The sequence below is a fragment of the Pseudomonas sp. GM21 genome (assembly GCF_000282215.1).
Classification (GTDB): domain Bacteria; phylum Pseudomonadota; class Gammaproteobacteria; order Pseudomonadales; family Pseudomonadaceae; genus Aquipseudomonas.
In genome coordinates, this window is sequence record NZ_AKJS01000069.1 from 1 (window position 1) to 56526 (window position 56526).

Annotated in this window: 56 protein-coding genes and 1 pseudogene (1 of these 57 only partly in view); 30 read left to right on the forward strand and 27 right to left on the reverse strand. The window is 57.9% G+C overall.

The annotated features are described in order from the left end of the window. Positions 1 to 118 precede the first annotated feature (118 nt). The 3 genes from gudD to PMI22_RS19660 form a co-directional block, all read right to left on the reverse strand. Positions 119 to 1474 (reverse strand): glucarate dehydratase, encoded by a 1356-nt coding sequence (gene gudD, locus PMI22_RS19670; protein ID WP_007944682.1) that lies wholly within the window; start codon positions 1472 to 1474, stop codon positions 119 to 121. A gap of 32 nt (positions 1475 to 1506) precedes the next feature. Beyond that, positions 1507 to 2868, reverse strand: a complete 1362-nt coding sequence (locus PMI22_RS19665; RefSeq protein ID WP_007944683.1) for an MFS transporter — start codon at positions 2866 to 2868, stop codon at positions 1507 to 1509. Between the two features lie 157 nt (positions 2869 to 3025). Next, positions 3026 to 4066 (reverse strand): LacI family DNA-binding transcriptional regulator, encoded by a 1041-nt coding sequence (locus PMI22_RS19660; protein ID WP_007944684.1) that lies wholly within the window; start codon positions 4064 to 4066, stop codon positions 3026 to 3028. Positions 4067 to 4470: 404 nt separating this feature from the next. Here PMI22_RS19660 and PMI22_RS19655 point away from each other — a divergent pair, with 404 nt between their 5' ends. Beyond that, complete coding sequence (locus PMI22_RS19655) at positions 4471 to 5277, forward strand: glycosyltransferase (protein ID WP_007944685.1); 807 nt, start codon at positions 4471 to 4473, stop codon at positions 5275 to 5277. An 85-nt stretch (positions 5278 to 5362) separates the two neighbouring features. Then, the gene (locus PMI22_RS19650; protein ID WP_007944686.1) at positions 5363 to 6166 is read left to right on the forward strand and encodes a 2OG-Fe(II) oxygenase; all 804 of its coding nucleotides are present in this window, start codon (positions 5363 to 5365) and stop codon (positions 6164 to 6166) included. A gap of 42 nt (positions 6167 to 6208) precedes the next feature. On the opposite strand, the gene PMI22_RS19645 is transcribed toward PMI22_RS19650, so the two are convergent. Continuing rightward, positions 6209 to 7696, reverse strand: coding sequence for a sensor histidine kinase (locus PMI22_RS19645; protein ID WP_007944687.1), 1488 nt, complete (start codon positions 7694 to 7696; stop codon positions 6209 to 6211). 235 nt (positions 7697 to 7931) lie between these two features. On the opposite strand from PMI22_RS19645, the pseudogene PMI22_RS31965 reads away from it, so the two are divergent. From PMI22_RS31965 to PMI22_RS19620, 6 genes and pseudogenes are all read left to right on the forward strand, one after another. Beyond that, a pseudogene (locus PMI22_RS31965) lies at positions 7932 to 8048 on the forward strand (LysE family translocator); the annotation flags it as partial. Positions 8049 to 8425: 377 nt separating this feature from the next. Next, entirely contained in the window at positions 8426 to 9676 is a 1251-nt protein-coding gene (locus PMI22_RS19640) for an OprD family outer membrane porin (protein ID WP_007944688.1), read from the forward strand. A gap of 205 nt (positions 9677 to 9881) precedes the next feature. Continuing rightward, a complete protein-coding gene (locus PMI22_RS19635) occupies positions 9882 to 11237 on the forward strand; it encodes a spinster family MFS transporter (protein ID WP_007944690.1) in 1356 nt (451 codons plus the stop codon). Positions 11238 to 11321: 84 nt separating this feature from the next. Further along, positions 11322 to 12296: an AraC family transcriptional regulator gene (locus PMI22_RS19630; protein WP_007944691.1), complete on the forward strand. Its 975-nt coding sequence runs from the start codon at positions 11322 to 11324 to the stop codon at positions 12294 to 12296. 96 nt (positions 12297 to 12392) lie between these two features. Continuing rightward, positions 12393 to 13499: an NAD/NADP-dependent octopine/nopaline dehydrogenase family protein gene (locus PMI22_RS19625; RefSeq protein WP_007944692.1), complete on the forward strand. Its 1107-nt coding sequence runs from the start codon at positions 12393 to 12395 to the stop codon at positions 13497 to 13499. After that, complete coding sequence (locus PMI22_RS19620) at positions 13499 to 14497, forward strand: 3-hydroxybutyryl-CoA dehydrogenase (protein WP_007944693.1); 999 nt, start codon at positions 13499 to 13501, stop codon at positions 14495 to 14497. The genes PMI22_RS19625 and PMI22_RS19620 overlap by 1 nt, the downstream gene beginning before the upstream one ends. A gap of 92 nt (positions 14498 to 14589) precedes the next feature. Here PMI22_RS19620 and PMI22_RS19615 read toward each other — a convergent pair whose 3' ends face one another. Then, the gene (locus PMI22_RS19615; RefSeq protein WP_007944694.1) at positions 14590 to 15216 is read right to left on the reverse strand and encodes an eCIS core domain-containing protein; all 627 of its coding nucleotides are present in this window, start codon (positions 15214 to 15216) and stop codon (positions 14590 to 14592) included. Positions 15217 to 15763: 547 nt separating this feature from the next. On the opposite strand from PMI22_RS19615, the gene PMI22_RS19610 reads away from it, so the two are divergent. The 7 genes from PMI22_RS19610 to PMI22_RS19580 all read left to right on the forward strand — a co-directional run bounded on the left by PMI22_RS19610 (position 15764) and on the right by PMI22_RS19580 (position 23838). After that, a complete protein-coding gene (locus PMI22_RS19610; protein ID WP_007944695.1) occupies positions 15764 to 16306 on the forward strand; it encodes a TRAP transporter small permease in 543 nt (180 codons plus the stop codon). Continuing rightward, on the forward strand, positions 16303 to 17583 hold the full coding sequence (locus PMI22_RS19605; RefSeq protein WP_007944696.1) for a TRAP transporter large permease subunit: 1281 nt from the start codon (positions 16303 to 16305) through the stop codon (positions 17581 to 17583). Before PMI22_RS19610 ends, PMI22_RS19605 begins: the two co-directional genes overlap by 4 nt. 53 nt (positions 17584 to 17636) lie before the next feature. Beyond that, positions 17637 to 18656, forward strand: coding sequence for a TRAP transporter substrate-binding protein (locus tag PMI22_RS19600; protein WP_007944697.1), 1020 nt, complete (start codon positions 17637 to 17639; stop codon positions 18654 to 18656). A 520-nt stretch (positions 18657 to 19176) separates the two neighbouring features. Continuing rightward, positions 19177 to 19539: a DUF6124 family protein gene (locus tag PMI22_RS19595; RefSeq protein WP_007944698.1), complete on the forward strand. Its 363-nt coding sequence runs from the start codon at positions 19177 to 19179 to the stop codon at positions 19537 to 19539. Positions 19540 to 19877: 338 nt separating this feature from the next. After that, complete coding sequence (locus tag PMI22_RS19590; RefSeq protein WP_033049056.1) at positions 19878 to 20885, forward strand: zinc-dependent alcohol dehydrogenase family protein; 1008 nt, start codon at positions 19878 to 19880, stop codon at positions 20883 to 20885. A 336-nt stretch (positions 20886 to 21221) separates the two neighbouring features. Further along, complete coding sequence (locus PMI22_RS19585; RefSeq protein ID WP_007944701.1) at positions 21222 to 22931, forward strand: GGDEF domain-containing protein; 1710 nt, start codon at positions 21222 to 21224, stop codon at positions 22929 to 22931. 76 nt (positions 22932 to 23007) lie between these two features. Continuing rightward, a complete protein-coding gene (locus tag PMI22_RS19580) occupies positions 23008 to 23838 on the forward strand; it encodes a substrate-binding periplasmic protein (RefSeq protein ID WP_081502762.1) in 831 nt (276 codons plus the stop codon). A 71-nt stretch (positions 23839 to 23909) separates the two neighbouring features. On the opposite strand, the gene PMI22_RS19575 is transcribed toward PMI22_RS19580, so the two are convergent. Both PMI22_RS19575 and PMI22_RS19570 read right to left on the reverse strand, forming a co-directional pair. Next, positions 23910 to 24869 carry an EamA family transporter gene (locus PMI22_RS19575; protein ID WP_007944703.1) on the reverse strand — a complete coding sequence of 320 codons (960 nt, stop codon included), beginning with the start codon at positions 24867 to 24869 and terminating at the stop codon, positions 23910 to 23912. 257 nt (positions 24870 to 25126) lie between these two features. After that, on the reverse strand, positions 25127 to 26230 hold the full coding sequence (locus tag PMI22_RS19570) for a DNA alkylation repair protein (protein ID WP_007944704.1): 1104 nt from the start codon (positions 26228 to 26230) through the stop codon (positions 25127 to 25129). Positions 26231 to 26668: 438 nt separating this feature from the next. Here PMI22_RS19570 and PMI22_RS19565 point away from each other — a divergent pair, with 438 nt between their 5' ends. Continuing rightward, positions 26669 to 27073 (forward strand): TraR/DksA family transcriptional regulator, encoded by a 405-nt coding sequence (locus PMI22_RS19565; RefSeq protein WP_007907888.1) that lies wholly within the window; start codon positions 26669 to 26671, stop codon positions 27071 to 27073. 580 nt (positions 27074 to 27653) lie between these two features. Further along, positions 27654 to 28877 carry a methyl-accepting chemotaxis protein gene (locus PMI22_RS19560; protein ID WP_443200808.1) on the forward strand — a complete coding sequence of 408 codons (1224 nt, stop codon included), beginning with the start codon at positions 27654 to 27656 and terminating at the stop codon, positions 28875 to 28877. 50 nt (positions 28878 to 28927) lie between these two features. Here PMI22_RS19560 and PMI22_RS19555 read toward each other — a convergent pair whose 3' ends face one another. The 3 genes from PMI22_RS19555 to PMI22_RS31970 all read right to left on the reverse strand — a co-directional run bounded on the left by PMI22_RS19555 (position 28928) and on the right by PMI22_RS31970 (position 29934). Then, positions 28928 to 29167 (reverse strand): DUF2789 domain-containing protein, encoded by a 240-nt coding sequence (locus tag PMI22_RS19555; protein ID WP_007944706.1) that lies wholly within the window; start codon positions 29165 to 29167, stop codon positions 28928 to 28930. Positions 29168 to 29297: 130 nt separating this feature from the next. After that, positions 29298 to 29528 (reverse strand): hypothetical protein, encoded by a 231-nt coding sequence (locus PMI22_RS19550; protein WP_007944707.1) that lies wholly within the window; start codon positions 29526 to 29528, stop codon positions 29298 to 29300. A gap of 157 nt (positions 29529 to 29685) precedes the next feature. Next, the gene (locus tag PMI22_RS31970) at positions 29686 to 29934 is read right to left on the reverse strand and encodes a hypothetical protein (protein ID WP_007944708.1); all 249 of its coding nucleotides are present in this window, start codon (positions 29932 to 29934) and stop codon (positions 29686 to 29688) included. A gap of 411 nt (positions 29935 to 30345) precedes the next feature. Between PMI22_RS31970 and PMI22_RS19545 the strand changes: the two genes are divergently transcribed. From PMI22_RS19545 to PMI22_RS19530, 4 genes are all read left to right on the forward strand, one after another. Continuing rightward, positions 30346 to 30816 (forward strand): hypothetical protein, encoded by a 471-nt coding sequence (locus tag PMI22_RS19545; protein ID WP_007944709.1) that lies wholly within the window; start codon positions 30346 to 30348, stop codon positions 30814 to 30816. Beyond that, positions 30816 to 31013 (forward strand): hypothetical protein, encoded by a 198-nt coding sequence (locus PMI22_RS19540; protein WP_007944712.1) that lies wholly within the window; start codon positions 30816 to 30818, stop codon positions 31011 to 31013. Before PMI22_RS19545 ends, PMI22_RS19540 begins: the two co-directional genes overlap by 1 nt. A 122-nt stretch (positions 31014 to 31135) precedes the next feature. Beyond that, complete coding sequence (locus tag PMI22_RS19535) at positions 31136 to 32152, forward strand: ABC transporter substrate-binding protein (RefSeq protein WP_007944714.1); 1017 nt, start codon at positions 31136 to 31138, stop codon at positions 32150 to 32152. Between the two features lie 85 nt (positions 32153 to 32237). Beyond that, entirely contained in the window at positions 32238 to 32675 is a 438-nt protein-coding gene (locus PMI22_RS19530; RefSeq protein WP_007944716.1) for a DUF3995 domain-containing protein, read from the forward strand. 59 nt (positions 32676 to 32734) lie between these two features. Here the strand turns inward: PMI22_RS19530 and PMI22_RS19525 are convergent, their stop codons facing one another. The 7 genes from PMI22_RS19525 to PMI22_RS19495 all read right to left on the reverse strand — a co-directional run bounded on the left by PMI22_RS19525 (position 32735) and on the right by PMI22_RS19495 (position 40060). After that, complete coding sequence (locus PMI22_RS19525; protein ID WP_007944717.1) at positions 32735 to 33097, reverse strand: Na+/H+ antiporter subunit G; 363 nt, start codon at positions 33095 to 33097, stop codon at positions 32735 to 32737. Next, positions 33094 to 33372: a K+/H+ antiporter subunit F gene (locus PMI22_RS19520; protein ID WP_007944718.1), complete on the reverse strand. Its 279-nt coding sequence runs from the start codon at positions 33370 to 33372 to the stop codon at positions 33094 to 33096. The genes PMI22_RS19525 and PMI22_RS19520 overlap by 4 nt, the downstream gene beginning before the upstream one ends. Then, positions 33369 to 33857 (reverse strand): Na+/H+ antiporter subunit E, encoded by a 489-nt coding sequence (locus tag PMI22_RS19515; protein ID WP_007944719.1) that lies wholly within the window; start codon positions 33855 to 33857, stop codon positions 33369 to 33371. Before PMI22_RS19515 ends, PMI22_RS19520 begins: the two co-directional genes overlap by 4 nt. Then, positions 33854 to 35539, reverse strand: coding sequence for a monovalent cation/H+ antiporter subunit D (locus PMI22_RS19510; RefSeq protein ID WP_007944720.1), 1686 nt, complete (start codon positions 35537 to 35539; stop codon positions 33854 to 33856). The genes PMI22_RS19515 and PMI22_RS19510 overlap by 4 nt, the downstream gene beginning before the upstream one ends. Continuing rightward, on the reverse strand, positions 35536 to 35880 hold the full coding sequence (locus tag PMI22_RS19505; protein ID WP_007944721.1) for a Na+/H+ antiporter subunit C: 345 nt from the start codon (positions 35878 to 35880) through the stop codon (positions 35536 to 35538). The genes PMI22_RS19510 and PMI22_RS19505 overlap by 4 nt, the downstream gene beginning before the upstream one ends. Continuing rightward, the gene (locus PMI22_RS19500) at positions 35880 to 38798 is read right to left on the reverse strand and encodes a monovalent cation/H+ antiporter subunit A (RefSeq protein WP_007944722.1); all 2919 of its coding nucleotides are present in this window, start codon (positions 38796 to 38798) and stop codon (positions 35880 to 35882) included. The genes PMI22_RS19505 and PMI22_RS19500 overlap by 1 nt, the downstream gene beginning before the upstream one ends. A 242-nt stretch (positions 38799 to 39040) precedes the next feature. Further along, a complete protein-coding gene (locus PMI22_RS19495; RefSeq protein WP_007944723.1) occupies positions 39041 to 40060 on the reverse strand; it encodes a DMT family transporter in 1020 nt (339 codons plus the stop codon). Between PMI22_RS19495 and PMI22_RS19490 the strand changes: the two genes are divergently transcribed. Both PMI22_RS19490 and PMI22_RS19485 read left to right on the forward strand, forming a co-directional pair. After that, entirely contained in the window at positions 40055 to 40618 is a 564-nt protein-coding gene (locus PMI22_RS19490) for a helix-turn-helix domain-containing protein (protein ID WP_033049060.1), read from the forward strand. The two genes, PMI22_RS19495 and PMI22_RS19490, sit on opposite strands and share 6 nt — an antisense overlap. A 308-nt stretch (positions 40619 to 40926) precedes the next feature. After that, entirely contained in the window at positions 40927 to 42396 is a 1470-nt protein-coding gene (locus PMI22_RS19485; RefSeq protein WP_007944725.1) for an FAD/NAD(P)-binding protein, read from the forward strand. A 179-nt stretch (positions 42397 to 42575) separates the two neighbouring features. Here PMI22_RS19485 and PMI22_RS19480 read toward each other — a convergent pair whose 3' ends face one another. Together PMI22_RS19480 and PMI22_RS19475 are read right to left on the reverse strand one after the other, a co-directional pair. Then, the gene (locus PMI22_RS19480; protein ID WP_007944726.1) at positions 42576 to 42800 is read right to left on the reverse strand and encodes a hypothetical protein; all 225 of its coding nucleotides are present in this window, start codon (positions 42798 to 42800) and stop codon (positions 42576 to 42578) included. Between the two features lie 125 nt (positions 42801 to 42925). Continuing rightward, positions 42926 to 43681: a response regulator gene (locus PMI22_RS19475; RefSeq protein ID WP_007944727.1), complete on the reverse strand. Its 756-nt coding sequence runs from the start codon at positions 43679 to 43681 to the stop codon at positions 42926 to 42928. Between the two features lie 223 nt (positions 43682 to 43904). Here PMI22_RS19475 and PMI22_RS19470 point away from each other — a divergent pair, with 223 nt between their 5' ends. Further along, positions 43905 to 44960, forward strand: a complete 1056-nt coding sequence (locus PMI22_RS19470) for an alpha/beta fold hydrolase (RefSeq protein ID WP_007944728.1) — start codon at positions 43905 to 43907, stop codon at positions 44958 to 44960. Positions 44961 to 45238: 278 nt separating this feature from the next. On the opposite strand, the gene ppnN is transcribed toward PMI22_RS19470, so the two are convergent. After that, the gene (gene ppnN / locus PMI22_RS19465) at positions 45239 to 46612 is read right to left on the reverse strand and encodes a nucleotide 5'-monophosphate nucleosidase PpnN (RefSeq protein ID WP_007944730.1); all 1374 of its coding nucleotides are present in this window, start codon (positions 46610 to 46612) and stop codon (positions 45239 to 45241) included. Positions 46613 to 46828: 216 nt separating this feature from the next. On the opposite strand from ppnN, the gene PMI22_RS19460 reads away from it, so the two are divergent. Then, entirely contained in the window at positions 46829 to 47356 is a 528-nt protein-coding gene (locus PMI22_RS19460) for a DUF3087 domain-containing protein (protein ID WP_007944731.1), read from the forward strand. 222 nt (positions 47357 to 47578) lie between these two features. After that, a complete protein-coding gene (locus tag PMI22_RS19455; RefSeq protein WP_007944732.1) occupies positions 47579 to 49057 on the forward strand; it encodes a sensor domain-containing diguanylate cyclase in 1479 nt (492 codons plus the stop codon). 2 nt (positions 49058 to 49059) lie between these two features. Here the strand turns inward: PMI22_RS19455 and PMI22_RS19450 are convergent, their stop codons facing one another. Then, positions 49060 to 49977 carry a LysR family transcriptional regulator gene (locus PMI22_RS19450; protein ID WP_007944733.1) on the reverse strand — a complete coding sequence of 306 codons (918 nt, stop codon included), beginning with the start codon at positions 49975 to 49977 and terminating at the stop codon, positions 49060 to 49062. 23 nt (positions 49978 to 50000) lie between these two features. Next, positions 50001 to 50375 (reverse strand): DUF2784 domain-containing protein, encoded by a 375-nt coding sequence (locus PMI22_RS19445; protein WP_007944734.1) that lies wholly within the window; start codon positions 50373 to 50375, stop codon positions 50001 to 50003. A 169-nt stretch (positions 50376 to 50544) separates the two neighbouring features. Here PMI22_RS19445 and PMI22_RS19440 point away from each other — a divergent pair, with 169 nt between their 5' ends. The 3 genes from PMI22_RS19440 to PMI22_RS31585 are packed head-to-tail and all read left to right on the forward strand — an operon-like array spanning position 50545 to position 51769. Further along, positions 50545 to 51246, forward strand: a complete 702-nt coding sequence (locus PMI22_RS19440; protein ID WP_007944735.1) for an AzlC family ABC transporter permease — start codon at positions 50545 to 50547, stop codon at positions 51244 to 51246. After that, positions 51246 to 51557 carry an AzlD domain-containing protein gene (locus PMI22_RS19435; protein ID WP_162830874.1) on the forward strand — a complete coding sequence of 104 codons (312 nt, stop codon included), beginning with the start codon at positions 51246 to 51248 and terminating at the stop codon, positions 51555 to 51557. Before PMI22_RS19440 ends, PMI22_RS19435 begins: the two co-directional genes overlap by 1 nt. 59 nt (positions 51558 to 51616) lie before the next feature. Beyond that, positions 51617 to 51769, forward strand: coding sequence for a hypothetical protein (locus tag PMI22_RS31585; RefSeq protein WP_007944738.1), 153 nt, complete (start codon positions 51617 to 51619; stop codon positions 51767 to 51769). A gap of 63 nt (positions 51770 to 51832) precedes the next feature. Here the strand turns inward: PMI22_RS31585 and PMI22_RS30450 are convergent, their stop codons facing one another. The 5 genes from PMI22_RS30450 to PMI22_RS19415 all read right to left on the reverse strand — a co-directional run bounded on the left by PMI22_RS30450 (position 51833) and on the right by PMI22_RS19415 (position 55668). Continuing rightward, the gene (locus tag PMI22_RS30450; protein ID WP_007944739.1) at positions 51833 to 52105 is read right to left on the reverse strand and encodes a hypothetical protein; all 273 of its coding nucleotides are present in this window, start codon (positions 52103 to 52105) and stop codon (positions 51833 to 51835) included. 276 nt (positions 52106 to 52381) lie between these two features. Further along, positions 52382 to 53062, reverse strand: a complete 681-nt coding sequence (locus PMI22_RS19430) for an SOS response-associated peptidase (protein WP_007944740.1) — start codon at positions 53060 to 53062, stop codon at positions 52382 to 52384. 49 nt (positions 53063 to 53111) lie between these two features. Continuing rightward, a complete protein-coding gene (locus tag PMI22_RS19425) occupies positions 53112 to 53825 on the reverse strand; it encodes an ABC transporter ATP-binding protein (protein WP_007944741.1) in 714 nt (237 codons plus the stop codon). A gap of 3 nt (positions 53826 to 53828) precedes the next feature. Continuing rightward, complete coding sequence (locus PMI22_RS19420; protein WP_007944742.1) at positions 53829 to 54671, reverse strand: ABC transporter permease; 843 nt, start codon at positions 54669 to 54671, stop codon at positions 53829 to 53831. 10 nt (positions 54672 to 54681) lie between these two features. After that, positions 54682 to 55668: an aliphatic sulfonate ABC transporter substrate-binding protein gene (locus PMI22_RS19415; RefSeq protein WP_007944743.1), complete on the reverse strand. Its 987-nt coding sequence runs from the start codon at positions 55666 to 55668 to the stop codon at positions 54682 to 54684. A gap of 296 nt (positions 55669 to 55964) precedes the next feature. On the opposite strand from PMI22_RS19415, the gene PMI22_RS19410 reads away from it, so the two are divergent. Continuing rightward, on the forward strand, positions 55965 to 56526 hold the 5' portion of the coding sequence (locus PMI22_RS19410; protein WP_007944744.1) for an ABC transporter substrate-binding protein. The gene runs 386 nt beyond the window's last position; only the first 562 of its 948 coding nucleotides appear in the window; its start codon is at positions 55965 to 55967; its stop codon lies beyond the right edge, outside the window.

Consider the following 56526-nt stretch of genomic DNA (forward strand, 5'->3'; position numbering starts at 1 on the left):
GCTGCTACGGGGCAGGGGAGGGTTTCGATTGAAGTGCTGGCCCCGGATAGTCCGTCGTCACCAGAGGGGAGGTTAGTAAGCCTGCCTCTGATTGAGGCAGGCCATTGAAACGACGGGATCAGCGAACCATGCACGGACGCTTGTTGTTGAACTCCCAACCCGACACCAGATACCGCATGGCGGTGGCGTCATCGCGGGCGCCCAGGCCCATGGTTTTGTAGACTTCGTGGGCTTGTATCAGCGCGTCCCAGTCCAGCTCGACGCCCAGGCCCGGCTTCTTGGGTACTTCCACTAAACCGCCTTTGATCTGCAATGGCTCTTTGGTCAGGCGCTGACCGTCCTGCCAGATCCAGTGGGTATCGATGGCGGTAATGTTTCCGGGGGCAGCGGCTGCGACGTGAGTGAACATGGCGAGCGAAATATCGAAATGGTTGTTTGAGTGAGAGCCCCACGTCAACCCCCATTCCTTGCACATCTGAGCCACACGAACGGATCCCTGCATCGTCCAGAAATGCGGGTCCGCCAAGGGAATGTCGACGGATTGCAACTGGATCGCGTGTCCCATCTGGCGCCAGTCGGTGGCAATCATGTTGGTGGCAGTGCGCAGGCCCGTGGCGCGGCGGAACTCGGCCATCACTTCGCGACCTGAATAGCCATTTTCAGCCCCGCACGGATCTTCGGCGTAGGCCAGAACGTGATGCTGATCGCGGCACAGGGCCACGGCTTCCTTCAGTGACCAGGCGCCGTTTGGATCGAGGGTGATGCGTGCATCAGGGAAGCGTTCCGCCAATGCCGTGACGGCGGCGATTTCGTCTTCGCCTCGAAGCACGCCGCCTTTGAGTTTGAAATCCTTGAAGCCGTAGCGGTCATAGGCGGCCTCCGCAAGCGCAACCACCGATTCCGGAGTCAGTGCTTCTACGTTGCGCAGGCGGAACCATTCGTTATCGGCATCCTGTTCCGAGCGATAGCCCAGGTCAGTCTTGTTGCGGTCGCCGACGTAAAACAGGTAACCCAGCATTTCAACGGCATCGCGTTGTTGCCCTTCGCCCAGCAGTGCCGCGACAGGCACTTGCAAGTGCTGACCCAGAAGATCCAGCAAGGCTGATTCCACTGCCGTCACGGCATGCACTGCGATGCGCAGATCGAATGTTTGCAGGCCGCGACCACCCACATCGCGGTCGGCGAAGGCGTTTCTGACTTTGTTCAACAGACTTTGATAGTTGCCAATTGACTGGCCGCTCAGCAAGTCGCGGGCATCCTCCAGCGTTTTGCGGATGCCTTCACCGCCCGGCACTTCACCGACGCCGACGTGACCCGAACTGTCCGTCAGAATCAGAATATTGCGCGTGAATAACGGGCCGTGAGCACCGCTCAAATTGAGCAGCATGCTGTCATGTCCCGCCACCGGAACGACTTTCAGGTCGGTGATTACAGGTGCACCGGTGGTTGCCTGAGGATGATTCAAAGCGTCCATACGTTCATACCTTTCTTGTAGTTGGGGGGTAATTAGCCTGCGTGTTTCACGGTGGTTGCCGGGGCGGGAACGGGGCTGTCAGTCACGCCTTTGAGTTCGATACGTTTGATTTCGCCAACGATGAACAGGTAGCTGATGGCCGCGACCAGCGCGTTGGCACCCACGAATACCAAAGCCATTTTGAAAGAGCCGGTGGCGGCAATGATGTAACCGATGATGATCGGCGTGGAGATCGAAGACAGGTTGCCAAAGGTGTTGAACAAGCCACCTGACAGGCCTGCGATTTGCTTCGGCGAGGTATCCGACACGACGGCCCAGCCCAGTGCGCCGATACCTTTGCCGAAGAACGCCAGCGCCATGAAGCACACCACCATCCAGTCAGCATCGACGTAGTTGCAGATGATCATGCTCATCGACAACAACATGCCGCACACGATGGGGGTCTTGCGTGCCACGCTCAGAGAGTTGCCGCGACGCAGCAACGTGTCCGAAATCACGCCACCCAGGACACCGCCCAGAAAGCCGCAGATGGCCGGTAGCGACGCAATAAACCCGGCCTTCAGAATGGTCATGCCGCGTTCTTGTACGAGATAAACCGGGAACCATGTGAGGAAGAAGTAGGTAAGGGCGTTGATGCAGAACTGACCGATGTAGATACCCATCATCATGCGGTTGGTCAGAAGCTGACGGATGTAATCCCACTTGGGGCCACTGTCCTTTTTCGCTTTCGAATCTTCCAGGTCGACCAGTCCGCCGTTGTCGGCGATGTACTTGAGCTCGGCGGCGTTGACCTTCGGGTGGTCCTTTGGCCCGTAGATCACCTTCAGCCATATCAGCGAGAACACGATGCCCAAGGCGCCCATGACGATGAACACGTGCTGCCAACCGAATGTATAGACGATCCAACCCATTAACGGTGCGAACAGTGCGGTCGCAAAGTATTGCGCCGAGTTGAAGATGGCTGACGCGGTCCCGCGTTCCTTGGTCGGAAACCACGTGGCAACGATCCGTGCGTTGCCCGGGAACGAAGGCGCTTCCGCCAGACCGACCATGAAGCGCAGCAGAAACAGCAACACCACGGCGGTGGAGATCCCGAACTCACCGATATAACCCTGCAGCAGGGTGAACAGTGACCAGGTGAAAATACTCCCGGCGTAGACTTTCTTTGAACCGAAGCGATCAAGGAGCCAGCCGCCCGGGATCTGGCCCAGAACATAAGCCCAACCAAACGCTGAAAAGATGTAGCCAAGGGTCACGGCGTCCAGCCCCAAGTCTTTTTGAATACTGGAGCCTGCAATGGAGATGGTTGCGCGGTCGGCATAGTTGATCGTCGTCACCAGGAACAGCATGAGCAGGATCAAATAGCGGACGCGGGTTTGCTTGGGTTCTTGCATGGTTGACGCTCCCACGAATTATTTTTGTGCGGGTAGACCGGTCAGGTCGACGATATCCGTCATGTGTCGTTGTAGGTTGTCGTACAACGATAGCGCTATCATTAAACAGATAGCGCTATCATTTCAAGCGCCATTTGGCGGGATTTTCAAAATTGAATCAGGTGCTGGCGCGTTCGATCAGCTCGAAGCCGGTATCCATCTGGTTTACGGAGGAATCACCATCGCCGGAAAATCTTCTGAGCAGCGCTTCGGCCACTTCGCGGCCCATTGTCGCGGCATTGACGCTGACGGTGGACAGGGCGGGGTGGGCGAATTTGGCATTGGTAATGTCGCCAAATCCGAGCACGGCGATGTCTTGAGGGACGCGCAAGCCTTGGCTGGCGGCTTCCGCAAGCACGCCGAAGGCTAGCGTATCGGAACTGCAGAAGATCAGTTCGGGAGGGGATGCGCGCAGCTGAAGTCGTTTCAAGCCTTCTCTGCCGACTTCCCATGTCGCAGGCAGCGGCAGGATTTCTACCGGCACGTCGTGCAGGTCATGCTGCTTGAGCCGTTCGATCAGGCCATTGCAGCGTCGAATAGCTCGTGGGTCATCCACTGAGATAACCGAGAATCGTCGGTAGCCCTTCGCAAAAAAGTGATCAGCGACGAGCGCACCGACTTTTTCATGAGAAAAACCGACTTGTATATCCAGCGCTGTATCACTGAGATCCCAGGCTTCAACCACCGGAATACCGGCTGACGCAAGCCGGTTTCTACTGGCTTCAGTGTGGAGGGTGCCCGTCAGAACGATACCGTCCGGACGTCGGCCCAGAATGGCTTCCAGCAAGACTTCTTCTTTTTCAGGGGAATACCCGGTCGGGCCCAGGAGCGATTGATAACCTGCCTCGGTCAGCCGATCCATGATGGCTTGTACCGCGCCGGCAAATATGGAGGTGCCAATGGTGGGAAGCAGAATGGCAACCAGTCGGCTTTTGCTAGAGGCGAGGCTACCGGCCAATAGATTGGGCACATAGCCCATCTCACGCACCGTTTCCAAAACGTGTTGCCTGGTGGCATCACTCACCAGCTCCGGGCGGTGCAAGGCGCGCGAAACTGTAATAGGTGAAACACCTGCTTTGAGAGCCACGTCAGCCACGGTGAGCGGAGATTCAGAGTTGCCATTGGCGGCGGCAATCTCACGTTTCGACTTTTTGGCCACAAAGCACCCGGCAATTCAACGAAGTAAGAACAGTAGCGGATGTTAGCGGGCTTTTCGCGGCCATACCATGAGGGACGCCTGGTTTTGGGTGCAAAGTCAGGTGTCCAGAATGGCCGATGTGGCCGATAGCTGGCTCCCCAAAAGCTCGCCTGCGCAGCCTTCAGAAGTAACAAAATAACTCACGGATATTTACCTGTAGAGTGGATCCTTATAAGATGAAAATCGACATGCTCCTCTCCATCAGGCTTTGAGTTGACTATGCTTGTGGCTATTCAGCGTATGAAAAAGAATCTTGGCCGATTAGGGTTATAATCATGCGAAACCAAATGCGAAGCTATAAGCGACGACTCGATGCAAGCTCAATTAACGCTGCATCTAATTATAATACGTTGAGTGTCTAAACGATGAGTAGCGCTAATTTATCGGCTGATAACTCTAATGCATTTAGCATAGTTATAGTAAATTACAAAACACCAGAAATCACCAAGATATGTTTGGACTTGCTGCGCCAACATCTGGGTGATAGCGTCCCGATATGGGTAGTTGATAACTATTCTGCCGATGAAAGCACTGAGTATTTGAAGTCGCTTGACTGGATTAATTTAATCGAACGCTCAATCACTGAGCCAGAGGCAGGTCATATCGCGCATGGCAAAGCACTTGATCTGGTTTTGGAGCGAGTTGAAACTGATTATTTATTCCTCTTGCATACAGATACATTTGTGTTCGATAAAAATGTTTTCCCAATGATGCTGAATAAGTGCGTTAATAATAAAAAGGTCGTAGCCGTCGGTTGTGTGGAACAATTAAATCGTGGAGCCACGCGAACGCTTTGGCGTTTTAGCTCGCGACTATTCAAGCACCATTTCAGACGGCTGAAAATTTCTATAGGGTTACGCTCCAGAGAACCAAAACCCTACAGAGAAGTGTACTTGAAGAGTTTCTGTACGTTGTGGAACTGCAAACTTATAAAACAGCACGGCCTGCATTTTTCGATGGACGATCGTGTTCCTGGTTATACCCTTCAAGACCGCATGACCGAGCTTGGCTATGCTGTTGAAATGTTATCGCCGCGTAAAATTTTCAGCTATCTGGATCATATTCAGTCTGGTACTGTCGCAGCGGCCGGGGGCTATGAATCGACTCATAGGCGAACCAAAATGTACAATAATATTCTTAAGCGTTTGAACAAGGAAACCGGCAAAGCATGAGTCAATCAGGCGTGCGCGAGCAGTGCGGTTGACTCTGTTTTAATTCATTCAACAGGTTTTTTTGTATTAAGTTACTGGAGCGGTAATGGCACCCATCACTCAAACACTACCCATCACCCTCTCATCGGGGCTTGATTTCGACCAAAACGCCGCCAGCGCCTTTGGTCATTCATTGGCCAGCCACTATATTCAGGCTACGCCATTTCCGCACATCGTTATCGATAACTTTTTGCACGAAGACCTGATTGCAAGTATATGCTCGAACTTTCCTGTCGAGCCAACCAACAACGAAATGCTCTACGAGCGCGGCTATAAAGGTCAGCTAAAACGTCAAATAAGTCCCAATGAATGCAGCCCTTTTCTCAAGACCGTTTTTAACGCGTTTAACTCCGCGCCCATGTTGCAGTTTCTTGAAAAGCTCACAGGCATCGAAGGTTTGATACCCGATCCCTACTTTAGCGGTGGCGGGCTGCACGAAACCAGGAGTGGTGGTTTCCTTGGGGTGCACTCGGATTTCAGGCTCAACAAAAAGCTTAATGTTGAGCGTAGACTGAATATCATCATTTATCTGAATGAAAACTGGCAAGAGGAATACGGCGGTCATCTGGAACTTTGGGATGTCAATATGAAGACCTGCCTTAAGAAAGTTCTACCGATTTACAATCGCTGCGTCATCTTCAATACAGACAAAGACAGCAATCATGGGCACCCAGAGCCTTTGACGACTCCAGAGCACATCACGCGCAGGTCTATAGCGCTTTATTACTACACCGCGGGAACCATGGCGATCGATCCCGCACAAAGAAACAAGACCCACTACAAGCCAAGACCCAAAGATCGTTTAAGCCTCAAGTACTACGTGAATAAACTCATCAAGAAGAAAAACTAAGCTACGAAACGCCCGTTGAACGATTTAGCCAATCGATGAGGGTCAGCGCAACGCGCTGGCTCTTCTTTCCACTACCTTGAAACTCAAGCGTACGGATGTTCCCTGTTGTTCATGGTGGGTCAGGCTGGCTTCTCCACCAAAACTTTCCATGATCTGTTTCACCATAATCAGCCCTATACCCAGCTTGCCTTGCTTGGTGGTGTAGAAGGTTTTGAACGCCATCATTTCTTGTTGCCGTAACGTTCCATTGCCGGTGTCACCAATGATGAGATGCAGCCATTGATGGGGTTCATCCACATTGGCCTGGATGGTTAATTTCCCCCCTCCGTGCATAGCCTCTATAGCATTGGCAATGACGCTATTCAGAATTTGAGAAAGCAAAAGTGGATTACTGATGATCCGCAGGGTGGGCTCATTCTTGAACTCGAGCTGGATTCTTGACTGAGCCAATTGCGCGTTGAAGCCGGCCAGCGTGGCCTGGACCACAATCATGGGGTCCACCAGTTCTGCCTCTCCACGAATAGGTCGCAAGCACAGCAGCAATTCGTGCACCCACTGCGACATCCGATCCACTTGGCCGACAATGTCGTCGATATTCTTCCTGGCAGGTTGGCCGTCCATGTCGCTCGCCAATTCTGCGCTGGAGCGGATGCAGGCAAGTGGATTGCGCAGACTATGAGCGACCGCTGTGGACATTTCGACCAGGCCCATATAGGTCTTGTTGGCGACGAGCTGGGCTTCCTGTGATGCCAGCTGAATCGATGCCCGTCGAACAATCCAATACAGCCCGAAGTAAAGGAGCAGCCCGCCGGCCGCCGTAGTCAGCCAGATTATCCAGTGGCCACGATTGAGCCGCTCGATCAGATCGGCCGGCTCCTTGTAAATTTCCACGACTGCCAGCGTATTCCCCAGATCATCTACCAGGGGGATGTAGCTCTCGATGAAGAACATTTTGGGAGCGAGCAAAAATTGCTGTTCAGGACGGAGTTCATCGGCGTTGCTGTATTTGGTGGAAACCCGGTCTTTGGAGCTGAATGCCGCTTCAAGGGGTTTGTCGTTCAGAAATTTTTGTCCAATAAGCTGCGGATTGGTCGACCACATCACTGTCCGAAGAGGGGAGTAGATGCTGATCAGGAGCGAGTCCGGCAGGTGCGAAAGGTGGTCGAGGAACTCGGAGCGGGCACGTTGCCTGTTCTGCGACATTTCTTCCGACAGCATCCCATAATGGGTGGCTGCCAAAACGTCGCCCATGCGCATTCCGGCTAAGCCGTGGTGACGTATCTCACCCAGGGCGATGGTCTGGATAAATTGCGCTGACAGCAGGGCGTCGCGCTCCAGGCTTTCGATAACCAGGAAACGGGTCGTCACCGAACCCAGTCCAATGGCTATCACGCTGATCAGGATGAAGCTGATGATCGAAAACCATCGCAAGAGGTTGGGTGGGTTGGTCGGCGCAATCGGGTCGGCCGCCCCACGATCCAAGCGTCTGAAAATAGCTGAAGCTGGCTGAATGGAGCGTGTCCTGTGCATGCGGCTTATCCCGGTTGTGCTGCTCGAACCACTTGATGAGTTCTCGATGAATACCCAGCATTCTCTGTGCCAGCCAACCCGTCATCGTTCTGTTTAGTGCCTGCGACGGAGCAAATGGACTTTTCAGGCATGCGTCAGCCCGAAAGAAAACGCATGGCTGGGGAACTTCAGCCAACTTTGGGGGCAATCCCCCTGTGAAGGGGCCTGTCAGGACACGACCTGCTGTTATGGCCCGGCGTTGCTGGGCTTGGGTAGTGCCCGGTTTTTTGGTTCGCCGCAGGCCTTCAAACGCATGAACCATGCACTGGCTTTTTTGCTGCTCGTGTCTGCCTGGCTGACTGTACGGGTGTAGGTCGAACAATTCCTGTCGATGCGCACCTCGTTCCACTTCTGAGTCGACTAAGGGAAAACTTTAGCCGGGTTGAAGATTTCCCCCCCGCAGATGCTGTTCGTCTCAATACCGGCGCGGCGTCTACTCAATTACCTTGCGTAGACAAGCGGCGAGGCGTGGTCGCGGACTGTTCCATTGAGTTCGCCTGGCGTTTTGCCCCATAACAAAAAGAGGCCTTGCTATGTTCATACCCAACATCCAATACATCTCACTCGCAATCCACCTGAGTGTGGCTAATAGCTGCACGGCAACTTCCCGCTGTCGGCGTTTTTTGTGCCTGGTTTGATTCTGCTCTTATAAAAACAGTGCCCAAGCACATCAAGATGTGGAGATGTCAGATGTATGAGGTAAAGCAATTTCGCCGTGGGCTTGGTATTGCCGGCGTGTTGGGGTTGATCTGTTCGCCATGGGCGGCACATGCCGATGTTGTGGATGACAGTCACTTTAAAGTAGATACACGTAACTTCTACCTGCACCGCAACTACACCAATAACAATGCGCCCGTGTCTGAAGTGCATAGTTGGTCTCAGGGTTTCGATGCGCAATTCACCTCCGGCTACACCAATACGGCCTTGGCCATCGGCCTGGATGTGGATGCACAATACGCCGTGCGCCTGGATTCGTCGGGCAACGATGGTTCGTTGCCGTACAGCGTAAGCAATCAGCAGACGGCCCCTGACTACAGCCGCGCCGGTGCGACCTTCAAGGCGCGCTACAACAAGACCGAGTTGAAGGTCGGTGATCTTCGCCCGCAATTACCGGTGGCGTTCGATGACACCAGTCGGCAGTTGGACACCATCTACCAAGGGGCCGTGGTCGAGTCCAGGGAAGTCGATGGGTTGATGCTGACCGGCGGCCGTTTCTGGTCTGCCGTTACACGGGAATCTTCTAACCACGGGAAACTGTACAAATTTGGCACCCCCGCCAATCTCGACAGTGACGGCCTGGACTTTGCCGGAGCCACTTACGACATTACCAAGAACTTACAAGCCAGTTACTTCTATGGCGTCTTGCAGGATATTTATCAGCAGCACTATTTTGGCCTGATGCACATGGCTGATCTGGGCAATGGCTACAAGCTTAAAACCGACTTGCGCTACTTCAATAACAATGAAGCCGGCAGTGCTTTGGACGGTGAAATTGATAACCGTTCCTACGGCGCCTTGTTCAGCTTGCTCAAGAGTGCACACATGTTTGGCCTCAGTTACCAGCGCATGCTCGGTGACAGTGTGTTCCCGACGATGAACGGTTATATCCCGCAACCCTACCTGGTGCATTGGGGGTCGGTAGGCTTTATCCGTCCCGATGAAAAGTCATGGGGTGCGCGCTACAGCTATGACTTTGCCGGGATGGGCGTGCCGGGGCTGAAGTTCTTCACCCGTTACTACAAGGGAACTAACTGGGACCGCGGCGGCAACTTGAGCGACAACGAGGAAAGCGAACGTTATCTGGGGCTCAACTACGTGGTGCAGAGCGGGGCGCTGCAAGGCCTGGGCCTAGACCTGCGCAACATCGATGTGAAACAGAAGTACGGCTACGACTACAACGAGTTCCGTTTCGCCACGACTTACACCTGGAAGTTCTGGTAAGCGCTGTCGCCGAGCGCGACTCGCTGGTGTTTTACCCCATAACAATAAGAGGCCTGACTATGTGTGAACCCATCGTTTTTTACATCTCTCATGCAATCCGCCTCCCTGCGGCAGGTAGCTGCCCAGCAATTTCCCAGTCGGTGTCTTGCGCACCTTCACCCGGCGCGCTGCGCGCTTGAGCGGATTCCAAGAGGAGCAAACACTAGTGAATATTCAGGTCGATAACGCGGTCCTGCAGAAGAAGAAAACCTACATTTACGAGTGGTACGTGGTCGGTTTGTGCATGATCGCCTACATCTTTTCATTCGTGGATCGGCAGATCCTGGCGCTGATGATCGAGCCGATCAAAGCCGACCTGCAGATCAGTGACACCCAGTTCAGCTTGTTGCACGGTCTGGCTTTTTCATTGTTCTACGCGTTCATGGGCATGCCCATCGCCTATCTGGCCGACCGCTTCTCCCGTCCGAAGATCATCGCCGTCGGTGTGGTGTTCTGGAGCCTGGCGACTGCCGCCTGCGGCCTGAGCAAAAACTTCCTGCACATGTTCCTCGCCCGCATCGGCGTTGGCGTCGGCGAAGCGGCCCTGTCGCCTTCGGCCTACTCGATGTTCAGCGATATGTTCCCCAAGGAAAAACTCGGCCGCGCAGTGGGTATCTACTCGATCGGCTCGTTCGTCGGTGGTGGTCTGGCCTTTCTGGTCGGTGGTTATGTAATCGCCATGCTCAAGGACATGAACACCATCGAGGTCGCTTTTCTTGGTGCGATGAAGGCCTGGCAACTGGCGTTTTTCATTGTCGGCTTGCCCGGCATCCTGGTAGGTCTGTTGATCTGGCTCACTGTGCGCAACCCGGCGCGCAAAGGCCTGCAGGTCGATGCACAGGGTCGGGCCAAGAAGGTTGCGATGAGCGATGGCTTTCGCTTCCTCGGCCGCCACCGTGCCACCTTTACCTGCCATTACTTGGGCTTTTCGTTTTACGCCATGGTCCTTTTCTGCATGATGAGCTGGAGCCCGGCGCTGTATATCCGCAAGTTCGGCCTGTCGCCAATGGAGGCAGGCTACATGCTCGGCACCGTGCTGTTGCTGGCCAACACCGCCGGGGTGCTGTTCGGTGGATGGCTGACTGACTATCTGGCCAAGAAAGGTCATCAGGACGCGGCGATGCGCACTGGCGTGATCGGTGCCCTCGGCATGGCGGTGCCGGCCGTGCTGTTCCCTCAAGCCGATCAACTGTGGCTGTCGGTGACTCTGTTGGTGCCGGCGATGTTCTTCGCCTCGTTCCCGATGCCAGCGTCCACGGCGGCGATGCAGATCCTCGCGCCGAATCAGGTGCGTGCGCAGGTCTCGGCGGTGTTTCTGCTGATAAGCAATCTGTTGGGGTTGGGCCTGGGTACCACGCTGGTGGCGCTCTTGACCGACCGTTACTTCGGTTCGCCAGCGGCGGTGGGCTCGTCGATGTCGCTGGTGATCTGCGGCGCGTCGGCATTGACGGTGCTGTTGCTATGGCGTGGTTGCCGTCACTTCCGCGAAAGCTATGCCCGGGAGCACCCGATCCAGGCGTGACATAAAAAGGCCATGTTCGGTACCCCGGCCTCGCTGCGTTTCCACGCAGCGGGGCCGATCCGCTTCAGGTCAGGAGAATCGCTGATGTTGAATGACGTACACCTGCTGGAACGGCACAGCCTGCTCAGATCGGCCGATTACCGTGAGATCAGGGACAAGGTCAGCCATTACCTGTGCCCGCACAGCTTCAACGTCTTGCGAGATGAGCCGATTTACACTCGGCTCAATGGCGTATTCTTCGGCGATTCGGCGCTGCTCGACTTGCGCTATGGCGCGCCGGTGGAGATCACCATCGGTGACATTGCCGATCAATATCTGTTTCGCATTACCTTGCAGGGGCATTGCGAAGTGGCCCACGGGCGGCGCAGCGCGGTGATGCAGTCGGGTTACCTGAGCGTTTCCTCGCCGTTCGCGCAAAGCCGCATCGTCACCGATGGCCAATGCCGCAACGTGATCCTGCGCGTCGACCGTGATGCCCTGGAGACGCAACTGCAGCGCCTGCTCGGCCGCAGCCTGCGGCAGTCGGTGATCTTCGATGTCAGCGTCGACCATTTGGGCGCCGGCGTGGTCAGTCTCTTTCACACCCTGGACTACATCTGCCGGCTTTACGGCAGCGGCGTGGACGGTTCGCGCATCGCCAGCGGCCTGTCCGAATACCTGATGCAACTGTTGCTCACACAGTTGCCGCATAACTACTCCGCGGATCTTTTGTTCGATTCGCGCGCGCCGCTGCCGCACCACGTGAAGAAGGCCCGCGACTATATCGAGGCGCACCTCGACGAACCGATCAGCCTGGCAACCCTGAGCGAGCTATGTGGTGTCTCGGTCCGCACCTTGCAGAACGGCTTCAAGCAGTTTCTCCAGCAAGCACCGGTCGAGTACATCCGTGACCGTCGTCTGGCGCTGATCCATGAGTCGCTGAAGCAGGGCAGGGCCGGTGAGACCGTCACCGATATCCTGTTGCGTCACGGCATCAACAGCTTCGGGCATTTTTCCAGCGCTTATCGGCAACGCTATGGCTGCCTGCCGTCGGACACCCTGCGGCGACAGAAGCATTGAGTCATCTGCGTAATCCGTCAGTCGGCTGCGCAATCGGAGGAGTTCGTGACAGTGCGGCTCGATAGGATCGAGTCTCTAACAAAAAGGAGTATCTGCATGAATATTACTGTGCTGGGTGGTGGTCACGGCTGTTACGCCGCTGCTGTCGAAATGGCTGAAAAGGGGCACCAGACCCGCCTGTGGCGTCGGGACTCCGCCGCACTGAAGGAACTGCTGGCCATCGGCAGCCTGACCATCAAGGACTACAAAGGCACTCGCCAGTTATCCGTCGGCCAGCAGGGCGACAAGCTGTCGTTCACCGACGACCTGGCCGAAGCCCTGGCCGACGCACAATTGGTGATCATCCCGCTGCCATCGACCACCCACGAAGACCTGGCCAAGCACGTCGCACCGCACCTGCACGACGGTCAAGTCGTATTCCTGCCACCGGGCACCTTCGGCAGCTACGTGTTCGCCAAGGCCATGGCCGATGCGGGCAACCACAGCAAGGTCGCCTTCGCGGAAACCGGCACGCTGCCGTACCTGGTGCGCAAGCATGGCGCCAGCGACCTGGTGATCAGTTGCTACGCCACCCGCCTGCCGACCGGCGTGTTCCCGAGCAACCTGTCCGAGCACGCCTTCGCTGTGCTGCGCGAGGCCTACCCGAGCGTCGAGCCGATTGAAGACGCCCTGAGTGGTGCGTTGATGAACGCAGGTCCCATCATCCACCCGCCGCTGATCATGATGAACGCGGGCCCCCTGGAACATTTCGAGGCCTGGGACATACATAACGAAGGCACCCAACCGTCGATTCGTCGCGTGACCAACCAGCTCGATGCCGAGCGCATTGCCGTGCGCGAAGCACTGACCTACGGCGCGCCGCATTTCCCGCTGGCCGACCACTACAACACCACCGACGGCGATGAGTGGATGTACGGTCGCGGCGCCCATGGCAAGTTGACCGACAGCGGCGACTGGCGCGAAGACATTGACCTGCAGAAGCATCGGTACATGCTGGAAGACACCCGCCTGGGCCTGTCCTTCCTGGTGTCCGTCGGCCGCTGGGCCGGTGTGCCGACCCCGGTGGCGCAAGGCCTGCTGAGCATTGCCTCGGTTGTCGCTGCACGTGATCTTTACGCTGAGGGTCGCACCCTGGAAAACCTCGGTCTGGCCAACCTGAGCCGGGCGCAGATGACCGAGCTACTGACCAAGGGCTACAACTGATGAACGCCGCGCTGCCTCAAGTCAGCGTCGTCGGTGCCGGCCGGATGGGCGAGGGCATTGCCTTGGCGTTCATCCATGCGGGCCTGCCGGTCACTCTCATCGACATCAAGGATCGCGCCGAAGATGAGCGGCAGATCTACTTCGAGCGTGTGCGAACCAACATCCGCAGTGAACTACAGATGCTGGTACGCCTCGGCATGCTCCAGCCGGAACAGGCGGACATCGCGATTTCCCGGTTGACGCTGCAATCCAGGTCCCGGGCCGCAGCGGCATTGCGCCTGTGCGACCTGGTGTTCGAAGCCGTGCCGGAAGTCATCGAGGTCAAGCAGGAGACCTTCGCCTGGGTCAGCGAGCATGTCCCGGCGTCGGCCATCATCGCGTCGACCACGTCGACCTTTCTGGTTACCGAGTTGAGCGAAATGGTCAGTGAGCCGCAGCGCTTCGTGAACGCGCACTGGCTCAATCCGGCGTACCTGATGCCGCTGGTGGAAGTCAGCCGCAGCGCAGCAACCTGCCCACAGGTGGTCGAACGGCTGCTGCAACTGCTCAAGCAGATCGGCAAAGTGCCGGTGGTGTGCAATCCGGTGGCTGGCTATATCGTGCCGCGCATCCAGGCACTGGCAATGAACGAAGCCGCGCGGATGGTGGAAGAGGGCGTGGCCAGCGCAGAAGATATCGACACCGCAGTACGCGTCGGCTTTGGTTTGCGCTTCTCGGTGCTGGGCCTGCTTGAGTTTATCGATTGGGGGGGAGGCGACATTCTCTACTATGCCTCGCGTTACCTGAGTGGGGCGCTGGCACCACGATTCGAGTCGCCACAGGTGATTACCGACAATATGCAAAACGGCCGCAATGGCTTGCGCGATGGCCAGGGTTTCTACGATTACCGTGATCTGGACGTGGACGCCTACAAGCAGCAGCGTATCGGCGCCTTTGTCCGCAAGCTTGAGGTGTCGGGGTTGACGCCAGTGTTCGATGGCGCCTTGAGTCGGGCCTGAGCATCAGGGCCCGAATGCTCATCAGATAAAACACAACACCTTGTGGGAGCGAGCCGGCTCCGGGCGGCGTTCCGACGATGGCGGCAGCCCATTCAACATGGATGTTGGCTGACACACTGCTGTTGTCGCTCCGCCGCCCGTACCCACTGCCTGACCTCAACCTGTATGGCATAAGCCGGCGCCTCCACAACATTGAAATCCTGGGTGTAGCGCAGGGCAAATCCTTCTGCCCCCCATTCCTGAAACTGCTGCACATGCTTTAGCTCGTGCGCCCAGAGTGCGATGTTTTCTTCGGCGGTTTCAGCGTCCCGGAAAAGGATGATATCGATCAGCGTCAAGGCCCCGATATCGGGGTTTTGCAGCATGGCCGTGGCTGCGCTGAAATGGCCGTTATCGCTGACTTTGTAGCGCACGGCATCGAGAACGCCGGGATCGTACCAACGCAGCAGTTGCTCCCGGATGTGCGGTGGAATGGGTTGGAGGCCGGCCATGGCGGCTTCATCGCGAGCTTGGGTCAGCCACAGCGCCAAGGCGGGTGCCGCGTACTGGTAGAGGCCATCAGGCAGGGGGGCGAGCAGCTGTCCCATGTCTGGCAAGCAGAAGCAGTCGTCCAGACACACCTGTTGCTCACCCGTCGGGCAGACGTTGGTCTGGGCTGACACTTCCAGCGTCAGGCAAAGAACCAACAGCGTCACCAGGCGCAGGGTGATGGGCGGCATTGGGCGCTCCAGAGACGGACGCAGGGCGAACAGTGGATCACAACCGGCATAGTGAGTGTGGCCTGGAGGTGGGTGGCAGCAATCAATCGATAATCGCACGCTTTTTGTTGCGTCGTGTGTGCTGGCAGTACCCAATGTCTTGGTAGGGAAAAATAGAGTTTTCCCTTTGTATTCATTCGGTTATGAATTTTTATCTCGCTTTTATGAGTGGCTGGACGCTACAAAGTCAGCGCAAGGCTGACGACAGTCTATTGACCGGGTTAACTGGTTCGTACATTTTGATTGGCGATTGCTTTGCCCTGCTAAGGCCTCAATAAAAAAAATTAGAGGAAACTCCCATGCTGAACAGTCTACCGACTCTCAATGCTGCCTCCCCACCTCTGCTCTGCACCTCGAATGGTTTCGCATCGTCTCAAATAAACTTTTTAGTTGCCGCTTCAAGTTAGAGCGTCCTCAGGTAATTCTACGACCCGATATTGGCCTGCCTTTCGTGGGTGCTATCGCGTCGCGAGGCCTGCTGCAATAAAAAGTCTGAGAGATTCAAATAATGAAAAGAATAGCGGATCTGTATTTCAAGCTGTTGAAACTGTTAATTGTGCTTTGCATGTTAGCGATGGTTGTGCTGGTTTTCGGAAACGTCGTTCTACGCTATGCCTTTAATTCCGGTATCAGTGTGTCTGAGGAGCTGTCGCGCTGGTTCTTCGTATGGATGATTTTTCTTGGTTCCATTGTGGCACTCAAGGATCGCGCCCACCTTGGCATGGACAGCCTGGTCAAGCGGCTTCCTCCCCTGGGTCAACGTGCCTGTCTGGTGGCGGGACACATGCTATCGCTGTTTATCTGTTGGCTGATCTTCAGCGGAAGTTGGCAGCAGGCAGTGATCAACCTGGATGTGGTCGCTCCAGCATCAGGCCTGTCCATGGCTTTGTTCTATGGTGCAGGTCTGGTATTCGGTGCCAGCGCCGCTGTCATCATCGTTTACGAACTCTATCTGGTGCTCTTCGACAAACGCGGTGAAGACGTCAACGATGTTGGCGAGGCAATCAAGCAGACTGCGCAACATGGCAATCCCGGGAGCACCCGCCCATGACTCTAGCTATCTTCCTGGGTTCGCTGCTCGGTTCCATGGCTTTGGGTATATCAATTGCCTTTGCTTTACTGCTGGTCAGTGTGGCGTTGATGTTCCACCTGGATTTGTTCGATGCACAGATCATCGCGCAGAATTTGCTTAATGGTGCCGATAGTTTCCCTCTGATGGCCGTGCCTTTCTTTATGTTAGCCGGCGAAATCATGAATGCGGGTGGCCTGTCCAAGCGTATCGTCAATATTGCCATGGCGCTGGTCGGGCATAAGCGTGGCGGTCTTGGCTATGTAGCGATCATCGCCTCTTGCCTGCTTGCCTCGCTCTCCGGTTCAGCGGTAGCGGATGCTGCAGCGCTGGCGGCATTGATGGTGCCAATGATGGTACTGGCAGGGCATAACCGAGGTCGCTCGGCCGGATTGATTGCCGCCGGTGGCATCATTGCTCCTATCATCCCTCCGAGCATCGGTTTTATTGTCTTCGGCGTCGCGTCCGGGGTCTCGATCTCCAAGTTGTTTCTCGCAGGTATTGTGCCGGGCCTTATGCTTGGTGTGGCACTGGCTATCGCCTGGTGGTTTATCTCGCGTAGCGAGAATGTCGAGACACCACCCAAGCGTTCGCGTGCCGAAGTGCTGCGTACATTAATCGACGGCAGTTGGGCACTGGGCCTGCCACTGATCATTGTATTTGGGCTCAAATTCGGCATCTTCACGCCGACAGAAGCGGCGGTGGTGGCAGCGGTCTATTCGCTCTTCGTGGCGCTGGTGATCTACCGGGAAATAAAAGTCAGCCAGTTGTATGAGCTTATTCTGTCATCGGCCAAGACCACCTCTGTGGTGATGCTGTTGGTGGCTGCCGCTATGGTTTCATCCTGGCTGGTGACTATTGCCGATCTGCCCGGCCAGTTGGCGGCGATCCTTGAACCGTTCATGAGTAATCAGACCCTACTGTTGGTCGTGATTATGTTGCTGGTCATTCTGGTCGGCACAGTCATGGACATGACGCCGACCATCCTCATCCTGACGCCAGTGCTGATGCCCGCGGTTACCCAGGCAGGTATCGACCCGGTCTATTTCGGTGTTCTGTTTTTGATTAATAACGCGATTGGCCTGATCACCCCTCCTGTAGGCACGGTGCTCAACGTGGTATGCGGAGTATCCAAAATAGGGATGGATGAAATCATACGGGGTGTCTGGCCCTTCCTGCTTGCGCAACTTACGGTGCTGTTCCTGCTGGTGCTGTTTCCGCAACTGGTCCTGGGGCCGCTGAAATTTTTCACAGGGTAATACCGGTGGAAGCTGTGTAACGCCACATCTAATAATAATGAACGGAGAATAAGATGAATAAATTGATGAAGACCCTGCTTGCCAGCGCCTGTGCTACTGGACTGCTTTTGGCCAGTGTTGCCAGTCACGCTGATGAAGTTCGTGAACGCACGCTGCGTTTCGCTTTCCAGAATGTCAAAGAACACCCGCAAGGTCAGGGCGCACAGAAGTTTGCCGATCTGCTCAGCGAGAAGAGCGCAGGAAAACTCAAAGTACGGCTGTTCCCGGGCGGTACCCTGGGGGGAGACGTGCAGACTGTTTCCGCCTTGCAAGGCGGCACGCTGGATATGACCGTGCTCAACTCCGGTATTCTGGCCTCCCAGGCCGCTGATTTTGCGATGCTTGATTTCCCCTTTCTTTTTAACAATGTAAATGAAGCACACGCGGTGATCGACGGGCCGGTCGGGGAAAAGCTGGCCGCACAGTTGGATAGTAAAGGCCTGGTTGGCTTAGGCTATTGGGATCTGGGTTTTCGCCAGTTGACCAACAACAAACATGCGGTGACCAAGATGGAGGACATGCAGGGTCTGAAGATCCGCGTGATCCAGTCGCCAATCTACCTGGAAACCTTCTCTGCCCTGGGTGCAAACCCGGTGCCGATGGCATTCCCCGAGGTCTATACCGGTCTTGAGCAAAACACCATCGACGGTCAGGAAAACCCCTTCACCGTGATTGAGAGCAATAAGTTTTTCGAAGTACAAAAGTATGTATCGGTGACTGGCCATATCTTCAACCCGCAGTCGCTGATTATTAGTCAGAAGACCTGGAATGCTTTGAACAACGACGAGAAGGCGCTGATTCGCGAAGCCGCTGCCGAAGCGCAGAAGTTCCAGCGCGAAGTAACGGCTGCCAGCATGGACAAGGCGCGCGCTGCGATCGAAGGCAAAGTTGCGGTCAATGACATTTCTCCTGAGGAGAAAGATCGTTTCCGCGCACGCGTACAGCCGGTTATCGACAAGTTCTCCAAGAGCTTGAACCCTGACCTGGTGGCAATGATGTACAAAGAAATTGCCAAGGTGCGCTCGGCTCAATGATCTGAAGTGTCATGCATGCCCCACAAGGGTGTGCTGGCATGCCTGCTGATGTGACGCCTGCTCAGAGACCCGCTCCCGAGCAGGTGTCAAATCAGCGAATTTGTCGCAACACCGCCCGTACCCACCAGAAAATTCCTGTGTTTTGTTGGTGCTTAAACAACAAAATTCCCGCCTGTTTAAACGAAGCCTCCTGTTACCACCCAAAGGCTACAACGCCTTGCGTCATTGCCTACGGGTAAGACAGAATCCGCCGGCTTGTACGACTGTTGGGGCGGTTATATCGTTTTCCGGTCACTGAAAAACAGTGATCGGGTTTGGTAGCCCGTCTGCAAATTGTCGTATGGCTACACCTTATGCAGTCTCTTTTTTGCGGCTCGGCTTTATATGGTGGTCATGCGTGGGGCTCCTTTGTGAGCGCCGGGTTTCCTATTGCAGCCGGTCTACCAACCCGCGTATGGCCGCCACCCTCGTTTGGTAGCAAGGGTGACGGCTCCTTCAAATCTGCAGTAGGAGTTTCACTATGTTCAAACCAACACCCAACCCACCGGGGTCCGATCCGGCATCGCCCTACGAATCCCTCGATTCCAAAAAATTCCACGAAGCGGCCGAACGCGCCCTCGACCACTATCTCAATCCGGCGGCCCACATCATGGCCAGCACGAACGAACCCGAACCCATGTTCCTCGCCAACCCCAAGTACGACACCGAATCCCTGCTGGCCAATGCCAGCGAATCACTGGGCTCGGCCACCACCATGCTCAGCAATTTCGCGGCGCTATTGGAGAACTCACACCGCAAGACGTTGTTGGGAATTACGCAAGTGGTGATGTTGGGGGAATTGGCGGTGAATCAGGCGCTGGATAAGGTTGAGTTGAAGGAGTAAGTACACACCCTCTGTGGCGGTCGGATAGTCCGTCGTCACAGAGGGGGGGTAGTCAGTTGGCATCTGTATGCAAGACGTATCAGCTTTCGGTAAAAACGCCCCATGGCTGTCTGTCGTCAGAGGTGTCAATCAACCATAGAAACTGCTAAAGAAAGGAAAAAGCAGCGCGGCTACTTTAATGAATGATGCTGACTGAGTGTGCTTCTGAAGGAAAGCAAATGGACCCAATGGATAAGTTGTCACCAAAAGAAAAAGCGCTGTCGTTAAATGAAAGGCTGACCCGTTCCTCGTCTGTAAACTCCTCCTCACATCGCATCCAGGCTGTCTCAAGAACATTCATGAAATCCATTCAACTGCAACAACCCGCCTGCCTTGATAACCTGCACCTTTTTGACATGGTCGCCCCCGGCGCACCGAAAGCTGGCGAGATCCAGGTGCGCATTCACGCCAGCTCGCTCAACTACCATGACCTCGGCGTGGTTACCGGTCACGTCCGAGCGGAGAACGGGCGCATCCCCATGTCCGATGGCGCAGGTGTCGTCACCGCCGTGGGTGAAGGCGTAACCGAGTTCGCCGTGGGCGATCACGTGGTGTCCTGCTTCTTCCCCCTCTGGCAGTCGGGTCGCGTGATACCAACCTCCTTCCAGACAGTGCCGGGCGATGGCGTGGACGGCTTTGCCCGCGAAGTTGTCAACATGGCCACCGATGCCTTCACCCTGGCTCCCAAGGGTTATACCCATGAAGAAGCCGCCACGCTGACCACCGCCGGCCTGACGGCTTGGCGCGCACTGGTGGTGGACGGACGCATCCAAGCCGGCAACACGGTGTTGATACTAGGCACTGGCGGTGTCTCCATATTCGCCTTGCAGATGGCCAAGTCCATGGGGGCGCGGGTGATTGCCACGACCTCGTCGGCGGCCAAGATGGAGCGTCTGCTGGCGCTGGGGGCCGACCACGTCATCAACTACAAAGACCAACCTGAATGGGGCGATGCCGTGTTGAGCGCGACCGAGGGACGGGGTGCTGATGTTGTGGTCGAAGTGGGTGGCCCGGGCACATTGCCCCAGTCCATACGTGCCTGCGCGCCCGGCGGTCATATCGCGCTTATCGGCGTGCTCACCGGTATTTCCGGCAGCGTTCCAACCCTGGAGTTGATGCGTAAGCAGCAAACCCTGCGAGGCCTAATCGTCGGCAGCCGCGAGCAGCAGCAGGACATGGTGCATGCGTTGGAAAACTTCAGCTGGCGTCCCGTCGTCGACAGCTGCTATCCGTTGGAACAGATTGCCGAGGCCTTTGCCCATCAGATCACCGGCAGCCACTTCGGCAAAATCTGCCTGTACTTTTGAACTGAAAACTCCCGGATGAGGAAAGAGCAGGCGAGAACGAACAGTCCGCTTCTGGACGTTTTCTGCCCTTCCTGACAGGCAGTAATTGGCCGATTCGTGCCTGTAGCAAAAGGCTGTTGCCGGCCAGAAGCGGTTGCCCCCATAGGCGCGCATATCTGCTGTTTCACCTGCTTGCATGCCTTGACCGCTACTGCTCTTACCAAGCGCTTGGAGTCCGAGCGCTTCAAAATTTCACCCGATAAGGTGAAGGTCGCTTTCGTGCTGAACTCGGGAAACCGTAACAGCCGTTTTTCTTATCCCCGCACGTGATTGCTGGCACCGTCCAGTGATGCCACAATGCCATGCATCATAAGCACGCCAAGCATTAACCGCGACTCACTGACGATCAACATGCCCAGTCTCTGTTGCTGCTCTATCACGCCACGCGAGCCGGAGCGACTTCTGTCGACTCAGCTGCGTCGGCTGCTGTTTTTCGTGCTGCTCTCAGCCCAGGCAGCATGGGCGAACCCAGTCAGCCAACAGGATGACGTCCTGCAGGTGATTGACGTACAGCTTCGTTGGAAACATCAGTTCCAGTTCGCTGGCTACTACGCCGCCGTCGCCCAAGGCTATTACCGCGAAGAAGGTCTGGAGGTGCGCCTACACGAAGGTGGCCCCGGCATCACACCCGTCGAAGAAGTACTCTCCGGGCGCGCCCATTACGGCGAAGCCAACAGCGAATTGCTCTACGCACGTTTGCACGGCAAGCCCTTGGTGGCGTTGGCGGTGATTTTCCAGCATTCCCCCTCAGTGCTCCTGGCGCGGGCCGACAAAGGTGTTCACACCGTGCACGACCTGATCAGCAAGCCGGTGATGCTGATGGATGCACAGACCGACGCCGATTTTCTGGCCATGTTCCGCCACGAGGGCATAGACCTCGAGAAACTGAAATTGCTGCCCAGCAGTTATAACGTTGAGGACCTGGCCAACGACAAAGTGACGGCCTTCAACTCCTACCTGACCAACGAGCCCTTCTACCTGCAACAGCGCGGTATCGACTACAACGTGATCTCGCCCGTCACCTACGGGATCGACTTCTACAGCGACATCCTGTTCACCAGCCAGGCCGAGATCGACGAACATCCACAACGGGCCGAAGCCTTCCGCCGCGCCAGCCTGCGTGGCTGGCGCTACGCGATGGACAACCCCGAGCCAATCATTGACCTGCTGCTCAATCAGTATTCGGTGGAGAAAACCCGCGCACACTTGCAGTTCGAAGCCCAAGCCATGCGTGCGCTGGTGCTGCCCGACCTGATCGAGATCGGCCACATGAACCCCGGACGCTGGCAACGTATGGCTGAAGCCTTCCTCGAACTGGGCATGGTCACCAGCATCGACGGTCTGAAAGACTTCATCTACGATCCCAACCCCCCACAGCTTGTCGAGCGGCTGCGCAAGATTATTGTCATGATCAGCATTGGCTGCGCTCTGGCGCTGATTTTCACCCTGGCCCTATTGAAAGCCCAGCGCCGCCTGCGCAACGAGATCAAGTTACGCAAACTGGCCGAAGAGGAAGTGCGCAAGCTAGCCTTCAATGACAGCCTGACTGGCTTACCCAATCGCAACAGTTTTATTCCCTTCGCCAATCAGAAGCTGCTCAGCGCCAAGCGCCGTGGGGAACACCTGGCGCTATGCTATATCGACCTGAACCACTTTAAGCAGATCAATGACTGTTTCGGCCACCAGGCTGGCGATGCCATCCTGATCCACGCGGCTTGGGCCATAAAATCCAATATTAGAGAGTCCGATTTAGCCGCGCGCATGGGCGGAGACGAATTCGTCGTGTTGCTCGACGGCGCGCATCACAGACGCGATATCCAGCGCCTCACCCAGGAAATCTGCAAGGTCATCGCCCAGGCCATTCCCTGGAAAAACAGCCAGATCAAGGTCAGCGCCAGCCTTGGCGTGGCGCTGTACCCGGAAGATGGTGAACTTCTCGACGAGCTGATTTTCAAGGCCGATACCGCCATGTTCCGAAGTAAAGCCAGTATCACTGCGCAGGGCTGAGAACCTGTTTACGAACTGCACGTCCCGCGCGTTGCAATCAGCGTAATCATCGGTCATGGGGTCAGGGAATTATTGAATGGGAAGATCTCAAACACATTTTCAGTTGCCTGATAGTCTTCAGGAATCCCCAGAAGAGACGCTTATGACGATAAAAGGCTACTGCTCTGCTGCGGTTTGCGTGTGCGTTCTTTTTTGCGTGACGCTGTGCGTTAGCGCCGAGAATCTGGTGATCTATGGCGACAATAGCTACCCGCCGATTATTTACCTGGATAACGATCAGACCGCTGGAATCCTGCCGGCGATCTTCGCCAGACTGGAAAAAGATACCGGCGATACCTATGAGCTGCGCTTATTGCCATGGAAGCGAGCGTTGAAGAATGCTCAAAATAGCGACGGTGGTATCACCAATATTTCGCGTAACGAGGCTCGCGAAAAGTTCTACGATTTCTCACTACCGATTTACGACGACGACATCAGTTTGGTGGTTTTGAAAGGCCATGAGTTTGACTTCAATACGCTCAAAGACTTGCAGGGCAAGAAGCTCGGCGGTCTGTCTGGTGCCAGCTACGGTGAAGTCGTTGATCAGGCCATCAGTAACGGCGAGCTGCACGTGGAACGTGAAAACGGTGGGCAATCGAGACTGCTGAAGTTACTGGCCGGCCGCATAGATGTGGCGATTATTGGCAATGGCATTGCCGGGCTTGAAGTCATACTGGCCTCGGACCCTGGGCTTGAGGCCAATCGAAACCAATTTGTGATGCTACCCAAACCCCTGGTTCGCGACCCTCTACATTTGGCCTTTAGCAAAGCCATGAATGTGCAGCCGGCACTGGAGCGCTTCAATAAGGCGCTAGTGGCGCTAAAGCGCACAGATGAATATCAGCAATTGATTGGTATAAAGCCTTAGGAACCCTCACAAAAAGGGGCAAAAACCTGGTGCAACGCTCGTCCGCGAAGAGCCCTCCTATCGAGGCATTCTCACACCACGGCTTTGGCCTCAGCCTTGATAGCTGATTTGCGGTACGTCAGCAAAACGATGCCGGTGACCACAATCACCCCGCCCAGAACCTGCCCCGCACTGAGCATTTGATCCAGCACAATCCAGCCCATCAGCAACGTCGCCAAAGGCTCGATGTTCATTACCGGCGCATTGCGTGGCATGTCCAGCCGAGGCACCGAAATGAACAGCACGATAAAACCGGTGCCGTACAGCACCACCAAGGTGGCGAGGGCCAGCCATCCTGTCGAGGTCGCAGGCAGGTTTAGTCCGCCTGGCAGGGCGCCAGTCATTCCCGCGAGATTGACGCTGCTGAAGACGATAAAAATGGTCAACAGACTGCGCACCGAACCACGTACCTGAGACAACTTGTGGTCGGTGATCCACAGCGCGCAGGCGAACACGCTGGCGGCGCAGAATGCGAGCGCGACGCCCAGCAGCCATTCCGGGCCGACGTTGGTCGTGGTCGAAAGACGCCCGGGGACGTCCAGCACAAACACCAGTCCCACCAAAATCAAACCCATCAACGAAGCTGTGCGAGCGGTCGGTCTCGGGCCTCCCAGCGCCCAGGTGAGCAACGCCAGCAGGATGGGAAACACGTTGGCCACCAGCAGCGCCAGCGCCACCGGGACCCGTGCGACGGCGGAGTACAGACACAGGCTCTGCGCGGTAATCAGAAGGCCCAACAGCAATTGCCAGCGCCAGGCACCCGCCGGAAGACGCAGACTTTGTCTTTGCCACAGCACCAGGATGGCGAGCACCAGCAAGGTCCCACCAGAACGCATCAAAATAGCCAGCAACACCCCCGCGCCATCATCAAAAGCGACCCGCGCCGCCACATGGTTACCGGCGAACGCACAGCCCATGCACATAAGAATGATCACGGCGAGATGGCGGGGGAAGGGCGGCGGTACGGTTTGCGCTAAGGTAGGGCGGGGCATGGCAGATCTCGAAGGGTGACAGGCCAACTCGGGGATGGCGTGGGTGTTTTTATTATGTTGTCGTACAACTTGGTCGATTTGTACCGTATTCGGGTAGGTCGGGCAAGAGAGATTGGGAGGGCTGTAGGCTTTGTTGTTGGGCTTTAGCGCAGTTTTTGGGTGCCTTGATGAATGGATGGAGATCGTATGACCTGATTCCCGCGGCTAAATCAGTAACCCTTTGCGAGCAGTCTGCTCCTACAGAAATAGGGCATATTTCAGGCAATGATTTCGAATGAGGTGCTGGCCCGGCGCTCGCCGTTCACCAGGATGTGCACGGCATGCACGCCCACATAGTGTTTGCGCGTGGTGAGCTCCTTGATCTGCTGACCACGGCTGACCCGTTCAGTCGCCTTTGCAGGCAACGTCACCGCCTTAAGCTTGAACACCTTCGCCGACGTGCTGCCATTGGCTTTGACGTAGTCAATTGCATAATCGATCACCAGCCGCTGACTCTCTGCTACCGTGGATTTCACCACAAACGACAGTGTGATTTTCTCTCCCAGACGAATCACCGCCGGTTCGACCTTCACCTCAATAATCTCGACCTTAGCCTTGCCACTGGCCCCAATAATCGCCAGTGCCCGTTGATTGCCCTGTTTGATCAAGCTGCGCAACGCATGCCGGGCAATCCACGCGGTGTGTCTGTTTTCCAGCGACCAGCCCTCAATCAGATCCAGCACCCACTCGGGGTGATCCTTGGTGATGTCATTGAGGTGGTTGGCGACGGATTTGCGCACGTAAAGGCTTTCGTCCGCCTTGAGGTTGTCGAGTATGGCGGCGGCCAGTGTCGGATCGGCCTGAATCTGTTCCAGCCGAAACGACCACGGCAAACGCGGTCGACTGCCTTCGCTGGCCAGACGCCGGACGTGTTCATTGTCATCCCGCGACCATTGCTGCATCAGCGCCAATGAACGCTGTAAATCGCTGCGCAGAAAATAGCGGATCGCAAACTCCGCCGAACCAAACGCGGTGAAGTACTTGAGCGCGTCCATCGACTGTTCGAAATCATGGGCGCCATACAGCGCCACGTAATGCGGTAGCGAGATGCTGACGAAGCCGCTGTTGAGGCGCGGGGCGAGGGCGCGCAGCACGTCGATGGATTCGTCGTAACTTAGCGGCAATACCGCGTGCAGGCTTTCGCTGACCCGGGCCATGCGCTGCATGATCGACAAGTCGAGGAGGCCATCGTTGGCCATCTTCAGGAAGGCCTTGGCGTTGAAGTCGGGGTAAACCGCGGTCATTTCGGTCGCGATGTGCTTGAGGCGCTCGGCGTTGAAGATTTCCTTCAGCGCCGGGGAGGGCTGTTCGGCGGCGGTCATGGGTAAGTCCGGTTGAGGGGGTGGCTCAGGTTATCGGGGGTACTGAAGAATGCCTCAAGCGTTTCTTTCATTAATACATTTCTTCAGAGGACCATCGCGGGACGGACAACCTTAGCTGAGGTTTTGCTCCTTGACTGATCGGCATCAGGCCTTGCGCGGCCTTTTGTCTCCTATATACCGCCATTCAATTGAATTTCTTGCTATAAACGCACTCCGATAACGGCGGCAACGGTTGCCATAGAGCACTTTACGTACCTTGTCGGACAAATTCGCTGACTTTTCAGTTGCTGGGGCCTCAAGTCGGCCTTAGACTGCCGCCCCTCGTAAATTGAGTGCCGGGTGGCGCTTGGAATAAACGGCGCCTTTCCGATGGCCTCACCAGGTCCGCCGGAACGCTCCCTAATTCGCCTTAATGCACGTTTTTTTATAGAGATATCAATGACAAAGGACAAGTTGCTGGCCATGCCGGCGGATGACTACATGAATGCTGAGCAGCACGCTTTTTTCTCCGAGCTGTTGCAGAACATGAAAGTCGAAACCCATGAGCGCATCGAACAGAACCGCATCGCCATCGAGAGCCTGGACACCCCGGCCGATCCGGCAGACGCAGCTTCCGTTGAAGAAGAGCGCACCTGGCTGGTAAACGCGATCGATCGCGACCAGCGCATGCTGCCTCAGTTGGAACAGGCTCTGGAACGCATCAAAGAAGACAGCTTCGGCTGGTGCGACGACAGCGGCGAGGCCATTGGCCTCAAACGCCTGCTGATCAGCCCGACCACCAAGTACTGCATCGAAGCTCAAGAGCGTCACGAACAGATCGACAAGCACCAGCGTCAGGCCTGATTTCGTAGCGCCCCGCATCGCGGGCGAGCCTCACTCCAAAAGGAGCAGGGCTGGCCCGCGATGCTTTTTTTCGTCTGCGAAAAACCTCGCGCACCTCTATTGTTCGGCTGCAAAAACCACGACTAATGGATCATAGATAATGGCCTTGTAGTGGCGTTAAATGCGCAGACAACAATTAGAAGGTCATGGGGTGATGAAGATGACGAGAGACGGATCTCTGGCGGCGGCAGCGCCTGCGCCAGTGCTTTTGCCGAAAAACCTTTGGCTGACCCCGACCCTGCAAAGTGTCGCCCTGATGCTGTTGTTGAGCGGCATGGCGCTGGGTGGCTGGTCGCTTTACCTTGGCTTGCCCTTGGCCGTGTTGATTGTGTGGTTGCCGCGTCTACGCTCCCGCGCTACGCCCGAGGTCACCTCGATGGACGCTTCCAGTACCATCACCGCGTTGACTCGCGACCTTTCCTACACCACCAGTCATAACGCGCTATCCGCAGCCGGCGTAGCGTTTTCGGTCAAGCAACTGGCGGACAAACTGCAGTCGCAACTCAGCGCGGCGGCACAAATTGTCCGCAATGCCGAGGTGATGATCGCGACCGAGCAGGCTACCTCCAAACTCAGCCGTGAAGCCCTTGGTGCTGCCAGCGAAGCTCATCAAAGCGGCGCAGCAGGGCGCAAGGAGCTGATTGAATCCATCGCCCGAATGCATCAACTCAGTCAGCGCGCCAGCAACAGTCGCGAGTTGATCGAGGCCCTGAGCCTGCGCAGTGACGACATCCAGCGGGTAACGCTGGTGATTCAGTCCATCGCCAACCAGACCAACCTGCTGGCGTTGAACGCCGCTATTGAAGCCGCGCGGGCGGGTGAGCACGGTCGCGGCTTTGCGGTCGTGGCCGATGAAGTGCGCGGTCTGGCGGCGCGAACGGCGACAGCGACCGGTGAGGTCGGCGAGATGGTGGCCGATATCCAGCAACGCACCGCTCAGGTCGTGGAGCAGATTCGCCAACTGTCCAGCGACCTCGACAGCGGTGTCGAGCAAGTCGAGCACACCGGTCAACACCTTGAAAACATCGCACGGCTGGCTGCTGGCGTTGAACATCAGGTCGGGGAAATCGCTCGGGGCGCGGACACCAATCGCGAACAACTCGACAGCCTGTTCCATGCCATCGAACAGATGCGCAGCGATCTGGCGGTCAGCGACCAACAGACCCAGCGTCTGGCCCAGGCCGCCGTGCAAATGGAAGGTCAGGCCGAATCCATCAGTGAACGCCTGGCCGAAGTCGGCCTGGATGACTATCACCAACGTATTTATGACCTGGCCCGCGAAGGCGCGAGTCAAATTGCCGCACGTTTCGAAGCGGATATCGACCAGGGGCGTGTCAGCCTTGATGACCTGTTTGACCGAAATTACCAGGCGATCCCCAAAACCAGCCCGGTCAAGTTTCAAACCCGTTTCGACCGCTACACCGATCAGGTCTTGCCGGCGATTCAGGAGCCGTTGCTACCGCGTCATGAAGGATTGGTGTTTGCCATCGCCTGCACACAGCAGGGGTATGTGCCGACCCATAACACGGTCTTCTGCCAGGCGCTAACCGGCGACACGCAGGTTGATACCCTGCAAAACCGCACCAAACGTAAATTCGCCGATCGCACCGGTATCCGCTGTGGCAGCCATCAACAACCCGTGTTGTTGCAGACGTACACCCGCGACACCGGCGAACTGATGCACGACCTCTCGGTGCCGATCATGCTCAAGGGCCGGCACTGGGGTGGGTTGCGGTTGGGTTACAAGCCACAGAGTGCTCGCTAGAGGCCCAATATCGTAGCGAACCTTGTAGCAGCTGGCACCTGACAGCCGGGTTAGTGAACCTGATGCAGACGCAGGTTCAGTTCGTCGACCACCCGCGCCCAGTCGGCGTCTTCCCGTAATTGCTCTTTCAGGAAACCGGCTTGCTGAGGCGTCCAGAACTCGGCGTCGATCAGTTTTTTGTCGTCAGCCAACGGTGAATGGCTGGCAATGAAATCATCGATGGCCTTCTGGCTGGAGTCCAGGCCGAGTTGGTCGAACAAGCCTTTCAAGTCGTGTGTGGGTGAATCCATGTTCATCTCCTGGTGGTTCGCGTCGAGTGCGAGATCTGAAGGGCGGCTTCATTGCATCTGAGGAGGCCGCGCTTCAGGAGTTCGATGGATGTTCCAAAGCAGGAGTGAGCATAGACGGCAAATTCGATGATCAGGCTTTCAATGCACCTGCATCGACAGCCGCCTTCAGGGCTTGGGCCGATTCCTGGGCGGCAATGGCGGCAACATCCGCCGTTTTGAACCAGCGATCCTTCTCGACCTGGTGATACGTCACCGTGGTCAATTTCGGTTTGGCGCGCATGACAATCACTGCCTGGAATTCGCCGTCGATCTCTCTGGCTTCGCCCCGGATCATAAATTCGCCAATATCAAATTCCGTCACGTAGCAGCCTTCCCTTGGAAATATTTTGTTGTTTTGAGCGCCGTCCGACGTGGGAACGGGTTTCATGGGGCGGGCAGTATGGCAGCAGTTGCCCGCCGACGGCTGAGTTAAGTCGGCGGTGTGACGAAACGTCGGCTGGATTGAGCTCTGCGGCGCCTCATTCGCGTGACTCAAGTGAGCGGGCAAGTGCACAGGCTTCATTGTGGTCGCCGCGGAAACCTCTGACGCGACCGGTGGCGGCTTCCTTGATATGGAAAAACGCGTTGCCGGCCAAAATCACCTGAAATCTCGGCCAGGCAGGGGCTTCGGGGGGCAATCGAGGTCGTTCGAGTATTCCCTGAGGGTGCGACGAGGCGTCGTGCGTATAAGGCATCTGGGCGGTTGCAAAATGAGTCATAGTGCACATATGAAGTCCTTTTCATTGTTTTACCGACGTATGTACGTCGTTTTGGGTAGTCTCTGTCAGCATCGCTGCTCTAGAATTGCCATCACGGGTTGGCGAATGCTGTACATCTAAAGCAATTTTTTGCGGGCGATATGTCAGAAAAGTGCTTTTCTTGAAGCGTTTTATCCTTAAAGTTAGTCATCCTGTTTCCTCTGGCAGCAAGAAGGGTATTTTCCTTCAACCTCTGACGACGTTGAGGGAAGACGGCGCGAGTGGTATTCCAGTACGCTCACCAACCTCGCGATGCACGAGCCCTCTGCCCGGATCAGGATTTCAACCCGGATTTTTTGCAAGACTATCGGTATGGCCGCTTTTTTTTGCTGTGCGCCTTTCCTGCGTGCGGTATCCAATTTCAGATATGGGGATGTTTCCTTGGCAGTAAGTAATCTCGATATGCATGCTTTGTTCGTGTTGGGTGATTTGCGCGCAAAGTTGGTTAAACAGTTTCAATCTCGTTTCGTCTACATCACCGAACAAAACGCCGAAGGCATTTACATTGCCGAGGTCGACACCGAAGAAGCGCTGGTGGTGGACGACAAGCCGGGGCTGAAACTCAAGGTCGGCGATCATTTCAGCGCCTCTGTTCTACCGAGCCGCGAAGGTGGCAAGCTGGACATCAAGTTTCGCGAAATCAAACTGACGGTGTATGGGTTGGGCGATTACGCGTTTGTCACCACCGCCGATGGTCAGGCAATTGTGTTCAAGGAAGGCCATAGCGTGGTCACGGTGTTCGCCGCCCACCAACAGTTACAGGAAGGCCTGACTAAAACCCTGAAAGCCGTAACCGCCAAGGCCGCGAAGTGGCGCAAGGGCGAGCTGGTGACTTTCAAGGCCAGCGAGTAATGACCCTGACCCGCGCCGATTTCCACGAACAGAACCAGGCCAGTGCACTTACCGAGGCCCGGCGGCTTTTCGAGCAGAAGGCTGTTCTGCAGGGAGCCTGGCTGAATTGGGTAGCGTCACAGATTTATACACTGCGTCCGGCGGCGTACGCCAGCATGGTCCGAAGAGAGTTGTCACGCTTGCAGGCCGCTGACTAAAGTTAATTCCCGCCCCTCGAAATCAGGATCCTCTACTACAGTCAATTGACTGAATATTTTGAGGCTGCGGTCGTTCATCAGGCCATCCTGCTATTGCTGTGAACAGCACGAGGTGCAAAAGCATGAAAGGATTTCGACGGTTGCTGGCGGCGTCACTGGCCAGTGTCGGGTTGTTGACCTCACCCCTTCCGGTATTCGCGGCCCAGGCGCCGATCCACTTCGCCGACCTCAATTGGGAAAGTGGCAGTCTGATCACGGATATCCTGCGGATCATCGTCGAAAAGGGTTACGGGCTGCCGACCGATACCTTGCCAGGCACCACGATCACCCTGGAAACCGCACTGGCCAACAATGACATTCAGGTCATTGGTGAAGAATGGGCCGGTCGCAGCCCGGTCTGGGTCAAGGCCGAGGCTGAAGGCAAGGTGGCGAGCCTGGGCGATACGGTCAAGGGCGCCACCGAGGGTTGGTGGGTCCCGGAATACGTGATCAAGGGCGACCCGGCCAAAGGCATCAAGCCGCTCGCGCCGGGGCTGCGCAGTGTCAGCGACCTGCCCAAATACAAAGACGTGTTCGCCGACCCCGAAAGCCCAGGCAAGGGGCGCTTCCTCAACAGCCCGATCGGCTGGACATCAGAAGTGGTCAACAAGCAGAAACTCGCCGCCTATGGCCTGAACGACAGCTACGTTAACTTTCGCAGCGGTTCCGGGGCCGCGCTGGACGCAGAAATCACTTCATCGATCCATCGGGGTAAGCCGGTTCTGTTCTATTACTGGTCTCCGACGCCCTTGCTCGGGCGCTTCAAGCTGATTCAGCTGGAGGAGCCACCCTTCGATGCCGAAGCCTGGAAAACCCTGACCGACGCCGACAATCCCAATCCCAAGCCGACGCGTTCGCTGCCCTCGAAGCTGTCCATCGGTGTGTCTGCGCCGTTTCAAAAACAGTACCCGCAAATCGCCGAATTCTTCAGCAAGGTCGATTTGCCGATCGATCCATTAAACAAGGCCTTGGCCGAGATGAGCGAAAAACATACGCCACCGCGCCAGGCGGCGGAAGCGTTCATGAAGGCACACCCTGAGATCTGGCAGGCGTGGGTGCCAAAAGAGGTGGCCGACAAGGTCAACGCCGACCTCAAGTAAACCGATGGCTCACCCGATTGTATTTTGCCGAGTATCGCTATCACCGCCCGGAGCACATTCGCTCCCACTGGATGGATGCCCGAATATGAGTCTGATGGTCGCGCAATGGATGGCTTCAATCTTTTTGATTATTAGCCTGATCCACGTGTATTGGGCGTCGGGCGGCAAATGGGGTAGTGAAGCGGCGGTACCACGAGTACCCGGGGAGGGCGGCGCGCAATCAAGGCCTGCGTTCAAGCCGTCGGGTTGGCTGACGTTGCTGGTGGCGGTGGGGTTGCTGTTGATCGCCATGCTGGTGTGCTTGCGAGTCGGTCTGTGTTTACCTTTGGTGCATGACCGGTGGCTGCAATGGGTGATCAGTGCCATTGCAATACTGATGTTCGCCCGGGCGATTGGAGATTCGAACCTGGTGGGGTTCTTCAAAGAGGTCAAGGACTCGATGTTTGCCCGGCTCGATACCTGGGTGTATTCGCCCTTGTGTGTGGTGTTGGGGGCTGGACTGTTGGCAGTTGCCTGGATTTGAGTTGTCTGGGCAATAGCCATCGCGAGCAGGCCCTGCCAGTCAATACAAAACCCCTTGATTCAGCTCCCGCTCTCAGTCCGCCGACTGCTCACCTCAGCCGGCACATCATCCCCGGCCATGCGCTTGCGAAACAGCGCCGCCCGAGCCAGCAGCAAGGTGGTCACCGGCACGGTGATCGCCAACAGAATCGGAATCAGCCAGGCATGCAGCACCAGCCCCGACTTGAGCACCGAAAAGTAAATGATCGACGCCAGCGCCACGCACCACGCGCCCAATGTCGAAGCCAGCGCCGGCGGGTGCATGCGCTGGAAGTAATCCTTCATGCGCACCAGGCCAATGGCGCCGACCAGCGCAAACAAGCTGCTGAGCAGCAGCAGAATCGCCACTGGAACCTCGACCCACAGCGACAGTTCACCACTCATTCGATCACCTCGCCACGCAGCAGGAATTTCGCCAGGGCAAACGAGCCGACGAAGCCGAACAGGGCGATCAACAGCGCCGCCTCGAAATAGGTGTCACTGGCATAACGAATACCCAGCGTCAGCATCATCAGCATCGCGATGATGTACAGGTAATCCAGCGCCAGTACCCGATCCTGGGCCGATGGCCCTTTAAACAGACGGATCAGGGTCAGGATCATCGCCACGGAAAACAGGAACAGGCTCAGCAGGATTGCGTTCGACAGCAATGCGCTCATTCGAAGATCTCCATCAAGGGGCGTTCATAGGTCGCCTTGAAGTGCTGGATGAACAGCGCTTCGTCATCCAGATCGAACACATGCAGCAACAGAATGCTGCGGTCCAGCGCCAACTCCGACCAGACGGTGCCCGGGACCACGGTGCAGATTGCCGACAGCGCGGCGAGGCCGTTGGCATCGCGCAGGTCCAGCGGCACTTTGATGAAGCGCGAGTGCGGCGGCCGGCGACCGGCATTCAGCACGCCCCAAGCCACGGCGAGGTTGGACACCACCACGTCGCGACCGACCACCAGGAGCAAACGCAGGATCACCCCGGGGCGACGAATACGAATCGGCAGTGGTCGCAACCGGCGCATCATCAGCGGTGCACAGAAACCCAACAGGGCACCGAGCAACAGGTTGCCCGGGCTCATCGACTGGTTCAGCACCAGCCACAATAGCCAGAGCCCCAGCGACAACCAGGGTGAAGGGAGCAGGCGTTTCATGGTTGCACCTCCGTCATCGCCGCTTTGGCTGCCGGGCTTGGCACAGCACGCGTCCCGAGCACGGCCATCACGTATTGCTCCGGGTTGTTCAAGGCATCGGCGGCGGCCTGGGTGTAGCGCAGCAGCGGTTCGGCCTTGAAGGTCAGCGCAATGCTCAGCCCGAGCAGCACGATGATCGGCACGCATTCAAACCGACGCAGCAGCGGCGACGGACGTTCTTGCGGGGTCCAGAAACGCTGGATGCCCAAGCGCGAGAACGCGATCAGCGAGGCGAGCCCCGACAGAATCAACAGCGCCAGCAATCCCCACGCCGCATTCGACACCGGTTCACCTGCGCCATTGCCCAGGCCGAGCGGGTTGAGCAGGGCGCTGAGCAGGGTGAGTTTGCCGATGAAGCCGGAGAGTGGCGGCATGCCGATGATCAGCAGTGCGCAGGCAATGAAACTCAAACCGAGGAAGGCCATGGTCCAGGGAATCACTTGGCCGACCACGGCTTTGAGATCGTCATCCAGGTTGATGCCTTTGGGCGGTTGCGCGGAGGGCACCGGTCGCGCAATCAGGTCGGCGTCATCGAACAGCGGCAGTTCATTGACCGAGCGGGAACGCTCGATCAACTCGGCCAGCAGGAACAACGCGCTCAACGCCAGGGTCGAGCTGACCAGATAGAACAGCGCCGCCGCAATCAGGTTCGGTTGGGCGAAGCCGATCGCTGACAGTAGAATCCCGGCCGACACCAGAATGCTCAGGCTGGCCATGCGCTCCAGGCGTTGGGCCGCCAGAATCGCCACGGCTGCGCAGACAATCGTCGCCATGCCGCCGTAAATCAGCCATTCGCCGCCAAAGTAGGCAGACGCCCCAGCCTGACCGGAGAACAGCAGCGTCCACAATCGCAGCAAGGTGTAGACGCCCACCTTGGTCATGATCGCGAACATGGCCGCTACCGGCGCGCTGGCCGAGGAGTAGGCCGGCACCAGCCAGAAGTTCAGCGGCCACATTCCGGCCTTGGCCAGAAACGCCACCGCGAGAATCCCCGCGCCGGCATGCAGCAAGCCACGGTCGGCTTCGGGCACCAGCGGGATTTTCAACGCCAGGTCGGCCATGCTCAGGGTGCCGGTGACGCCGTAAATCAGCGCCGCGCCAATCAGGAACAGCGACGACGCCAACAGGTTGATCGAGATGTAATGCAGCCCCGCCGACACGCGCGGCCGGCCGGAACCGTGCAGCATCAAACCGTAGGACGCCGCCAGCAGCACTTCGAAAAACACGAACAGGTTGAACAGGTCGGCGGTCAGGAACGCGCCATACAGCCCCATCAATTGAATCTGGAACAGTGCGTGGAAACTGGAACCGGCGCCATCCCAACGGGCCATGGCAAACAGCAACGCGCTGACGCCAATGATCCCGGTCAACACCAGCATCAGTGCAGACAGGCGATCAACCACCAGCACCAGGCCGAACGGCACTTGCCAGTTGCCCGGCAAGTACACTCCGATGGAACCTGGCACGCCGGTGGTTTGGGTCCATTGCAGCAGCGCCACCGAAACCCCCAGGCCGAGCAGGCTGGAGAACAGGTTGATTTTGGCCTTCAGCGGCCGGTGTTTCTCGCCGAGCATCAACATGATGGCGGCGGTCAGCAGCGGCAGCAGAATCGGCGCGGCGATCAGGTGCGTCATCGCATTCATTCTTTAGGCTCCCGGCCATCGACATGGTCGGTCCCGGTCAAGCCCCGGGAGGCAAGCAGCACCACCAGAAACAGTGCGGTCATGGCGAAGCTGATGACAATGGCGGTCAGCACCAGCGCCTGCGGCAATGGATCGGTGTAGTGCAACAAGTCCTGCGGAACGCCGTCCTTGATGATCGGCTCCCGGCCGATGAACAGGCTGCCCATGCTGAAAATGAACAGGTTGACGCCATAGGACAGCAGGCACAGCCCCATCACCACCTGAAAGGTCCGTGGCCGCAGGATCAGCCACACGCCGGACGCGGCGAGCACGCCGATGGCGATTGCGATGACTTCTTCCATCAGACGGCTCCTTGCGTGGCGACAGGCTTGGGCTGGGCTGCGGTTTTGTGGCCGCGAACCGATTGGTGGGCGAGGGCGGTGAGGATTAGCAGCGTCGAACCGACCACCACGCCATACACGCCGATATCGAAAAACAGTGCGCTGGCGATATGAATGTCACCCAGTACCGGCAGGGTGAAATGCCAGGTGTGGGTGGTCAGGAACGGATAACCGACCGCCATGGCTCCGAGCCCGGTGACCGTGGCGAACAGCAGCCCGGTGCCCATCCAGCGCAGCGGTCGCAGGCTCATTTGCGCCTCGACCCACTGCGTGCCGGCGACCATGTATTGCAGGATGAACGCTACCGACATCACCAGTCCGGCGACAAAACCGCCGCCCGGTTGATTGTGCCCGCGCATGAACAAATACAACGACACCACCAGTGCAATCGGCAACAGCAGGCGCACCAGCACCGCCGGGACCATCATGAAACCCAGCGCGGTGTCGCTGGCGTGGCGCGGGTTGACCAGGTCAGTGACCACGTCCGGTGCCAGCAGGCGTTGCTGGGCAGGCAGCTGCAGGCTTTCTTTCGGAGGACGGAAACGTCGAAGCAGGGCGAATACGGTCAGGGCCACGGCCACCAGTACGGTGATTTCACCGAGGGTGTCGAAGCCGCGGAAGTCCACCAGCATCACGTTCACCACGTTGCTACCGCCGCCTTCGGGCAGGGCACGACTGAGGTAGAACGAGGAAATGTCGTTGGGCGTCTGGCGTGTCAGCATCGCATAGGCCAGCAGGGCCATGCCGCCACCGACCACGGTCGACAACAACAAGTCGCGGATACGCCGGATGCGCGCCTTGCGCAAGCTGCTTGGCAGTGGCGACACTTCTTCGATTCGTCGTGGCAGCCAGCGCAGGCCCAGCAGGATCAGCACCGTGGTCACCACTTCTACCGCCAGTTGCGTCAGTGCCAGATCGGGCGCGGAAAACCAGACGAAGGTCACGCAGGTCATCAGACCGCAGACGCTGACCATGGTCAGGGCCGCAAGCCGGTGGTATTTGGCCTGCCACGCCGCGCCGAGGGCGCAGACAATCGCCAGCAGCCAGAGGGTCACAAACACGATCGAACCGGGAATTTTCGGCCGGTCGCCCCAGCTCAGGCTGCTGTGGAGCATCGGGATCAACCCGGCCAACACGGCGACGAGGACCACCAGAAACAATTGGGTTTGCAGGCGATGGGTGCTGATCCGCCGCACCAGACGACGGGCCAGGCGCATCATGATCACCAGGCTGCGCTCGAACAGGCGCTTGCCGCTGAGCCGGCCAATCATCGGCGGGTACTTGAAGCGCCCGCGCTTGAGCTGATTGCGCAACAGCAAATAGAGCACGATGCCGCCGGACATGGCGATCAGGCTCATGATCATCGGCGCGTTCCAGCCATGCCAGATGGCCAGGCTGTATTCCGGCAGGGTGCCGCCCACTACCGGCAGGGCCGCGGCAGCCAGTATGGCGCCGACGACTACCGCCGGAAAAATCCCCACAATCAGACAGGTGAACACCAGCAGCTCCACCGGCGCGCGCATCCAGCGCGGTGGCTCGTGCGGGGTATGCGGCAGGTCGGTGGCGGTCGGGCCGAAGAACACGTCGACGGTGAAGCGCAGCGAATAGGCGACGCTGAAGGTACCGGCGATGGTCGCGACAATCGGCAGGCTCCATTCGATCCAGGCCGTGGCATTGATGAACACGGTTTCGGCAAAGAACATTTCTTTTGAGAGGAAACCGTTGAGCAACGGCACGCCGGCCATCGAGGCGCTGGCGACCATGGCCAGGGTGGCGGTGAACGGAATCAGCTTGATCAGGCCGCTGAGCTTGCGAATGTCGCGGGTGCCGCTTTCGTGGTCGATGATCCCGGCGGCCATGAACAGCGAGGCCTTGAAGGTGGCGTGGTTGAGAATGTGAAACACCGCAGCCACGGCCGCCAGCGGGCTGTTCAAGCCCAGCAGCAGGGTGATCAGGCCCAGATGGCTGATGGTCGAATAGGCCAGCAAACCTTTGAGGTCGTTCTGGAACATCGCGCAGTAAGCGCCCAGCAGCAGGGTGCAGGCGCCGGCGCCGCTGACGATGTAGAACCATTCTTCGCTGCCGGACAGCGAAGGCCAAAGTCGTGCCAGCAGGAACACCCCGGCCTTGACCATGGTTGCCGAGTGCAGATAGGCCGAGACCGGGGTCGGCGCCGCCATCGCATGGGGCAACCAGAAGTGGAAAGGAAATTGCGCGCTTTTACTCAAGGCGCCGACCAGGATCAGGGGTAACAGCAGCGGGTAGAGGGCGTGTGCGCGAATCAGATCGCCAGCGGCCAGGACCCTGTCCAGGTCATAGCTGCCGACCACATGGCCGAGGAGCATCACTCCCGTCAGCAGGCACAAGCCGCCCGCACCGGTCACCATCAGCGCCATATAGGCACCGCGTCGTGCGTCGCTGCGGTGGTGCCAGTAACCGATCAGCAGGAACGAGAAGAGGCTGGTCAGCTCCCAGAAAAATACGATCTGGATCAGGTTCCCGGAAATCACCAGCCCGAGCATGGCGCCCATGAACGCCAGGAAAAACGCGAAAAATCGCGGTACCGGATCGTCCGGCGACATGTAGTAGCGTGCGTACAACGAGACCAGTGTGCCAATGCCCAACACCAGCAGCGAGAACAGCCAGGCGAACCCGTCCAGACGCAAGACGAAATTCAGACCGAGGCTTGGCAGCCAAAAGTATTCTTCGCGGATCACGCCGCCTTGGGCGATGTGCGGGTACAAGAGCGCGACCTGGACGGTGCCGATCAGTGCGACCAGGCCCGCCAGCAGGGAGGCAGTATTACGCGCGTTGTGCGGCAGCACGGCTGCCAGACAGCTGCCGATAAAAGGCAGAAGCAGTAGAACTATCAGGGACATAGGCTTCTAATCTGCGGAAGTTTGTGAAGCATCATACGTGCCACAACCCGGATCGCCAAACGCCATGCTGTCGCAGAATCCTTCACGGTAGACGCAAAAACCTTGGATCACATTGTTTCAAAGATTTGTATCCACCGGGCTGGACCCATCGCCGGCAAGCCGGTCTCGCTCCCACAGGGGAATGCAATCAAACTGTGGGAGCGAGCCTGCTCGCGATAGCGATCTGACTGGCAATCGAGATATTAAGGTTCAACCGGTGTTTCCTGCTCCAACTCTGGCTCTGCTGGGACCTTACCCTTGGTCTTCAACTCACTCACAATCACCGCCGCCACAATCAACCCCGCGCCCAGCAGTGCAATCGCCGGCAACCGCTCCCCGGCAATCCGTCCGACAATTCCTGCCCACACCGGTTCTCCCGCATAAATCAACGTCGCCCGCGTCGGTGAAACGCTCTTCTGCGCCCAGTTCATCGCCACCTGAATCGCCGCACTCGCCGCGCCCAGGCCCAACGCGCTGCACAACAGCAACCAGGAGAAGTCCGGAATACGTTCCTGAGTCGGCACTACCATCAAAAACGCCAGCACCGACGTGGTTGCCAATTGCACCACCGTCACCCGACGTACATCGACCTGGCCGGCATAGGTGCTGATCAGAATGATTTCGGCGGCAATCGCGATGGCGCTGATCAGCGTGGCGATTTCACCAGGGCTGAAATTGAACGAAGCGCCGGAAGGCCCCGACAACAGCATCAACCCGGTAAACGCCAGCATGATCCCGATGCTCGGCATCAACCCCGGACGTCGTCCCAGCACCAGCCATTGCAGCAACGGCACGAAGGGTACGTACAACGCGGTGATAAACGCCGATTGACTGCTGGGGATGCTCTGCAAACCCACCGTCTGCAAGCCATAACCGAGCATGATCGCCACCCCGATAAAGGCCCCGGCCTTGAGTTCGAACAGGGTCAGTTGCCGCAGGTGGCGCCAGGAGAACAGCGCAACCAGGATCGCGGCAGCGGCGAAGCGCAGGCCGACGAAAAACATCGGGCCGCTGACGGTCATCGCGTGCTGCACCAACAAAAAGGTGCCGCCCCAGACCATGGTGATCAGCACCAGCACGCACTCGGCTTTGCTGAACCGTGAGAAACGGGGGGAAGAGTTCACCGACGTCATGACCTTGCACACTACCTGAGGGGGACGCACAATGCGCCGAATGTTGCGCAGTATACTGCCCAACCCCACCGAGTGAGCAATATAGTGCACAAAGATTCCCCGACACGGGCTTCGGTCCTCCAGCACGTCAGCCAGAACGTTCGCCGTTTGCGCCACGCCGCCGACATGAGCCAGACCGCATTGGCCGAAAAGTCCGGCGTCAGCCGCCGGATGCTGGTGGCCATGGAGGCCGGCGAGAAGAATGTCAGCCTGACCACCCTTGACCGCGTAGCCCAAGCGCTGGACGTGGCGTTCAGCGATCTTATCCAGGCCCCGGATGCCCGCGACCCCAGTCGAATCAACGAAGTGGCGTGGGCCGGATTAATCCCCGGCAGCAAAGCCGTTTTACTGTCCAAAGCCACCGCCACTCGCGAAGTGGAACAGTGGGAGTGGTGCCTGCAACCGGGGGAAATTTACCCGTCGCAACCGGACGCCGAAGGCTGGAGCGAGCAGATCTACGTGTTCGAAGGCTGCCTGACCTTGATGCTGGGCGATACGCCGCAGCACATTGCTGCCGGTGAGTTCTACATGTTCGCCAGCAACCAGCCGCATTGCTATCGCAACGACGGGCCAGTGGCCGCGCGGTTCGTGCGCAATGTGGTGATCTGACTGTTTGCGGGTCAACAGTGGATAAACACTTTGCCCTTCTAAAGCTGTAGATTTTTATAGGAATGTATTTCAATTAATTGAAATATAATGAAATTGTAGTTAGGCACGACTCCTGCTGTAGTCTCCGGGGCAATCACCGGGAAGGGGGCTGGCGGCGATGCGGCAGGAGGAGAAGGAAGTGGTGTCTGCCTGGACGCCATCGCGAGCAGGCTCACTCCTACCAAAGAGGGATTTGTTGCTGGAGAGCAACACATTAAGGTGGCCCGCACAGCTTTCCATTCCGGCAACCATTAACCAGTGAGCAGGGCATGAACGAAATCCAAAGCGGACCGGCGAGCAACGCCCGCCACGCCGACATTCTGATCATCGGCGGCGGCCTCAGTGGCGCGATGCTGGCGGCGCAACTGTTGCGCTTGCCTGGCCGGCGCTCGGTGCTGGTGATCGAACCGCGTACCGAATTGGGTCGGGGTGAAGCCTATAGCGCGGTCGAATTGGGCCATACGCTGAACGGCAACGCGGCACGGATGAGTGTTGACCCGGATAACGCCGATGACCTCACGCAATGGCTGACCGACCACATCGGCGCTGGTGGCTGGCCCGAATCGGCCGAACAACCGGTGCCGATCAGCGAATTGTTCCCGCCACGGGGTCTGTTCGGCGTGTACGTGCAGCAACGCCTGGCCGAAGCGCAAGCCGTCGGGGCACTGAATGGCTCCACGGTCGAGCATGTGCAGGCGGAAGTGATCGATCTGCAAACGGACGACGATTCAGTTCGGCTGACATTGAGTGACGGGCAACGCTTGCAGGGCGCTTTTGCAGTGCTGGCGACCGGGATGTTTCCTGCCGCGCGCACGCCGCAGAAAGAGTCCAGCGGTTTGAATGCCGCCGCGCTGGATCCGTGGGATGTCGCCGCCATGCGCCAGCTTGATCCACAGTCGACGGTGCTGATCATAGGTTCCGGCCTGACCATGGTCGATGCCGTGGTGTCGCTGGAACAGGCCGGGCATCGCGGGCCGATCGAAGTGTTTTCCCGGCATGGCTTGCTCCCGCATGTGCGTCGGCAACCACCGGCCTGGGTCGATTTTCTGGCCGAGGATCACAGCATTCGCACACCCCGCCAGTTGGTGCGCGAACTGCGTCGACATTGTCGGGAGGCCATCGTCCAAGGCATCGACTGGCAAGCCCCCCTCGACACCGTGCGGGCACACATCGGACGGTTATGGAATCAGGCGACAGACCGGCAGCGTCGGCAGTTTGTGCGACATGTCCGGCCGTGGTGGGAAAGTCATCACCACCGCTCGCCACCCTTGAGTGCCGCCCTGGTGGAGCGGTTGCACAGGGAAGGGCGCTTGCGAATTCAGGCGGCGTCGTTCAAAGGCCTAGAGCCGGGGTCGCAGGACGGGGTCAGCATTCGCATTCGTCGCCGTGGCGAGGCCGATACCTGTGTGGTGCGGGGCGCGGCGTTGATCAACTCCAGTGGCATCGAGTATGACTGGCGCCGGGTCGCTCGACCGCTGCCACAGCAACTGCTGGCGCGCGGATTGATTCGCCCGGGACCGTTGGCATTGGGGATTGCGGCGGCTGTCGACGGTGCCGTACTGGACGCCGAGGGCCAGATCGCCCGGCGTCTGTTCGCCATGGGGCCACCGTTGCGCGGCATGTGGTGGGAAAGCACCGCAGTCACCGACGTCGCGCTACAGGCCAAAGCCCTTGCCGCACGATTGGTGGTAGCAGCTGCCGAGCCTGCGAGGCTGCGTCCGGCCGCGCAGCGGTCGTAAACCCTGCGCACTCGGTTTTCCTGAAACACTGCGTCGCCTGATTTGACGACCGCCACGCGGCCGGACGCAGCCTCGCGGGCTCGGCAGCTGCTACGGGGGGATCAGTGTGGCTCAAAGAAAACCCCGGGTAGAGCGGATCTATCCGGGGTTTTTTGTTCAAACGGCGCAAAAGTCATTAATCAATAACGTTGATACTTCGAGCCGAACTCAGGGCGGTTTTCAGCAACATATAGTGTGCTCGGCTGACTGTCTTTGTGATCGCTACCGACGGTGTTCACGTTCAGTGTGGCCGGCTGGCTGACTTTAACGGCGGCGACAACCTGGGAGGTGGCGTGCGGCGCAGCGATGGCGGACGTAGCGCCAAGTACCGAGAGGGCGAAACCAAGACCGATGAGGCTTTTCATGAAGTTGCTCCAGAGCGTGGGAAGAAGATGTCGCCACTGTAGTGCTGGAGCCCGGTGATGAAAAAACACCCTTGGGCATAGTCGTTATCGAGCGCGTTGATCCATGTCGCTCCCACAGGGGATCTTCATTTTGGTGTGGATCCCGATTCTGCGCCGAGCAGCTCCACCGGGTAGGAAAACACATAGCCCTCGCTGCGCACGGTCTTGATGTAGGTTGGCTCGCGTGAATCATCCAACAGGCGTTGGCGCAAACGGCTCACCAGCAAATCGATGGAGCGGTCGAACAGGTCGGAATCGCGGCCCTGGGTCAGGTTAAGCAATTGGTCACGGCTGAGTACCCGTTGCGGGTGGTCGAGGAACACGCGCAGCAAGCGGTATTCCGCGCCACTGAGGGCGACCATGGTGCCGTCTTCATCCAGCAAGTGGCGCGCCGTGGTGTCGAGGCGCCAGCGTCCGAAGCCGAGCAACCGGCCCGTTTCGGTGATCAGCAGGTTTGGCGGCAGCATCCGTGTGCGGCGCAATACGGCGTTGATCCGCGCCAGCAACTCACGGGCAGCGAAAGGTTTGGTCAGGTAATCGTCGGCGCCCATTTCCAGGCCGAGGATACGATCGGTTTCGTCGTTGCGCGCGGTGAGCATCAGGATCGGCGTGGCTTTGTGTTTGCCGGCGCGCAATTCACGACACAGCACCAGGCCGTCATCGCCGGGCATCATCAGGTCCAGCACGATCAGGTCCACCTGATTGGCTTCCAGAAAATGGCGCATCTGCCGACCGTCGGCAACCACGGTGGTGCGCAGGCCATTTTTCTTCAGGTAATTGCCCACCAGCTCGCGGATCTCGCGATCGTCATCGACGATCAGGATGTGGTTCACATGCTCCATTGCTCAACCCTCTTGTTGTTCGCGTGGTGCGCATTGCGGGCCGTTGCGGGGATTTGTATCGCACTGTATCGGGCGTGCTGTTGGATACCTTACGCCTTAATAACTCTGTATTGACGACACATGGCAGATACCGGCGGGCGATTAAATGGTTTCCATCGAAACAAGACACTCGCCTCACACCCGCTGCTAAAACCACAGATAAATGACTTGCAGGGAAATCGACATGAAGATGAATGTGTTGAGCCGTAAATCCGCATCACGCCGCCGCTTCATGGCGCCGACGATGCTCGCTTTCGCGCTGCTGCAGTTCGGTGCCCTCGGCGCTGCCACTGCGCAAGCTGCCACCACAGAACCAGTGGTGGCCAGTGCGCAGGCGTATACCCCGTTCGGTCCGCTCAAGCACGTCAATGCCGGCTTGCTGAATGTGGCTTACGCCGAAGTCGGCCCGGCCGAGGGTCCGGTGGTGATTCTTCTGCATGGCTGGCCCTACGACATTCACAGCTATAGCGAAGTGGCGCCGCTGCTGGCGGCCAAGGGTTATCGGGTATTGATCCCGTATGCACGGGGTTACGGCGACACGCATTTCCTGTCAGACAAGACTCTGCGCAACGGCCAGCCTGCCGCGTTGGCCAGTGACGTCATCGACTTCATGGATGCGCTGAAGATCAAACAGGCCGTGATCGGCGGCTATGACTGGGGCGCGCGTTCAGCGGATATCGTCTCGGCGCTGTGGCCGGAGCGGGTCAAGGCGCTGGTCTCGGTGAGCGGCTATTTGATCGGCAATCAGGCTGCCGGGAAGAACCCGTTACCGCCCAAGGCGGAGTTGCAGTGGTGGTATCAGTTCTATTTCGCAACCGAGCGCGGCCAGGCCGGCTACGAAAAAAACCGTCATGACTTTGCCAAGCTGATCTGGCAAACGGCGTCCCCGAAGTGGGCCTTCGACGACGTGACCTATGACCGCAGCGCAGTCGCGCTGGACAACCCTGACCATGTTGCGATCACGATCTTCAACTACCGCTGGCGGTTGGGCATGGTTTCAGGTGAACCACAATACGAAGCGCTGGAGCAGCAGTTGGCCAAGGCACCTTCGATCACAGTGCCGACCATCACGATGGAAGGCGACGCCAATGGCGCACCGCACCCGGCGGCCGAGGATTATGCCAAGCGTTTTACCGGCAAGTATGAGTACCGACTGATCAATGGCGGCATCGGCCATAACCTGCCGCAGGAAGACCCGAAGGCGTTTGCCAAGGCTGTAATCGACGCCGATCACCTGTAACCAACACTAACCCCTGTAGCAGCTGACGAGCAGCGCGAGGCTGCGTCCGGCTGCGAAGCAGTCGTAAATCCTGCTGACGCGGTCTGTCTGAAATACCGCATGTTCCGATTTTACGACTGCTGCGCAGCCGGACGCAGCCTCGCGCTGCTCGTCAGCTGCTACAGGGGTTAGCATGCTCGCGATGGCGGTGTGTCATCCAATATCAATGTTGACTGACAGGGCCTCATCGCGAGCAGGCTCGCTCCCACAGGGATTTTTAGTGTTGGTCCGGTCGAGGGCTAGGCCACAACCTGATAACACGGCACATAAGCCGCACCACCCGGCAGTTTCATCCGGTGTTGGGCGACGAAGGCTTTGAGCAGTTCATCCAGTGGATGCATGATCGCTGCATCGCCACGGATCTGGTAAGGCCCGTGCTGTTCGATCAGGCGGATGCCCTTGTCCTTGACGTTGCCGGCGACGATGCCGGAGAACGCGCGGCGCAGGTTGGCGGCCAGTTCGTGGGCCGGCAGTGCCTGGCTCAGTTTCAGGTTGGCCATGTTTTCGTGGGTCGGGTCGAACGGGCGCTGGAAGCCTTCGTCGATCTTCAGCAGCCAGTTGAAGTGGAATGCGTCATTGCGCTCGCGGCGGAACTGTTTGACCTCTTTGAGCCCCTGGGTCATTTGCCGTGCGACCTGCGCCGGATCGTCGATAATGATTTCGTAATGCTTCTTCGCGGCGTCGCCCAGTGTGGCGCCGACAAACGCATCCAGCTGTTGCAGATACGGGGCGGTATGTTTAGGCCCGGTGAGGATGACCGGGAAGGGCAGGTGCTGGTTGTCCGGGTGCATCAGGATGCCGAGCAGGTACAGGAACTCTTCGGCCGTGCCCGCGCCGCCCGGGAAAATGATGATGCCGTGGCCGACGCGCACGAACGCTTCCAGACGTTTTTCGATGTCCGGCAGGATCACCAGCTCGTTGACGATCGGGTTGGGGGCTTCGGCGGCGATGATGCCCGGTTCGGTCAATCCAAGGTAACGCCCGCCGTGGATACGCTGTTTGGCGTGGGCGATCGTCGCACCCTTCATCGGGCCTTTCATTACGCCGGGGCCGCAACCGGTGCAGATGTCGAGGCTGCGCAAGCCCAGTTCGTGGCCGACTTTCTTGGTGTATTTGTATTCTTCGGTGTTGATCGAGTGACCGCCCCAGCAGACCACGATCTTCGGCTCGACGCCGGGACGCAGGGTGCGGGCGTTGCGCAGCAGGTGGAACACGTAGTCGCTGATACCTTGCGAGGTGCTCAGGTCGATGCGTTGGCTGTCGAGTTCGTTTTCGGTGTAGACGATGTCACGCAGGGCGCTGAACAGCATCTCGCGGGTGCTGGCAATCATTTCACCGTCGACGAAGGCGTCGGCCGGTGCGTTCAGCAGTTCCAGGCGAACGCCGCGATCTTGCTGATGGATGCGGATTTCAAAATCTTTGTAGGCTTCGAGGATGGTTTTGGCGTTGTCGACATGGGCGCCGGTGTTGAGGATGGCCAGGGCGCATTGGCGGAAGATGTCGTAGGTGCTGCCGGAACCGGCTTCGCTCAGTTGTTGGACTTCGCGTTGAGAAAGGGTTTCCAGGCTGCCTTTTGGGCTGACCGAGGCGTTGATTACTTGTCGTTGGGTCATTCAATGATCCTTAAAACGATGTCACTCACCGAGCCGCGCGAATGGCATCCGAATAGAGTGTATCCGTGGATGAAGATGGCACGAACTGCGCTTTACCGCCAAGTCCCCCGTTTGATGATGAAAAGATGAAGAGGATCATCAGCATAGCTAAATCCCTCGCAGAGGCGATAATGCCTGGCCGTCTTTTTTGTCCATGCCCCAAGGAACCCTGTCGCGATGTTCGAAATCCAGCCGAAGAATGCCCAAGCCTATCGACAGCAGACGCGCCGCAGTACGCTGATTATTGCCCTGATTTTCCTGGTGCTGGCCATGGGGCTGTCCACGGCAGCGGTGGCGTTGTTCGGTGAGCCCGGCGGCGACAACCTGCGCTTTAACGTCGGCGGTGTGTTTGTCGCGGTGTTGCTGATGGTGGCGCTGATGCGCGGCACATTCTGGAACCAGCCCTGGATGGAGGCGGCGGTGTACGGCTGGCGGCTCAAGCGCAGCCTGATGAGCGTCACCAACATCATGCATCAGGTCACCGCAGCGGTGGAGACGGGTGATCCGGCGGCCATGAAGCTGTTGCGTTTTTACCACCTGGGCTTGAACCAGATGCATGAACTGGACGCTAACTCCAGCGACCACAGTCAGTTGGTCCGCGAGATGGATCAGCACAAGGCGCGCATGGAGACACTGGGCATCGACCCCGATCAATCCCGTCTGGATCCGGCCTGGCTTGAGGCGGTGAAACAGTCGTCGAAGTAAGGCATTGAGGCGGTTTCCCTGCATTAGCCCGTCATGATGTGCGCAAATCACCTATTGTCTCGGGTAGGTCATTCAAGGGCGAACAGGAGAAGTCGCCCTGTCATAACGAGTCAACGAGCGTCATGGGGGCATTCGTCTATTAAAAATCCCATTGAAAGTGCCCGTACCACCGCGCCGTGGAAGCGCAGCCTGCGTGCGTCGAGGCTCAAGGTCCGACACGCGGTGGTACTGCTTGTGGCGGTGTGCCTGTCGATGACGGCGATTGTGATCTGGGAAGCCTGGACTTCGCGCCAGTACCACTTGCATGACAAAGAAGTGGCCATGTCCAACCTGGCGCAGACCCTCGCGTCACAAGCGCAGGCAACGATAAAACAGACCGACACGCTGCTGTTTACTTTGGTGGACCGCCTCGAAAATGACGGCGTCGGAGCGCAACAACTGCCCAGATTGCAACGTTTGCTCGGCGCTCAACGCAGCGAGCTGAAGCAACTGCACGGCTTGTTCGTTTTTGACGAAGAAGGGCGCTGGATCGCCAATTCCAATGGCGCCGAGGTGCCGGGCGCGAATAATGCCGACCGTGAATATTTCATTTTTCATCGAGACCATCCTGACCGTGGTCCGCATGTCGGTCGGGCGATAAAAAGTCGTTCGAGCGGTGAATGGATCATGACCGTGTCACGCCGGATCAATCATCCGGATGGCGGATTTGCCGGTGTGGCGCTGGCCACCATCAATCTCAGTCATTTCCTTGAGCTCTACGACAGTATCGATATGGGCCGTAACGGCGCGATCAACCTGATCAGCGATGACGCCAGCATTGTTGTTCGGCGGCCATTCAACGAGGCTGAAATTGGCAGCACCGTGGCCAATGCGCCGCTGTTTACCCAGCTGTTGTCCGAAGGTGATTCCGGTACAACCACTGTCCGGTCCTTTGTGGACGGTGTGGTGCGGGTAGTGGGGTTTCGGCGGGTCAGCGGGTATCCGCTGATCATCTTCGCCGCGCTGGACAAGGAGGAAGTGCTGGCGGACTGGCGCAAAGAGACGGCGCTGAGCGCGGGTATCATGTTATCGCTGCTGCTGATTCTGGGCGTGCTTGGTTACCGCCTCATTCACGGCATGAAGCAGCAACATCACATCCAGCGTGTGTTGCTCGATGGCCAGGAAAAACTCATCGAGGTCAATCGCAGCCTTGAATTGCTGGCCCTTGAGGATGCGTTGACCGGACTGTCCAACCGGCGTCAATTCGACCTGTTTATCCTCGCGGAAATGGGCCGCGCACGGCGCACCCAGACCCACCTCGCGATGCTGATGATCGATGTCGATCACTTCAAGAGCTTCAATGATCGTTATGGTCATGTGGCCGGCGATGAATGTTTGCGCCGGATCAGCGCGATCATCAAGGACAACATCAAGCGCCCCGGTGACCTCGCGGCCCGTTACGGTGGCGAAGAGTTTGCGGTGGTGCTGCCTGGTACTGACTATCCGGGGGCTTTTCTGGTGGCCGAAAATATCCGTCACGCGGTCCTGCGGGCGGACATTGCGCACTGTGAAAGCCCGGGGGGCAGGGTGACGGTCAGTATCGGTGTTTGCGCCTTCAACCCGGCCTCGCAGGACCAGCCCGAAGACCTGGTCAGCGCGGCGGACAAAGCACTGTATGTGGCCAAGGCCAGCGGACGGAACATGAGTGTCACGGCCAACTGAGTTCAGACAAACCGGTCGCTGCCCTGAACCAGCCGGGTGGACAGGTACGACTGCTTGAGTTTTTCCAGCCACCAGCCCAATGCTCGACCGTCATGATCGCCGCGCCAGCCGGTATACAGAATGTTCGGTTCGCGCGGGTCGGCCATCTGTTTTTCCACCAGGGTGCCGTTGTTCAGTAACGAGCCAACCCGGTGGCGGGGTAGCCAGCCGACGCCCAGGCCAGCGCATTGAGCCAGGACTTTTGCACGCATGGTCGGCACCGCGAGCACCGGTTGGCCGCCAGAGACGCCGTAGGTGCTGCCTTCCGTGACTCGCGAAGAGTCAGCTACGACAATCGCCCGGTGTTGCGCCACCATCGCCCGTGATATCGGCTCTTTGGCTTTGGCCAACGGGTGTTTTGGCGACACGGCGAATACCCACTCCATTTCCCCCAATTGCATCCAGCGCAGGGTCGGGATCGCCGGCGGCTCGTTGGTGGCGCCGATGATCAAGTCCGCTCGGCCTTCACGCAGGGCTTCCCACACGCCTTTGAGCACCTCCTGGGTGATGCGCAACGGCACGCCGGATTCCAGTGCGTCGAATTCGTGGATCACGGGAATCAAGGCTTCGAATTCGAGCAGTTCGTCGGTGACAATCCATAACCGGCTTTCCCAGCCGTTGGCCACTTGCTGCACTCGCTGGGTCAGCCGGGACACGTCCTGCATCAACCGCGCCGCCTCGTTCACCAGCAACTCGCCGGCCGGGGTGAGCTGCAAGCGGTAACGACGACGGTCGAATAGCAACGCGTCGAAGCGTTCCTCCAGTTGCCGCGCGGCGTAAGACACGGTCGACGGCGCCTTGCCCAAGTGAGCGGCAGCCCGGGACAGGCTGCCGGTCTCGCGGATCGCCTGGAGCAGGCTCAGGTCTTCAATCGACAGCATGGACTCAATCCTCGGCGCTTGTTTCAGGTGACCCGGCGCAATTTCCACAGCCTGATCAGACGAAGATAGACCAATACGTTGATTGCCAGCACCACGCTGCCCAGCGCCAATTGAATCGCGGGTGTCAGGCCGGCCGGGTAAATGACTGGCCATATGTAGTGTTCGATAAAGCCGCCACCGTAACCGGTTTGCCCGGCCGCCTGGCGCATCAGGTTTTCCCACTGGGTCAGCGGGCAGGTCAAGTGCAAGACTTCAACCGTCACGCCCCACGCGGCCGCAGGCAGATGCGCCCAGATCAGCGGCCGCCACTTGAGCACCAGTAGCCCGCCGAACAGTACGAAGAGAATGAACAACAGATGAAACAGCAGCAGCCCGTCGGCAGCGATCCGGTAAAGCATGTTGCCTCCCCTGATCTGTTATGCGAGTTGCTTCATGGTACTCGGGCGTCAGCGGCGGCTCCATGGGTTCGAGGTGTTCAGTGCATATCAGCGAACACGAGTGTGTTTGGCTCGATAATCCCCGCGACTGCTGGCAAAGTCAGCGGTCTTTCACTGGTTGTAGGGCGTTATGTCGAATTCACTCATGCCGCGCAGTGCGTTTCTGCGTGGCGCCGCCGCGATCATGCCGCTGTCCCTGGCCACCGCGCCATGGGGCTTGCTGGCCGGGTCCATGGCCATTGAGGCCAACCTCACCCCACTGCAAGGGCAGGGGCTGTCGAGCATCGTGTTTGCCGGTGCCGCACAATTGGTCGCCATCGGCATGCTCAAGGGCGGTGCCGGGATCTTTTCGATTTTGCTGACCACGGTGTTGCTGACGTCCCAGCATTTGCTTTACGGCATGAGCATGCGTTCGGTGATTTCACCGTTGCCGGGGCGCTGGCGGGTGGGGCTGGGCTTTTTGCTCACCGACGAGCTGTTTGCCTTGACCAGTCAGCACGACAAACAGCAATTCAATCGCTGGTACGCGCTGGGTGTCGGGCTGACGTTTTACATCGCCTGGAACCTGTTCACCCTGGCAGGCATTGTGCTGGGCAGCAGCATTCCGGGGCTGGAGCATCTGGGCCTGGACTTCTCCATCGCCGCCACTTTTATCGCGTTGATCACGCCGGTGGTGCGCAACGTGCCCACTGTGGTGTGCGTCGCGGTGTCGCTGTTCTGCTCGGTGTTGTTCAGTTACTGGCAATGGGGCTCGGCGCTGGTGCTGTCCGGCTTGGCGGGCATGACCGCGGGTTTTATCTGCAACAAACTCTACAGGGGACGCGCAGCATGATGGTGTGGGCGGTGATTATCGGAATGGGCGTGCTGGTGTTTCTCAATCGCTACGTGTTTCTCGAGCCCCGGCTGCCGGTGCGCTTGAGCAGCAATGCCCGACAGTTCCTCGGTTTTGCCGTACCGGGCATGTTGACCGCAATTTGCGGGCCGATTGTGTTCATGCCCGACAAACAACTGAACCTGCAGTGGGACAACCCCTACCTGATCAGTTCGCTGGTGGCGGTGGGACTGGTGCTTTACACCCGCAACACCTTGCTTAGCATGCTGTTGAGCATGGGTTTTTTCTTTTTGCTGCGCTGGTGGCTCTGAATCGAGCGCTGGAATTTGTTCTACGCTTAAGAAGTCCCTTCACAGGAAGAGAGGTGCGCATGGCCAACGATCCCAAACGTCCGGATTTTGAAGATGAGGATGAACCCTCGGAGGAAGAGATCAGGCGTCAAGAACGTTCGCGGCAGGACTGGAAACATGACGACAGCCGAGAGTTGTCAGACCGCGATGAAGAGCGTCCTCTGAAGCCCTGACCGACCCACGTATACGAAAAAGCCCCGCTATCAAGCGGGGCTTTTCTTTTGCCGAACGTTATTTCAAAGGTCTTCCAGTTCCGGAAAATCCGGATGGGAAGCCCGAAAGCCCAAGGTCTTGTCGATCCATGCATTAAGCTCGTTGACCATGACCGGTGGTTTGCCGGTGTAGTACGCAAGCGTTGTACGCAGAATTTCGCTGATATTGGGAATAGGTCGCAGGTTTCGGGTCTTTATGTATTGCCCGATAAAGCAGTCAAGTTGATAGCGCTCCGTCTTCGACAGGTGCACACACTCCAGGCTGCTGACTTGATTAATTACAAGATCGTCGCGCAACTTAGTTCTCTGCAAGGCTTGTTGATTGTTAGGAGTTTCCTTCTTTGTCGACTCTTTGGTCGACTGGGCAATGCCATGGGAAATGCGGCGCGAATCCTAACTTTTATGTCGCTTTATGTATGTACGAGGGAGGAAGTGTCGGACCAGCGGTTAATGGCCAATTCGGCATTACGCGGTAAGAGAGCCTGGTGAGAAGCAGACGGTGTAACGCTTATATGCATTCTTAATTGGTAGCTATTCAGTTTGCTTATAGCGTGGCCGTCCATTTGTTGGGCGTTAATCAAGCTTATTGATTAATGCGCTGCTCTGATTCCTGACATTACCGACAGCTTTTTCGACCCTGTACCACTCGAATATTTCGCTGGTTTCACCCTGTAACAGCACCATCTGCTCGGCGCGCTCTTTTGGTGTGGCCGGATCAAGCCATTCGCGCGCCAGTTCAGGTGACAAAACCACCGGTCGCCGGTCATGAATATCGAGCATGCCGCCAACGCTGTCCGCCGTGATGATGACGAAACCGTCGTCGCCGCGCGGCTCATTGCCAGGGCCGGGAAATTGGCCGATGGCTGCACAGTAACTCGGTGCGCCGTCCCGTCGACGAATCAGCCAGGGCAGACGCGTCGAATCACCGGCATCGACCCATTCGAACCAGTTGTCGATCGGCACAATCGCGCGGTGTGGCCAGATCGCCCGGAAGAATGGGCCATGAGCGACTTTTTCCACTCGCGCGTTGATCGGTGCCGCGCGATCTTTCGCCCAGTGCGGGCGCCAGCCCCAGCGCACCGGATCGGCGTGCAAGCCGTCAGGCTCAAGGTGCAACAGGGCGAGTTGGGTGGTGGGCGCCGCGTTGTAGCGAGCCAGAGGCTCATCCCCGACGTGATTGATCATTGCGTCGGGAATGCTCAACACGGCAACAAAGTCGTGAATGCCCCGGTACTGCGACAGTCGTCCACACATCGGCTGACCCTGCGGTTGAAAGCTGTGACGAGAATGTTCAGCTTAGCCTTCAGATCACATGGGCACGCTGCAGTTCGGTCAATGACAACGCCTTCAAACTCGCCAGCTGCGGATCGCGCCGATCCCGTGGATGGGGCAAATCCACGCTCAGTTGCTGGCGGATGCTGCTGGGCCGATTGTCCATGACCAGCACCCGGTCGCTGAGGTACAGCGCTTCATCGACATCGTGGGTCACCAGCAGCAGGGCGATGGCGTGACGCTGGGCGAGTTGCAGCAAGAGATCCTGAAGCTTCATGCGGGTGAAGGCGTCCACCGCGCTGAAAGGCTCGTCCAACAACAAGACCTGCGGTCGCGAATACAGCCCCCGCGCTATTGCGACGCGCTGAGCCATGCCGCCGGACAGGGCTTTGGGCAGCGCTTGGGCGAAACCGCCCAGGCCGACTTCCTCAATGAGTTGTGCGACCCAGGCTCTGTCGTAATGGTTGTCGGCGCTGAAACCGATGTTTTGCTCGACCGTCAGCCAGGGCATCAGCCGTGGCTCCTGAAACACGAAGGCCACTTCGCCCGCGTTGTTGCGCAGTTCGCCCTGGAAATCCTTTTCCAGCCCGGCGACGATGCGCAGCAACGTGCTTTTACCGCAGCCGCTGGGGCCGAGCAGACTGACGGTTTCCCTTGGCTGCAATTGCAGGTGAATGTTTTTCAGGACGGTGGTGGCGGCAAAGGATTTGCGCTCGACCCGAATGTCCAGCAGGTGCGCGGTCATGGCTTAGTCCTCGGTACTTTGACCGTTGAAGGTGTCGCGCCAGGCCAGGAAACGTTTCTCCAGGCCGGCGAGGAGGCCGTCGCTGAGTTTGCCCAGTAGCGCCAACACGATGATCGCGGCCAGCACGATGTCCGGGCGCGAAGTCTCGCGACCGTCACTCAGCAGATAGCCCAAGCCTTTGGTCGCGGCGATCAGTTCGGCGGCCACCAGAAACATCCACGCCAGGCTCATGCCACTGCGCAACCCGGTGAACAGGCCGGGCAGGGCGGCGGGCAGGAGAATCCGCCGGACCAGCCGACGCCGACTGAAACCATACATTTGCCCGACTTCCACCAGTTTGCGATCAATGTCGCGGATGGCCGCAACGCCGTTGAGGTACACCGGAAAAAACGCGCCGATCGCGATCAAAACGATTTTCGAGGTCTCGTCGATGCCCAGCCACAGCAACAACAGCGGCACCCAGGCGAGGCTCGGGATCGAGCGCAAACCGGCGAACGTCGGTTCCAGATACGCCTCGGCTTCACGGCTCAACCCCACCCACGCGGCGAACACCAGCGCCAGGCTGGCGCCGATGGCGAAACCGAGTAACACCCGCAGCAGGCTGGCGCTGATGTGTTTCCACAATGCACCGTCGGCCAGGTCCCTGAGGGTCAGTGCGATTTCGCTCGGCGCCGGCATTTGGTAGGAGGGCAACCAGCCGATCCGCACGACGAACTCCAGCAACAGAACGATCAGCACCGGCAACACCAGGCCCTTGAGGCGCAGGCGCCAGGCGTTGTGCAGGGAAAACCTGGCGCGGCGCGGCGTGGGCAGTTCCAGTGGCAGATTTTTGCTTTTGCTGGTCATGAGTTCCCCGTTACTGACGAGCCACGGTTTGTTTAACGCCGGTATCGATCAGTTGATCGATGACCTGATCGACATTCACCCCACGACGAACCAGCTCCTCGGACACAAGAATGGGCGCCGCGGCTTTCGAGGCGAGCACATCCTTGGCGGTCAGCTGCGGGCTGCTGAGGTCCGTGCGCGACAGTTGCAGCGTGGCCACTTCCAGCGGCAGGCCGGATTCGCTGGCGAGCAATTTCGCCAATTCGTCTGGATTTTTTACCGCCCAATCACGGGCCTGTTCATAAGCATTCAGCACGGTATCGATCGTTTGCGGATGCTCTTTGGCGTAGGTTTCAGTGACGCTGACCACGCCGTAGCTGTTGAACTGGGTGTTGCGATACAACAAGCGCGAACCGGCCTGAACCTGGCTGGCCGCCATGTGCGGATCCAGCCCGGCCCAAGCGTCGACGTCACCTTTCTCCAAGGCGATGCGACCGTCCGGGTGCTGCAAATGCACCAGTTCGACATCGTCTTTGCTCAAGCCGGCCTGTTGCAGGCTGCGCAAGGTGAACAGATACGGATCGGTGCCTTTGGTGGCGGCGATTTTCTTGCCTTTGAGATCTGCCACGGTTTTGTACGGCGAGTCCTTGCGCACCAGCAACGCGGTCCACTCGGCGCGGCTGTACACATAAACCGACTTGATCGGGCTGCCGTTGGCGCGGCTGAGCACAGCGGCCAGGCTGGCGGACGAAGCGAAGTCGACGCCGCCGCTATTGAGGTATTCCAGTGAACGGTTACTGCCTTGGCTCAGGACCCAACTGACCTTGGTCTGTGGCAGGGCCTTCTCAAGGAAACCGAAGTGCTTGAGCACCAGGCTCACCGGTGAGTAATAGGCGTAATCCAGATGCACCTCGGCGGGTGGCGTTTCGGCAGCCTGGGCCAGCGGTTGCAGGCTCAGGGCCAGTGCACAGGCGCTCAGCAGGTACTTGACGCTGGAAAAGCGGAAGGTGGATTTCATGGGGTGGCTCCGGGCAAGGCGACGATTTTTTTATATCCAGAAAAATATTTTGTCTGAGTGCTTCCTGCATAAATGGAATATTGCAGGCTCTGTGCCATGTCCGGGATTTACCGGTTTGTCGGGGCGTTTTCCGTGTTAAGAGACGTGATTGGTGTACCGGGGCAGACAGTGTGTTGAATGGGTGTTGCTGGGGCAACACCACTGGATTCAGGTCATGAGCTTATGCACAAATAGAATTTATAAAGGTGTTTGTAAGAGCGTTAGGGTCTATATAAATAACGCCCCTGGAGCCTCCGATGAACCTGTCCCGATTCGTGCGCAGTCTGTTGACCAGTGCACTGTTTGCCGCCCCGATCACCTACGCCGCCGACCCCGTGGTCCTGCATGTCGGCGATCAGAATTACTACAACGTGCGCGCTTCGGTGGAGGCCTCGGGTGCGTTGGAGGGCGCGCCCTATACCGTCGACTGGAAGCATTTCCAGGCCGCTGCACCACTGGCCGAAGCATTGAACACCGGCGCACTGGACGTGGGGTTTCTCGGGGATTCCGGCTTTCTGTTTCTGGCAGCCAAACAGGCGCCGGTGAAGCTGATCGGTGTGTCGCGGCAGAATCCGGACACCATTGCCTTGCTCGTGCCCAAGGATTCACCGGTCCGCAGCATCGCCGATCTCAAGGGCAAGAAAGTCGCGTATTGGCCCGGCGCCTGGAGCCAGCAATTGACCCTGCGCGCTTTGGAGAAAGCCGATCTACCGGAAGACTACGTCGAGTTCATCAAACTGATGCCGATAGACGCCTCAGCCGCATTGCCTCAGGGCAGCATCGACGCGTTCCCGGTGTGGGAACCGTACATTTCCCAGC

Bases quoted from the DNA above. Each gene is read 5' to 3' on its own strand.
- PMI22_RS19415 (WP_007944743.1), bottom strand. From the start codon at position 55,668: ATGAAATCCACCTTCCGCTTTTCCAGCGTCAAGTACCTGCTGAGCGCC.
- PMI22_RS19575 (WP_007944703.1), bottom strand. From the start codon at position 24,869: ATGCCCCGCCCTACCTTAGCGCAAACCGTACCGCCGCCCTTCCCCCGC.
- PMI22_RS19485 (WP_007944725.1), top strand. From the start codon at position 40,927: ATGAACGAAATCCAAAGCGGACCGGCGAGCAACGCCCGCCACGCCGAC.
- PMI22_RS19605 (WP_007944696.1), top strand. From the start codon at position 16,303: ATGACTCTAGCTATCTTCCTGGGTTCGCTGCTCGGTTCCATGGCTTTG.
- PMI22_RS19625 (WP_007944692.1), top strand. From the start codon at position 12,393: ATGAATATTACTGTGCTGGGTGGTGGTCACGGCTGTTACGCCGCTGCT.
- PMI22_RS19630 (WP_007944691.1), top strand. From the start codon at position 11,322: ATGTTGAATGACGTACACCTGCTGGAACGGCACAGCCTGCTCAGATCG.
- PMI22_RS19450 (WP_007944733.1), bottom strand. From the start codon at position 49,977: ATGCTGTCGATTGAAGACCTGAGCCTGCTCCAGGCGATCCGCGAGACC.
- PMI22_RS19445 (WP_007944734.1), bottom strand. From the start codon at position 50,375: ATGCTTTACCGGATCGCTGCCGACGGGCTGCTGCTGTTTCATCTGTTG.
- PMI22_RS19470 (WP_007944728.1), top strand. From the start codon at position 43,905: ATGAAGATGAATGTGTTGAGCCGTAAATCCGCATCACGCCGCCGCTTC.
- PMI22_RS19540 (WP_007944712.1), top strand. From the start codon at position 30,816: ATGACCCTGACCCGCGCCGATTTCCACGAACAGAACCAGGCCAGTGCA.
- PMI22_RS19530 (WP_007944716.1), top strand. From the start codon at position 32,238: ATGAGTCTGATGGTCGCGCAATGGATGGCTTCAATCTTTTTGATTATT.
- PMI22_RS19430 (WP_007944740.1), bottom strand. From the start codon at position 53,062: ATGTGTGGACGACTGTCGCAGTACCGGGGCATTCACGACTTTGTTGCC.
- PMI22_RS19460 (WP_007944731.1), top strand. From the start codon at position 46,829: ATGTTCGAAATCCAGCCGAAGAATGCCCAAGCCTATCGACAGCAGACG.
- PMI22_RS19510 (WP_007944720.1), bottom strand. From the start codon at position 35,539: ATGAATGCGATGACGCACCTGATCGCCGCGCCGATTCTGCTGCCGCTG.
- PMI22_RS19640 (WP_007944688.1), top strand. From the start codon at position 8,426: ATGTATGAGGTAAAGCAATTTCGCCGTGGGCTTGGTATTGCCGGCGTG.
- PMI22_RS19515 (WP_007944719.1), bottom strand. From the start codon at position 33,857: ATGAAACGCCTGCTCCCTTCACCCTGGTTGTCGCTGGGGCTCTGGCTA.
- PMI22_RS19620 (WP_007944693.1), top strand. From the start codon at position 13,499: ATGAACGCCGCGCTGCCTCAAGTCAGCGTCGTCGGTGCCGGCCGGATG.
- PMI22_RS19420 (WP_007944742.1), bottom strand. From the start codon at position 54,671: ATGACCAGCAAAAGCAAAAATCTGCCACTGGAACTGCCCACGCCGCGC.
- PMI22_RS19595 (WP_007944698.1), top strand. From the start codon at position 19,177: ATGTTCAAACCAACACCCAACCCACCGGGGTCCGATCCGGCATCGCCC.
- PMI22_RS19520 (WP_007944718.1), bottom strand. From the start codon at position 33,372: ATGAGCGCATTGCTGTCGAACGCAATCCTGCTGAGCCTGTTCCTGTTT.
- PMI22_RS19590 (WP_033049056.1), top strand. From the start codon at position 19,878: ATGAAATCCATTCAACTGCAACAACCCGCCTGCCTTGATAACCTGCAC.
- ppnN (WP_007944730.1), bottom strand. From the start codon at position 46,612: ATGACCCAACGACAAGTAATCAACGCCTCGGTCAGCCCAAAAGGCAGC.
- PMI22_RS19570 (WP_007944704.1), bottom strand. From the start codon at position 26,230: ATGACCGCCGCCGAACAGCCCTCCCCGGCGCTGAAGGAAATCTTCAAC.
- PMI22_RS31970 (WP_007944708.1), bottom strand. From the start codon at position 29,934: ATGTGCACTATGACTCATTTTGCAACCGCCCAGATGCCTTATACGCAC.
- PMI22_RS19505 (WP_007944721.1), bottom strand. From the start codon at position 35,880: ATGGAAGAAGTCATCGCAATCGCCATCGGCGTGCTCGCCGCGTCCGGC.
- PMI22_RS19655 (WP_007944685.1), top strand. From the start codon at position 4,471: ATGAGTAGCGCTAATTTATCGGCTGATAACTCTAATGCATTTAGCATA.
- PMI22_RS19665 (WP_007944683.1), bottom strand. From the start codon at position 2,868: ATGCAAGAACCCAAGCAAACCCGCGTCCGCTATTTGATCCTGCTCATG.
- PMI22_RS19500 (WP_007944722.1), bottom strand. From the start codon at position 38,798: ATGTCCCTGATAGTTCTACTGCTTCTGCCTTTTATCGGCAGCTGTCTG.
- PMI22_RS19650 (WP_007944686.1), top strand. From the start codon at position 5,363: ATGGCACCCATCACTCAAACACTACCCATCACCCTCTCATCGGGGCTT.
- PMI22_RS19580 (WP_081502762.1), top strand. From the start codon at position 23,008: ATGGGAAGATCTCAAACACATTTTCAGTTGCCTGATAGTCTTCAGGAA.
- PMI22_RS19440 (WP_007944735.1), top strand. From the start codon at position 50,545: ATGTCGAATTCACTCATGCCGCGCAGTGCGTTTCTGCGTGGCGCCGCC.
- PMI22_RS19585 (WP_007944701.1), top strand. From the start codon at position 21,222: ATGCCATGCATCATAAGCACGCCAAGCATTAACCGCGACTCACTGACG.
- PMI22_RS19600 (WP_007944697.1), top strand. From the start codon at position 17,637: ATGAATAAATTGATGAAGACCCTGCTTGCCAGCGCCTGTGCTACTGGA.
- gudD (WP_007944682.1), bottom strand. From the start codon at position 1,474: ATGGACGCTTTGAATCATCCTCAGGCAACCACCGGTGCACCTGTAATC.
- PMI22_RS19555 (WP_007944706.1), bottom strand. From the start codon at position 29,167: ATGGATTCACCCACACACGACTTGAAAGGCTTGTTCGACCAACTCGGC.
- PMI22_RS19535 (WP_007944714.1), top strand. From the start codon at position 31,136: ATGAAAGGATTTCGACGGTTGCTGGCGGCGTCACTGGCCAGTGTCGGG.
- PMI22_RS19425 (WP_007944741.1), bottom strand. From the start codon at position 53,825: ATGACCGCGCACCTGCTGGACATTCGGGTCGAGCGCAAATCCTTTGCC.
- PMI22_RS19565 (WP_007907888.1), top strand. From the start codon at position 26,669: ATGACAAAGGACAAGTTGCTGGCCATGCCGGCGGATGACTACATGAAT.
- PMI22_RS19615 (WP_007944694.1), bottom strand. From the start codon at position 15,216: ATGCCGCCCATCACCCTGCGCCTGGTGACGCTGTTGGTTCTTTGCCTG.
- PMI22_RS19645 (WP_007944687.1), bottom strand. From the start codon at position 7,696: ATGCACAGGACACGCTCCATTCAGCCAGCTTCAGCTATTTTCAGACGC.
- PMI22_RS31585 (WP_007944738.1), top strand. From the start codon at position 51,617: ATGGCCAACGATCCCAAACGTCCGGATTTTGAAGATGAGGATGAACCC.
- PMI22_RS19610 (WP_007944695.1), top strand. From the start codon at position 15,764: ATGAAAAGAATAGCGGATCTGTATTTCAAGCTGTTGAAACTGTTAATT.
- PMI22_RS19560 (WP_443200808.1), top strand. From the start codon at position 27,654: ATGATCGCGACCGAGCAGGCTACCTCCAAACTCAGCCGTGAAGCCCTT.
- PMI22_RS19480 (WP_007944726.1), bottom strand. From the start codon at position 42,800: ATGAAAAGCCTCATCGGTCTTGGTTTCGCCCTCTCGGTACTTGGCGCT.
- PMI22_RS19525 (WP_007944717.1), bottom strand. From the start codon at position 33,097: ATGAGTGGTGAACTGTCGCTGTGGGTCGAGGTTCCAGTGGCGATTCTG.
- PMI22_RS19475 (WP_007944727.1), bottom strand. From the start codon at position 43,681: ATGGAGCATGTGAACCACATCCTGATCGTCGATGACGATCGCGAGATC.
- PMI22_RS19435 (WP_162830874.1), top strand. From the start codon at position 51,246: ATGGTGTGGGCGGTGATTATCGGAATGGGCGTGCTGGTGTTTCTCAAT.